At 72.3% G+C, this 57,671-nt stretch carries 42 protein-coding genes (2 of these 42 running past the window's edge); 25 read left to right on the top strand and 17 right to left on the bottom strand.

Annotated elements, in window-relative coordinates:
- The 5 genes from ACIG47_RS14895 to ACIG47_RS14875 form a co-directional block, all read left to right on the top strand.
- A protein-coding gene (locus ACIG47_RS14895; RefSeq protein ID WP_397431698.1) for a LamG domain-containing protein crosses the window boundary here: on the top strand, window positions 1–2,747 show its 3' portion. 964 nt of this gene lie to the left of the window's left edge; the window shows 2,747 of its 3,711 coding nt (coding positions 965–3,711); its start codon lies off the left edge, out of view; it ends in the stop codon at window positions 2,745–2,747.
- A 161-nt stretch (window positions 2,748–2,908) separates the two neighbouring features.
- Entirely contained in the window at window positions 2,909–9,883 is a 6,975-nt protein-coding gene (locus ACIG47_RS14890; RefSeq protein ID WP_397431697.1) for a polymorphic toxin-type HINT domain-containing protein, read from the top strand.
- Window positions 9,884–9,905: 22 nt separating this feature from the next.
- Window positions 9,906–10,319 carry a DUF4259 domain-containing protein gene (locus tag ACIG47_RS14885; protein WP_397431695.1) on the top strand — a complete coding sequence of 138 codons (414 nt, stop codon included), beginning with the start codon at window positions 9,906–9,908 and terminating at the stop codon, window positions 10,317–10,319.
- Window positions 10,319–10,777: a DUF4304 domain-containing protein gene (locus tag ACIG47_RS14880; protein ID WP_397431792.1), complete on the top strand. Its 459-nt coding sequence runs from the start codon at window positions 10,319–10,321 to the stop codon at window positions 10,775–10,777. The genes ACIG47_RS14885 and ACIG47_RS14880 overlap by 1 nt, the downstream gene beginning before the upstream one ends.
- Before the next feature lie 361 nt (window positions 10,778–11,138).
- Window positions 11,139–11,492, top strand: coding sequence for a hypothetical protein (locus ACIG47_RS14875; protein ID WP_397410417.1), 354 nt, complete (start codon window positions 11,139–11,141; stop codon window positions 11,490–11,492).
- 48 nt (window positions 11,493–11,540) lie between these two features.
- Here the strand turns inward: ACIG47_RS14875 and ACIG47_RS14870 are convergent, their stop codons facing one another.
- Window positions 11,541–12,407 (bottom strand): arylamine N-acetyltransferase, encoded by an 867-nt coding sequence (locus tag ACIG47_RS14870; protein WP_397431694.1) that lies wholly within the window; start codon window positions 12,405–12,407, stop codon window positions 11,541–11,543.
- Between the two features lie 134 nt (window positions 12,408–12,541).
- Between ACIG47_RS14870 and ACIG47_RS14865 the strand changes: the two genes are divergently transcribed.
- Complete coding sequence (locus ACIG47_RS14865) at window positions 12,542–13,024, top strand: DUF456 domain-containing protein (RefSeq protein WP_397410421.1); 483 nt, start codon at window positions 12,542–12,544, stop codon at window positions 13,022–13,024.
- A 193-nt stretch (window positions 13,025–13,217) separates the two neighbouring features.
- Here the strand turns inward: ACIG47_RS14865 and ACIG47_RS14860 are convergent, their stop codons facing one another.
- Window positions 13,218–13,838, bottom strand: coding sequence for a PaaI family thioesterase (locus ACIG47_RS14860; RefSeq protein WP_397431693.1), 621 nt, complete (start codon window positions 13,836–13,838; stop codon window positions 13,218–13,220).
- A 24-nt stretch (window positions 13,839–13,862) separates the two neighbouring features.
- Here ACIG47_RS14860 and ACIG47_RS14855 point away from each other — a divergent pair, with 24 nt between their 5' ends.
- Both ACIG47_RS14855 and ACIG47_RS14850 read left to right on the top strand, forming a co-directional pair.
- Complete coding sequence (locus ACIG47_RS14855; RefSeq protein ID WP_397431691.1) at window positions 13,863–15,923, top strand: prolyl oligopeptidase family serine peptidase; 2,061 nt, start codon at window positions 13,863–13,865, stop codon at window positions 15,921–15,923.
- A gap of 13 nt (window positions 15,924–15,936) precedes the next feature.
- Complete coding sequence (locus tag ACIG47_RS14850; protein WP_397410427.1) at window positions 15,937–16,413, top strand: GNAT family N-acetyltransferase; 477 nt, start codon at window positions 15,937–15,939, stop codon at window positions 16,411–16,413.
- Between the two features lie 140 nt (window positions 16,414–16,553).
- On the opposite strand, the gene ACIG47_RS14845 is transcribed toward ACIG47_RS14850, so the two are convergent.
- The gene (locus tag ACIG47_RS14845) at window positions 16,554–18,131 is read right to left on the bottom strand and encodes a sugar transferase (RefSeq protein ID WP_397431690.1); all 1,578 of its coding nucleotides are present in this window, start codon (window positions 18,129–18,131) and stop codon (window positions 16,554–16,556) included.
- Window positions 18,132–18,452: 321 nt separating this feature from the next.
- On the opposite strand from ACIG47_RS14845, the gene ACIG47_RS14840 reads away from it, so the two are divergent.
- From ACIG47_RS14840 to ACIG47_RS14825, 4 genes are all read left to right on the top strand, one after another.
- On the top strand, window positions 18,453–19,628 hold the full coding sequence (locus ACIG47_RS14840) for a glycosyltransferase family 4 protein (RefSeq protein ID WP_397431688.1): 1,176 nt from the start codon (window positions 18,453–18,455) through the stop codon (window positions 19,626–19,628).
- 100 nt (window positions 19,629–19,728) lie between these two features.
- Complete coding sequence (locus ACIG47_RS14835; RefSeq protein WP_397431687.1) at window positions 19,729–20,943, top strand: DUF1972 domain-containing protein; 1,215 nt, start codon at window positions 19,729–19,731, stop codon at window positions 20,941–20,943.
- Window positions 20,940–21,671 carry a CDP-alcohol phosphatidyltransferase family protein gene (locus tag ACIG47_RS14830; protein ID WP_397431685.1) on the top strand — a complete coding sequence of 244 codons (732 nt, stop codon included), beginning with the start codon at window positions 20,940–20,942 and terminating at the stop codon, window positions 21,669–21,671. Before ACIG47_RS14835 ends, ACIG47_RS14830 begins: the two co-directional genes overlap by 4 nt.
- A complete protein-coding gene (locus ACIG47_RS14825; protein ID WP_397431684.1) occupies window positions 21,668–22,552 on the top strand; it encodes a glycosyltransferase in 885 nt (294 codons plus the stop codon). The genes ACIG47_RS14830 and ACIG47_RS14825 overlap by 4 nt, the downstream gene beginning before the upstream one ends.
- Before the next feature lie 19 nt (window positions 22,553–22,571).
- On the opposite strand, the gene ACIG47_RS14820 is transcribed toward ACIG47_RS14825, so the two are convergent.
- The 3 genes from ACIG47_RS14820 to ACIG47_RS14810 are packed head-to-tail and all read right to left on the bottom strand — an operon-like array spanning window position 22,572 to window position 26,157.
- On the bottom strand, window positions 22,572–23,921 hold the full coding sequence (locus ACIG47_RS14820; RefSeq protein WP_397431682.1) for a lipopolysaccharide biosynthesis protein: 1,350 nt from the start codon (window positions 23,919–23,921) through the stop codon (window positions 22,572–22,574).
- Complete coding sequence (locus ACIG47_RS14815; RefSeq protein WP_397431681.1) at window positions 23,918–24,943, bottom strand: glycosyl transferase; 1,026 nt, start codon at window positions 24,941–24,943, stop codon at window positions 23,918–23,920. Before ACIG47_RS14815 ends, ACIG47_RS14820 begins: the two co-directional genes overlap by 4 nt.
- Entirely contained in the window at window positions 24,940–26,157 is a 1,218-nt protein-coding gene (locus ACIG47_RS14810) for a glycosyltransferase family 4 protein (RefSeq protein WP_397431679.1), read from the bottom strand. Before ACIG47_RS14810 ends, ACIG47_RS14815 begins: the two co-directional genes overlap by 4 nt.
- Window positions 26,158–26,247: 90 nt before the next feature.
- On the opposite strand from ACIG47_RS14810, the gene ACIG47_RS14805 reads away from it, so the two are divergent.
- From ACIG47_RS14805 to ACIG47_RS14785, 5 genes are all read left to right on the top strand, one after another.
- Entirely contained in the window at window positions 26,248–27,222 is a 975-nt protein-coding gene (locus ACIG47_RS14805; RefSeq protein WP_397431678.1) for a glycosyltransferase family 2 protein, read from the top strand.
- Between the two features lie 52 nt (window positions 27,223–27,274).
- Window positions 27,275–28,000 carry a hypothetical protein gene (locus ACIG47_RS14800; protein ID WP_397431677.1) on the top strand — a complete coding sequence of 242 codons (726 nt, stop codon included), beginning with the start codon at window positions 27,275–27,277 and terminating at the stop codon, window positions 27,998–28,000.
- Window positions 28,001–28,159: 159 nt separating this feature from the next.
- Window positions 28,160–31,438, top strand: a complete 3,279-nt coding sequence (locus tag ACIG47_RS14795; RefSeq protein WP_397431676.1) for a LamG-like jellyroll fold domain-containing protein — start codon at window positions 28,160–28,162, stop codon at window positions 31,436–31,438.
- On the top strand, window positions 31,435–32,691 hold the full coding sequence (locus ACIG47_RS14790) for a hypothetical protein (RefSeq protein WP_397431674.1): 1,257 nt from the start codon (window positions 31,435–31,437) through the stop codon (window positions 32,689–32,691). Before ACIG47_RS14795 ends, ACIG47_RS14790 begins: the two co-directional genes overlap by 4 nt.
- A complete protein-coding gene (locus tag ACIG47_RS14785) occupies window positions 32,688–33,749 on the top strand; it encodes an acyltransferase family protein (protein ID WP_397431672.1) in 1,062 nt (353 codons plus the stop codon). Before ACIG47_RS14790 ends, ACIG47_RS14785 begins: the two co-directional genes overlap by 4 nt.
- 49 nt (window positions 33,750–33,798) lie before the next feature.
- On the opposite strand, the gene ACIG47_RS14780 is transcribed toward ACIG47_RS14785, so the two are convergent.
- From ACIG47_RS14780 to ACIG47_RS14770, 3 genes are read right to left on the bottom strand one after another with little or no spacing between them, the layout of a single operon-like run.
- A complete protein-coding gene (locus tag ACIG47_RS14780; protein WP_397431671.1) occupies window positions 33,799–34,929 on the bottom strand; it encodes a glycosyltransferase family 4 protein in 1,131 nt (376 codons plus the stop codon).
- Window positions 34,913–36,574 (bottom strand): polysaccharide biosynthesis tyrosine autokinase, encoded by a 1,662-nt coding sequence (locus ACIG47_RS14775; RefSeq protein WP_397410455.1) that lies wholly within the window; start codon window positions 36,572–36,574, stop codon window positions 34,913–34,915. Before ACIG47_RS14775 ends, ACIG47_RS14780 begins: the two co-directional genes overlap by 17 nt.
- A gap of 43 nt (window positions 36,575–36,617) precedes the next feature.
- On the bottom strand, window positions 36,618–37,280 hold the full coding sequence (locus ACIG47_RS14770) for a low molecular weight phosphatase family protein (protein ID WP_397431669.1): 663 nt from the start codon (window positions 37,278–37,280) through the stop codon (window positions 36,618–36,620).
- A 166-nt stretch (window positions 37,281–37,446) separates the two neighbouring features.
- Here ACIG47_RS14770 and ACIG47_RS14765 point away from each other — a divergent pair, with 166 nt between their 5' ends.
- A complete protein-coding gene (locus ACIG47_RS14765) occupies window positions 37,447–37,893 on the top strand; it encodes an adenylyltransferase/cytidyltransferase family protein (protein ID WP_397410459.1) in 447 nt (148 codons plus the stop codon).
- A gap of 39 nt (window positions 37,894–37,932) precedes the next feature.
- Window positions 37,933–40,707: a UvrD-helicase domain-containing protein gene (locus ACIG47_RS14760; RefSeq protein WP_397431667.1), complete on the top strand. Its 2,775-nt coding sequence runs from the start codon at window positions 37,933–37,935 to the stop codon at window positions 40,705–40,707.
- 227 nt (window positions 40,708–40,934) lie between these two features.
- On the opposite strand, the gene ACIG47_RS14755 is transcribed toward ACIG47_RS14760, so the two are convergent.
- Window positions 40,935–41,324, bottom strand: a complete 390-nt coding sequence (locus tag ACIG47_RS14755) for a pyrophosphatase (RefSeq protein WP_397431665.1) — start codon at window positions 41,322–41,324, stop codon at window positions 40,935–40,937.
- Window positions 41,325–41,597: 273 nt separating this feature from the next.
- On the bottom strand, window positions 41,598–43,352 hold the full coding sequence (locus ACIG47_RS14750) for a DUF222 domain-containing protein (protein ID WP_397431663.1): 1,755 nt from the start codon (window positions 43,350–43,352) through the stop codon (window positions 41,598–41,600).
- A 224-nt stretch (window positions 43,353–43,576) separates the two neighbouring features.
- Here ACIG47_RS14750 and ACIG47_RS14745 point away from each other — a divergent pair, with 224 nt between their 5' ends.
- The gene (locus tag ACIG47_RS14745) at window positions 43,577–44,941 is read left to right on the top strand and encodes a hypothetical protein (protein ID WP_397431662.1); all 1,365 of its coding nucleotides are present in this window, start codon (window positions 43,577–43,579) and stop codon (window positions 44,939–44,941) included.
- On the opposite strand, the gene ACIG47_RS14740 is transcribed toward ACIG47_RS14745, so the two are convergent.
- The 6 genes from ACIG47_RS14740 to ACIG47_RS14715 all read right to left on the bottom strand — a co-directional run bounded on the left by ACIG47_RS14740 (window position 44,883) and on the right by ACIG47_RS14715 (window position 52,145).
- Window positions 44,883–45,635, bottom strand: coding sequence for a hypothetical protein (locus ACIG47_RS14740; RefSeq protein ID WP_397431661.1), 753 nt, complete (start codon window positions 45,633–45,635; stop codon window positions 44,883–44,885). The genes ACIG47_RS14745 and ACIG47_RS14740 overlap by 59 nt on opposite strands.
- Window positions 45,632–46,252: a hypothetical protein gene (locus ACIG47_RS14735; protein WP_397431660.1), complete on the bottom strand. Its 621-nt coding sequence runs from the start codon at window positions 46,250–46,252 to the stop codon at window positions 45,632–45,634. The genes ACIG47_RS14740 and ACIG47_RS14735 overlap by 4 nt, the downstream gene beginning before the upstream one ends.
- Window positions 46,249–47,193 (bottom strand): hypothetical protein, encoded by a 945-nt coding sequence (locus ACIG47_RS14730; RefSeq protein WP_397431659.1) that lies wholly within the window; start codon window positions 47,191–47,193, stop codon window positions 46,249–46,251. Before ACIG47_RS14730 ends, ACIG47_RS14735 begins: the two co-directional genes overlap by 4 nt.
- Window positions 47,194–47,427: 234 nt before the next feature.
- Window positions 47,428–51,246 carry a S8 family peptidase gene (locus ACIG47_RS14725; RefSeq protein ID WP_397431658.1) on the bottom strand — a complete coding sequence of 1,273 codons (3,819 nt, stop codon included), beginning with the start codon at window positions 51,244–51,246 and terminating at the stop codon, window positions 47,428–47,430.
- Window positions 51,247–51,393: 147 nt separating this feature from the next.
- Window positions 51,394–51,936 carry a Clp protease N-terminal domain-containing protein gene (locus tag ACIG47_RS14720; protein ID WP_397431656.1) on the bottom strand — a complete coding sequence of 181 codons (543 nt, stop codon included), beginning with the start codon at window positions 51,934–51,936 and terminating at the stop codon, window positions 51,394–51,396.
- Window positions 51,936–52,145 (bottom strand): helix-turn-helix domain-containing protein, encoded by a 210-nt coding sequence (locus ACIG47_RS14715; protein ID WP_397410479.1) that lies wholly within the window; start codon window positions 52,143–52,145, stop codon window positions 51,936–51,938. Before ACIG47_RS14715 ends, ACIG47_RS14720 begins: the two co-directional genes overlap by 1 nt.
- Window positions 52,146–52,382: 237 nt before the next feature.
- Between ACIG47_RS14715 and sucC the strand changes: the two genes are divergently transcribed.
- The 5 genes from sucC to ACIG47_RS14690 form a co-directional block, all read left to right on the top strand.
- On the top strand, window positions 52,383–53,552 hold the full coding sequence (gene sucC, locus ACIG47_RS14710) for an ADP-forming succinate--CoA ligase subunit beta (protein ID WP_397410481.1): 1,170 nt from the start codon (window positions 52,383–52,385) through the stop codon (window positions 53,550–53,552).
- Window positions 53,553–53,591: 39 nt separating this feature from the next.
- Window positions 53,592–54,488, top strand: a complete 897-nt coding sequence (gene sucD, locus ACIG47_RS14705; protein WP_119139663.1) for a succinate--CoA ligase subunit alpha — start codon at window positions 53,592–53,594, stop codon at window positions 54,486–54,488.
- 211 nt (window positions 54,489–54,699) lie between these two features.
- Window positions 54,700–56,382, top strand: coding sequence for a DUF6350 family protein (locus tag ACIG47_RS14700; protein WP_397431654.1), 1,683 nt, complete (start codon window positions 54,700–54,702; stop codon window positions 56,380–56,382).
- Window positions 56,383–56,391: 9 nt separating this feature from the next.
- Window positions 56,392–57,036 carry a phosphoribosylglycinamide formyltransferase gene (purN, locus tag ACIG47_RS14695; RefSeq protein ID WP_397431652.1) on the top strand — a complete coding sequence of 215 codons (645 nt, stop codon included), beginning with the start codon at window positions 56,392–56,394 and terminating at the stop codon, window positions 57,034–57,036.
- Window positions 57,037–57,342: 306 nt separating this feature from the next.
- Window positions 57,343–57,671, top strand: the start of a protein-coding gene (locus tag ACIG47_RS14690) for an MFS transporter (RefSeq protein ID WP_397431651.1). 922 nt of this gene lie beyond the right edge of the window; only the first 329 of its 1,251 coding nucleotides appear in the window; its start codon is at window positions 57,343–57,345; its stop codon lies off the right edge, out of view.

The following is a 57,671-nucleotide window of genomic DNA, read 5'->3' as shown; positions in this document are numbered from 1 at the left end:
GGGAGCACGCTCCTGTGCAGGTTGAGGTCTCGGCGGAGCAGGACGCCGTGACGCTCGTCCCGGACCAGGCGATGCTTGACGATCCGAACACCACATTTCCCGTGACGATCGACCCGAGGGTTCTGACGCCCAACAGATCGGCGTGGACGAGCGTGGCGCAGGACTATCCGACCAACGCTTACTGGAAGTTCTCCGACCAGCGCGGAGTCGGTACGTGTTACGGGTGGGTCGGATGTCCGCAGGACGGCGCGTACCGGCTCTTCTACCAGTTTGATGTGTCGAAGTTTAAGGGGAAGGACATCGCTTCCGCGGTGTTCAGCGTGCGTAACACTCACTCGGCGCAATGTGTGAATCACCCGGTGGCCGTTTATCACACCAAGGGGATCACGTCGTCGACCAACTGGAACACGCAGGCTGCCTCTGGCTTCTTCAAGAAGCATGTCGTGACCCGGGAGTTCAACTACGGTGGTGGACAGTCGGCGTGCGGCAACTCCGGCCTGGGTGAGTTTCCGATCGCGACGCTGGTTCAGGAGGGTGCCGACGCTGGCTGGAACCAGGTGACGCTCGGACTGCGAGCGTCGGAGAGCGACCCGTACCAGTGGAAGAAGTTCTCCAGCGAGGCCAGCCTTCGCGTGGTCTACAACGCACCGCCCCGTCAGGTCAGCCGTTCGGCCCTCTCGCTCAAGTACGGCGGGCAGTGCACGGACACGACGGGGAGCGACCCGGTTCGCATTCGCACGATCGACGGCAACATCATGCGGGTTGCTTCCGGGGCTGCCAAGGATCCTGATGCCGAGCCGGTTCGGGTCCAGTTCCGCCTGGAGCGTGCGGATGGCAGCGAGATCGAGACGCTGAACTCCAACTGGGGCAGCTCCGGAAGCTACTTCGCGATGTCGGTGCCGGCCAGCAAGATTCCCGCAAACGCTGTGATCCGCTGGATGGTCCGTGTCCAGGATCGCCAGCTGGACGGCTCCGGGTCCTACTCGTCGAGCCCATGGTCATCGCCAGGATGTTTCTTCGTGGTCGACACCACCATGCCCAGGCCACCAGTGATCACGTCAGAGAACGGGTTCTACCCCGAACCGGACCCGTCGGATCCCAATGACATGCCGCACGACGGAGTCGGTCGGTACGAGTGGTTCATCATTGACTCATCGTCGTCCGACGTTGTCCGGTACACCTTCCAATTTCGTGGTGGCCCGGTGGAGGAGCGAACGGGCGGCAGTGTCAAGACCGCCTATCTGCCGATGGACCCAGGCGATCACCGGCTGACGGCGACTGCTTACGACGCGGCTGGAAACAAGGCGACGACGGAATACGACTTCCGGGTCAACTACGGACGTAACCCGTTGGGGAACTGGACGTTCGACGAGCCGGTCAACGGAGCACAGGCGCCGAGCGGCTACGCGCTGGCCGGCGATGCCTCGGTGGCGGCGGACCTGTCCGAGCAGGAGTCGGCGGAAGGGGCGGCGCTCAGCCTCGACGGGTCCGGAGCTTGGGCGGAGGGTTCAGGCGGCGCGGTGAACACGGCGACCCACTTTGCCGTCGAGGCATGGGTACGGCCCGATTCGGTCGACGACACCATGAACTTCGTCGTGTCTCAGCCCGGCGTCTATCAGCAGGGCTTCCGGTTGTACTACGCGGGGCAGGATGGCAAATGGGCCTTCAGCCAGCATGAGGCGGACGAACCAGGAGCCGCAGGGGCACGGGCCCTGAACGATGCTCCTGTGCGGCTCGGCAAGTGGACCCACCTGCTGGGTGTCTATGACGCCTACCGGAACACACTGGTGCTCTACGTCAACGGCGTGCCCGGTCCGGTGCGGTCTTTCACCACCTCGTGGAACTCGGCGGGCCCGGTGATGATCGGAGCCTCCCGATTCGGCAGTGGCGCCGAGGGCCATTTCTTCGACGGCATGATCGATTCGGTACGTACGTACAACCGGGTCGTCACGCCTCGGGAAGCGGAAGCGCTGGCCACTCGGATCCCGAAGGTGGCAGGGCGGTGGATGTTCGAGGAGGCTGCCGTTGCTGACGGCGACACGGCAACCTCGACGCCTAACGCGCTGGTTGATAGTACTGGTCAGCCACTTGAGCCGAAGCTCTATCTGAACGACGGTGCTGCTCGGTCTGACATCGGTGAGAGCAAGGTCGACCTGTACTCCCTGAGCCTGGACGGCTCGAACGACCATGCGACCACAGACCTTGACGTGGTCCCGATCGCTGCCGACGAATCGTTCACCGTCGCCGGTTGGGTACGTGGTGTCGGTGAGCTCGGCACCAACAGGACGGTGTGGTCGCTGACGGGCTCCGTCGAGGAGGCCGTGCAACTCCGCTATCGGCCTGGCACCGGGACAGACGAAGCCACGGGTGGATCGTGGCATCTGGTAGTTCGCGAGCAGAACTCGACCAGCGGGACGGTCTACACCGCTACGGCTGACGCTCCGTTCGTGGCCGACTGGAATCACGTCGCGGTGGTGTACGACGCACCCCGGCAGGTGGCGCACCTGTACGTGAACGGTGTGCTGAGCGAGGAGGGCTCCAGCACTGAGCCGGGCACGGCGCCGTTCACCGCGGTGCGCAGATTCAGCCTCGGGCGGGGCCTCTCGAACTCGACGTGGGGCGAGTTCTGGCCGGGTGGGCTGGACGACGTGTGGATGTTCAAGGGTGCGTTGAACCAGGCCCAGATCGAGTACCTGAACAGGGGCCTGTGGGATGCACCGACTGTAGTGCCGGGCGCTGCCCCATGAGTGGGGTACGTGGTGCCGACAGCTGGGGCGGTTCAGCGCCGGGCGGTTCGGGACGTGTGGCGATGACGAGGCGGACGAGCGGGACGAGGACGACGATGCGCAGGTTGGGCGAGGCTTCACACGGCAGGCTCCTGGCGGATCCTGTACGGCGGCTGTGGCAGGTGACAGCGTTCGCCGTCACTGGTGTGCTGCTCAGCGCCGGCTTCGTCGCCGTGCCGTCCATCCCGACGGCAGCCGCGGAGGGGCCACAGGCGCCTGACCCGGGTGTGTCCGTTCCGGGCAAGGACGCCGGAGCGTGGTCGCCGTCGCCGATCAGCGACGTAGTTCCGCCGAAGCCACGAGAAGCCGAGCTTCCCGAGGGCGGGACCGCCACAGTGCAGGTGGCCGACGCGCCGTCGACGGCGGCGCAGGCTGCTCTCGACGGCATGGCCGATGCCGTGACTGTCGGCGGTCTCCCGGTCGGGCTCACCCAGGCCGGTGGAACCGATCTCGACGAGCTCTCGGTGGAGGTCAGCGCACCTGACGCCGACTCCACGGCTCCGGTCGTGGTCACACTGGCAGCACCGGACGGAACGGCATCCGTCGGCGCGAAGGTCACGGATACACCGGTCGGGGCCACCAGTACGGTCGATCTCCAGGTCGACTATTCCGCGTTCGGGGAGCGATTCGGTGGTTCGTACGCCGACCGGCTGACGCTGGTGGAGCTCCCGTCGTGCGCGGCGACGGCGCCTCAGAATGCGGCGTGTGCGATCGGAACCCCGGTGCAGACCGAGAACCGGACGGCTGAGGACACCCTGGTCGCGCGGGACATCGAGATCGCCACCGACGGGGCCCCGACGGTGCTGGCAGTGACGGCGGACGTGTCCGGCGACAAGGGAACGTACGGCGCGTCGGGCCTGTCCGCTGCGGGGACCTGGTCCACGGACCTGCGGTCCGGCTCGTTCTCGTGGAACTACCCGATCGATGCGCCGGACGTGCCCGGTAGCTTCGTCCCGGAGCTAGGTATCTCCTACTCCTCCGGCGGGATCGACGGGCGCACGGCGAGCACCAACAACCAGGGTTCGCTCGTGGGCGACGGCTTCGACCTCTGGCCCGGGTACATCGAGCGCAAGTACAAGTCGTGCGCGATGGACGACGAGAAGAACGACGCCGGGCGTCCCATCGGTGACCTGTGCTGGGACTACGACAACGCGTTTATCTCGTTCAACGGCATGGCCGGTGAGCTCGTGCCGGACGGGCAGGACACGTGGCGTCTGGCAAAGGACGACGGCACCACGATCGAGCGGCTGAAGGACACGGCTCGCAGCAACACCGACGCGGACGGCGAGTACTGGAAGGTCACGACGCCGAACGGCACACAGTACTTCTTCGGCTACAACCGGCTGCCGGGCTGGGAGACGGGCGACCCGGCGACGAGCTCGGTCTGGTCCGTACCGGTGGTGGGCAACGACACGGGCGATCCTTGCAGCACAAGCGCCGACAAGTGGTGCATGCAGGGGTGGCGGTGGAACCTCGACTACGCGGTCGACAACGCCGGTAACAAGATCACGTACCACTACAACCGCGAGTCGAACAGGTACGGGTTGCTGGGCGAGCCGGCATCTGACACGGCATATGCGCGGGGAGGCTCCCTGGCACGGATCGAGTACGGCATCCGCGGTACCGACCTGGTGGGTACGGGCGCGGCGCAGCCGCTCGGACGCGTGGTCTTCACCAACTCACAGCGCTGCCTGTCGGACGGCTCGGGTCAGTGCACCGACATCACGGCGCAGCCGTCGGGTTGGCATGACACGCCATGGGACCTGAACTGTGCGAGCGGCACCACCTGTGACGCGGGCCGGACGTCGCCGTCCTTCTGGACGCGCGTGCGCCTGACGGGGGTCAAGACCGAGCTGTACACCGGTGGTGCTTGGAAGGCGGTCGACTCATGGGCCCTGGGGCACCGTTGGGGTATGGCGGATGCCGACTATCAGCTCCTGCTCGCGTCGATCAGGAGGACCGGGCACACAGGTCCGTCCGGGGCGACGACGATCGCCATGCCGCCCGTCGAGTTCGACTACGACGAGATGCGCAACAGGATGGATCGCGACGACGATGGCCAGGCTCCGTTCTACAAGATGCGGCTGACCACCATCGCCGACGAGATGGGTGGTCAGGTGGATGTCACCTACTCCGCCGAGGCGTGTCAGGCGACCAACCTGCCGACCCCGCAGACGAACACGACCAGGTGCTTCCCGCAGAAGCGCAAGCCAGGACCTGAGCTGGCTCCCGTCACGGACTGGTTCAACAAGTACGTGGTCACCGAGGTCACGACGACCGACCGTACAGGGCAGGCACCCCCGACCGTGACCCGGTACGACTACCTGGGCGGTGCCGCATGGCACTGGGACGAGTCCACGGGGATGGTCCCGGCCGAGGAGAAGACCTGGTCGGACTGGCGCGGGTACGGCCATGTGCGTACAACCAGTGGCGACCGGATCAACATGACGACCCAGGCGGAATCGTGGTTCCTCCGGGGAATGCATGGCGATCGCGCGACGCCCGACGGGGGCAGCAAGTCGGAGGTCATCGAGCTGGGGACCGGAGAAGGCGACCCCATCACCGACGCGGAACAGCATGCCGGCTTCACCTACAAGACGGCCACGTTCTCCGGTACCGACGGTTCGGTGGTCTCGAAGACCGTCAACCGACCGTGGTGGCACCAGACGGCCATCAGCGAGCGCTCCTGGGGGGACATCAAGTCTGGTTTCTCCGGGGTCGGCACCTCCACCACATGGACCTCACTGGGTACGGGTGGCGCACCATGGCGCACGACCGAGACGCAGACGAGCTATGACACGGTCGCCGGCCGGGTGACGCAGGTCGACGACCGTGGCGACACCAGCACGAGCGCCGACAACAGGTGCTTCAAGACCGACTACGTCACGAACACGACCATGAACATCCTGGGGATGCAGGAGCGTCAGCGGACCTGGGGTGTGAGCTGCGCGGCGACGCCGGACTACGCGGGCGGGGACGTCATCTCCGACGTCCGGTACGCCTACGACGGCCAGAACTACGGCGTGGCCCCAGTCCGCGGCCGGATCACCCGTACCGCCGACCTGTCGGGATACGACGGCACGGTCGCCGAGTACGTCGAGGCCTCCGCGTCGTTCGAGACCTTCGGGCGTCCGACCTCGGTGACCGACGTGTCGGCTGACCTGCGGGTGACGGACCACGGCAACGGCACGCTCACCCGTACCGCGCGTACCGATGGCCACAAGTCCACGACGACGTACACCCCGACGACGGGCTTCGCGACCGAGATGGTCGAGACTGCACCGCCGGCGACGGCGGGTGGGACGGGCCTGGCCACGACGACACTCCTGGACCCGGTCCGCGGCGTCCCGACGAGGGTGACTGACGCCAACGGCAAGGCGACCAACATCGCCTATGACGCTCTGGGACGTACGACCAAGGTCTGGTTGGCCGACCGCGTCACGTCGCAGACGCCATCCACGGAGTTCACCTATCGCGTCCAGCCGGGGCAGGCAGCGGCCGTCGGTACGACGACGCTGAACCGTAACGGCGACCCACGTACGTCGTGGACCCTGTACGACGGTCTGCTGCGCCCGATCCAGACCCAGGATCCGGGACCTGATGGCGGCATGATCCTCGCGGACACGCACTACGACGCACGAGGGTTGGTGGCGCGCACGTACAACCCGTACTACACGACCGCGGTGACGCCCGGACGGTTGTTCGACCCCTACGAGAAGGCGCTGGTCGACGGCCAGGTCCGGACGACGTACGACGGGCTCGGCAGGCCGACGGTCTCCAGGCTGATGCGTAACGACGGTGACGACGGGGAGGTGCTGTCGACCACGCGAACCGTCTACCGCGGAGACCGGACGACGGTGATCCCACCCGTTGGCGGCACGGCGACGACGGCGATCGTCGACGCTCGCGGGCGGACCGTCGAGCTGCGGCAGCACCACGACCGCGCCTCGGCGAACCCGGACGACACGACCGGGTTCGACCGGACGCGATACACCTACACCGGGCGGGACGAGCTGGCCACGGTGGTCGATCCCGAGAGCAACCGGTGGGAGTACACCTACGACCAGCGCGGACGCCAGGTCCGCACGGTCGACCCCGACGCCGGCGTGACCACGAGCATGTACGACGACTTCGGGCGGGTGGTCTCGACCACCGATGCGGAGAACCGGACGCTGGTCAACGTGTACGACGGCTTGGGACGTCCGACCGAGCTACGCGAGGGGTCCGCCACAGGCACCTTGCGCTCGTCGTGGACGTACGACACCGTCTCCGGCGCCAAGGGCCACCCAGCCACCTCGGTCCGGCACGAGAACGGCGCCCAGTACGTCACCCGTGTCCTCGAATACGACCGCCTGTACCGGCCGGTAACCACCCTCACACAGATCCCTGAGGAGGAGGGGGCTCTGGCGGGAAACTACGTCAGCACCGTGGGCTTCGCCCCAAGCGGGGCGATGACCGGGATCGGGATGCCCGCTGCTGGTTCCTTGCCTGGTCAGGCGATCGTGTACGAGTACGACACCGACACGGGATGGCAGACCGGGTCGCTCGGTGCGAACGGCATCACGAGCTCGCTGGACTACGACAATGTCGGGCACATGACGCACTTCGAGACGTCCGCGGGCGTCTCCGGGCTGATCACCGCTACGTACTCCTACGACCGCACGACTGATCGCCTTCTGGAGTACCGGGCCGACCGGTTCTCCCAGCCCGGGATCGACCGGTCAGAGACGTACGAGTACGACCAGGCGGGCAACATCACCTCGCTCGCGGACGTCTCGCGGACGGGTACCGACACCCAGTGCTTCGACTACGACCATCTCGCCCGACTGACCGGGGCCTGGACCCAGGACACCGGTGCGTGTGCGGCCAGCGGCCAGGCCGCCGAGAACGCCGGGACGATCGGTGGACCGGCGCCGTACTGGAACGAGTACACCTACGACAAGGTCGGCTCGCGCCAGACGGAGACGAACCACGGGATCGCCGGCAGCGCCACGCCAGGTGACGTGACGCGCACGTACTCGTACGACCCGGCGCAGCCGCACACCGCAAGGGGCGTGGTCGAGCACACAGCGGCGGCTGCGGGCAACCCGGAGGTGACCGCATCGGAGTCGTACACGTACAACGCCGTCGGACAGACCATCGAGCGTGTCCTCGGTGGTGACACCCAGACCCTCAGTTGGACACCCGAGGGCCGGGTCGACGAGGTCGCGAACGCGGACGGTACGGGTTCGGAGTACCTGTACGACGCCGAGGGAACCCGCCTCATCTCGCGGAACACGACGACCGATGAGGCGACCGGTGAACCGGTGACCGAGACGACGCTCTACCTGGGACACACGGAGGTCACGGTCAGCGACGCCGAGCCGACGGTCGCGAAGGCCACGCGGTACATGGACGTCGGGGGCGGGCACATCGCCGTGATGGACGACACCGGCGCGGTGACGTTCAACCTGGCCGACCACCAGGGCACAGGTCAGCTCTCGGTTCGCACGTCGGACATGGCCCTGACCCAGCGGCGCACCGCACCGTTCGGCGAGGACCGCGGAGAGGTGGTCGCGCCCGGTGACTGGGCTGGCTCACGTGGCTTCGTCGGCGGGTACGACGATCGCGAGACGACCGGGCTCGTGAGTCTCGGCGCCCGTGAATATGACCCTGCGTTGGGCAGGTTCATCTCGCTGGACCCGGTGATGGATCTGTCTGATCCGCAGCAGATCCACGGGTACAGCTATGCCAACAACAACCCGATCACGCTGTCGGATCCAACGGGTCTCAAGCCGGACGACTGCGCGACGATCACCTGTAGGTCGACGCCGGGCGGTGGCTGGGAGGTCACTAACCCGACCAACGAGTACGTGGACAACGACTACCTCGATGGAGACCCGTCCGACGACTGCTACTACTACGGCTGCGGTGGTGGCAGCAGCAGCGGTGGCAGCGGTAGCGACAGCGGGCACTCGGGTGGTTCTGCGGCCTCGGGCGTGGGCTCGGCCGGCGGGGCCGCGAAGGGACCGACGCAGGAGGAGATCGAGCGCGCCCAGGCAGTGATGGACAAGTCCATCACCGATGTGGCGATGGAGATGGGCTGGGAGCTGCTCAAGGACTTCGTGGGGTGGAACGACCTGCAGGGGTGCTTGAACGCGGACATCATGTCGTGCGGCATGTTGGCCATGGGGATCACGCCGTGGGGCAAGGGCCTGAAGGCCATCAAGGTGCTGTACAAGGTGGTCGACGGCGCGATGGCCTTCTACAAGAAGCAGAAGATGGCGCGCCGGCTGTTGGACGAGGTGAGCGCGGCACGGAAGGCACCGAGCTGCAACAGCTTCGTGCCAGGCACGTTGGTCTTGATGGCGGACGGGACGAAGAAGCCCATCGAGGACGTGGAACTTGGCGACGAGGTACTTGCCGCTGACGAGGAGACTGGTGAGGTCACCGGAGGGCGCGAGGTCAGCGCGCTGATCACCGGTCGGGGCGACAAGACTCTCGTGACGATCACTGTCGAGGACGAGAGCGGTCGCGCGCAGCAGCTGGTCGCGACTGACGAGCACCCATTCTGGGTGCCAGACCTCCGGGAGTGGGTCGACGCGATCGACCTCACTGCTGGGGACTGGCTCCAGACTGCGAGTGGGACCTGGGTCGAAGTCACTGCGATCGACGCACGGAGCGAGCCCGCAGTTGTGCACAACTTGACGGTGGGAACGGACCACACGTACTACGTCACAGCGGACGAGACCACTGCGGCGATCCTCACCCACAATGCATCTTGTCCGCTGCCGGGGACAGGGTTCGGAGTACCGAACTCACCCGGGGTCTATACGATCCATCTGGACGACGGTACGAAATACGTGGGAAAGGCGAACACGAGCATGCGAGACCGCGCCAACGCGTCCGCAGGTTCGAGCCATGCCTTGGCGGCCGCTGGCAAGAAGCCCGGAGAGATCGTAAACATTACTTGGGTGGAACTCCCTGCTGGCAACGGGAGTACCTACTACCGGACGGCCGAGCAGACGATCATGGACGGACTGATGGACCAGGGCGTCACACTCTTGAACCGCCGAAATCCGGAAATCCACCTTAAGTACGGCGGAATTTTGGACTAGGCGAAAGAAAGGTAGGGGAGTAATGGGCACTTGGGGTGCAGGTCCGTTCGACAACGACTCGGCTGAGGAGCTTGCCGATGACTTGGCAGCCGAAACGAGAGGGCGTCGCGCGGAGTCGCTCTACAAGTTGTTTTCGGCGTCGATCGAGCAGGCTCAGGACGCGGACCCGTCTGAAGTGGTCGCGGCCGCGGTGATCGTCGCTGCGAGTCGTCCGGGAACGCCAATCTCCCATGAGTATCCAGCGGTGGCGAGTTGGTTGGAGGTGGCGGCGGCGGTCGACCTTTCCGGACTCGCTGCTCAGGCATTGCATACCTGTCTACCTGAGGGTGGCTGGTATTGGCAGTCGTGGACGCGGGAACAGGACCGATCGGATGCGCACGATCTCTTCGTAAAGCTTGTGGCGGCGCTGGACAGGTCTTCAAGCTCGTCGCAGTGATGGACGCAAAGGCACGCGCGAGGCTTGGCCAAGAAATGAAGAGCCTAGGTTACCGCAAGCGGGGTTCTTCATATTTCCGCATATCGGCGGGCGGGTTGTACGCGATTATCTCTGTGCAAAAATCTGCATGGGATTCAGTCGAGTATCTGAACTTTGGCTACGCTGAAGGTGCGAGTGCCGAGTCGGGGTGGATTCCCGAAAGTAGGTGTCAAGTCAGGTTTCGCTTGGATGCGGTACGCGGTGTGGATGCTAGATTAATGGCATTGATGTCTACAGAAGGTCTTTCCGCGAGCAATTCCGATTCCCTGGTTGAGGAGTTGTTAGATGCCATTAGCCCATTCCTGGAGGTGGACGACTGGGCTGGTCTTCGTGCTGTGATAGACGAGCGAATTTCTGATAGCCGCTTGTTCGTTCATCGTGACGTGCGTAGATTTCTCGGACTGGGGCTTCCGGAGTAGCCGCGAGACTGTTGGCGGCGATGCAAGATTTATTCGCGATTATCACCGGCATGCGGAATGAAGGCGCGATCTATTCCTTGTCCACGGACGTGCTGTTGGCGGAGGCCGCGGAGTGGGCACCTGGTCGATATCTTCTCTTGCGCTCCGCAGGGCGAAGCGGGTCTCCATCTCAGAGTAGCTAGCGCTACTTCGAGAAGTGGAAGCAGCGAGGTGGGTGCCGGTCTTCTGCCCAGGCCCTGCGCCGGTCGGCTTCGGAAGAGGGCCGGGAGGCGTCGCGAGTAGCTCGTGAAAATTGTCACTAACGAGCCGAAAGCTGGCTTTCCAGGCCTGGCGGACCCCCGCCACGGCTAGGCTCCTCACCATGGAGTTCCTCTACAACGTCTTCGTGTTCCTGCACTTCGCGAGCTGGGCCCTCGTCTTCGGCGGCTCCATCGCGTCGCTGCGGACCAAGGCCCTCTACAAGGGTGTCTCGCACGGCGCCATGGGTGCTGTCGTCGCGGGCGTCATCATGGTCGGCATCGCCGAGATGGGCGGCCTCTGGGACGACGGCGGCCCGTCCATGGCGAAGATCGGCGTCAAGCTGATCATCGCGCTCGCCGTCGCCGTGCTGGCCGTGATCGCCGTGCGCAAGGGGGAGAACGTCTCCCAGGGGCTCAAGGGCTCCGTGCTCGGGCTGACGCTGGTCAACATCCTCGTCGCGGTCTTCTGGAACTGAGGCCCCAAGCGGCCCGCCCGGAGAGCGGGCCGCACCCAGCCGCCGAGGCTAACGCGCCGTCAGCCACTCCCGGTGGGCCGTCAGGCTGCGGTCGAACAGGCCGCGCAGGGCGTCGGCGTCGACGTCCTGCATCCTGATGCCCAGGGTCACCAAGCCGTCCCGCCAGTCGTCGTAGCTGGTCAGCTCCGCTCGCGAAGCGCGTGCGCCTGTCCGCGTGAACTGGCAGCCGCGGATCGTCTCCGCGGCGTCGGGCAGCCGGCGCTGGACCACGAGCTTGCGGGCGTAGGCGCCGCTGTCCGGGGTGGTCAGGCGGCGGTGGGCGGCTTCGGCCTGCGCCTGGGTCAGCTGCGCATCGAAGATGTCCACCGCGCCGAAGCTGCCCTGGGCGTCGTGGTGGAACGTCCAGCCGTCGGCGCGCACGTCCAGGCGGTACGTGAACGGGCCCTGCTGGTACTCACCCGCCACGAGCGGGAGCGGGGCGTGCAGGCCGTCGCCGCAACCGACGTCGGGCCACCAGACACCACCCGGGTTGTCGGCGGTCGGCAGGCCGCGGACCGACAGCGCGAGGTGGCCGACATGGACGTCGCGGCGCTCGGCGTCGTCGTCCCAGTTGTGGCCCCAGGCCTCCACGACGTCGTAGCCGAGCGCGCGCAGGGCCGCGATGAGGATGCCGTTGTGGTGGAAGCAGTACCCCGCGTTGCCGCCCGACGCCACGCGGCGCAGGGTGGCGGCCGCGTCGATGTCGGGCGGGCTGCCCAGCATGGTGTGCAGGTTCTCGTACGGGATGCGCTCGGCGTGCCGGCGGTGGATCTCGGCGAGGGTCTCGACCGCGGCCTCGGGCGTGGTGGGGCGCCCGGCGGCGAGCGCGGGGTCCAGGCCCAGCCGGGCGAGGTAGCCGGCGACCGCGTGGCTCACCGTCGTGTCCCGTGCCGGAGCGGGGTCGTGGCGTCGGGGCGCCGTCGGGCACATCGCTGACCTGGCCTCATGGTGAGAAGCGTAGACGCGGGCGTTTGATCGAGCGGACGCCGCCCACCCGCTAGGGTTCGGCCGTGAGCGTTCTGGGAGAGGTACTCGTCGGCGTCGCCATCTTCGTGGGACTGATCGGCATCGTGGTCCAGATCCTGCCCGGTGCCGTGCTGGTGCTGGGCGGCATCCTCGTGTGGGCCATCTTCACCGGCGGGGTCGAGGCGTGGGTGGTGTTCGGCATCGCGGCGGCCGCGATCGCCGTCGCCGAGGTGGCGCAGTGGCTGATCGCGGGCAAGCACCTGCGCAAGGCGAACCTGCCCTGGGTGACCCTCGCCGTCGGCGGTATCGCGGGCATCGTCGGCTTCTTCGTGGTGCCCGTGATCGGGCTGTTCCTGTTCTTCGTGGGCGCGATCTTCCTGCTGGAGTGGGCGCGGCACAAGGAGGTGCCGGCGGCCTGGGCGTCCACCAAGGCGGCGGTGCAGGCCACGCTGATCACGATCGGGGTGCAGCTGGTGGGCTCGCTGGTCGCCACGGGTGCGTGGGTGGTGGGTCTGTTCCTGACGTGACGTGGGTGGCGCGGGGGTCTCTCGGCACCCGCACCACCCGCGTCGGCCGGGTCGGTGCACGAAGGTGCGCTTCCACCCAGTCATTGGGCCCGGAAAACGAGCTGGATCTGGGCCCAATGACTGGGTAGAAGCGCACTTCTGCGTTCGGAGAGCCCCGGCCCCGATTGGAGGCGTCAGCCGTCCGCGCACCCGGCTACGACGCCGGCACGTCGAACACCAGCAGCGTGCTCGACGCCGTCGCCACCACCGCGCCCGTCGCGTCGCGGACCACGCCCTCCGTGAAGCCCACGCGCGAGCCCGCCTTGACCACGGTGCCCTCCGCGGTGAGCGGGCCGCCGCCCCCGCGCACGGCCTTGATGTAGTTCACCTTGATCTCCACCGACGTGTAGCCCTTGCCGGGCGGCAGCACCGACTGGATCGCGCAGCCGCACACCGTGTCCAGGAGGGTGCACAGCACGCCGCCGTGGATGGTGCCGATCGGGTTGAAGCCCGACTCGTCCGGGGCGCACCGGAACGTCACCCGGCCCTCCTCCACCTCGTCGATGTCGAGGCCGAAGTGCGCGGCGATCGGGGGCGGCGGGATCAGGCCGTCGCGCATGCGGCGCAGGAACTCGACGCCGGGCACCAGCGGCGCCTGTGCCGCGAGCTGCATCGGGTCGTACCAGGTCAGCTCGCGGGTGCGCGGCTCGCCCCAGGAGTCCGGGGCGACGGCGGACGGGGCCTGGCCGGCGGGGATCTCGCCCGCGGCCCTCGTGGCAGGGGCACCCGCCGCCTCCGGGGTGGCCGGGGCGGAGGTCTGCTGTGTGTCGGACATGTTCGCAAGGGTAATGTCCGGCCCATGCAGGCAGCCGATCTTCCCCTCGTCCGCACCGTCTCACGCCCCGCCGTCCACCCGGACGGCACGTGGGCCGTCGTGTCCGTGACCCGGCCCGACCTCGACGCCGACGCCACCGTGGGCCAGCTCTGGCGGGTACCGCTCGCGGCCGCCACACCCTCGGGAGACCCGGCGCTCGCGGCCCCGGCCGGCCGCACCCCCGAGCCCCGCCGTCTCACCCGCGGCTTCCGCGACACCGAGCCCCGCTTCTCGCCCGACGGCGCCCTGGTCGCCTTCCTGCGGGCCGAGGCTCAGGCTGCTCCTCAGCTCTGGGTGCTGCCGGTCGGCGGCGGCGAGGCCGTGCAGGTCACGGACCGCCAGCTCGGCGTGACCGACTTCCGCTGGTCGCCCGACGGCACCCGCCTCGCCTTCCTGAGCCGGGAGCCCGAACCGGGCCGGTACGGCTCGGTCGAGGGCATCGCCCCCGCTGCCGAGGAGCCGCGCCGCATCACGAGCTGGAGCTGGACGCGCAACGGCCTCGGCTACCACCGCGACCGCCCGCAGCACGCGTACGTCGTGGACGTGCCCGACGTCGCCGCCGAGCCCGTGGTCCAGCCCGTCGCGACGCCGCAGGGGCCGGTTGAGCCGCGCCCGGCCGTCCCCGAACCGCGCCGGGTGACCACCCACGACGTCGACCACAGCGCGCTCGCCTTCACGCCAGACGGGGCCGCGCTCGGCGTCGTCGCCGCACGCGAGCAGGGCCCGGGCCAGGTCGGCACCGGGACCGTGCGCGTGCTGCCGCTGACGGGGTCGGGTGGCGGCGGGTCCGACGTCGACCTCGGCACGCTCGGCCCGCAGGCCATCGCGTTCGGGGCGGGCGGTGAGCTGTACGTCGTGGCCCAGGACCTCGGGCCCGAGGGCAAGGACTTCGTGGCCCGCAACGCCGCGCTGTACGTGCTGTCCGCCTGGGCCGACCAGCAGCCGCGCCGGCTCACCGACCCGGAGACGCAGACCGTGGGCGGTGAGCCGCTCCCGCTGGACGACGGCGGGGTGCTGCTCGCCCTGGAGACCCGCGGCACCCAGCACGTGGTCCACGTGGCCGACGACGGGGTCACAACCCAGCTGACCAGCGGAGACGTCGTCGTGTCGGGGTTCGCGGTCGGTGGCGGGACGCTGGCCGTGTCCTACGCGGACCCGGGCACGTACGGCGAGGTGGGTGTCGTCGAGGCGGGTGCCGCGGCGTCGGCGTCCGCGACCGGGGAGGGCGGTCTGCGGCGCGTCACCGACTTCTCCGCACCGCTGCGCGCCACCGGCGTCGTCACCCCGAAGGAGCTCATCGTCACCGGGCGCGACGGCTACCCCGTGCACGGCTGGGTGGCCGTGCCCGAGGGCACCGGCCAGCACCCGACGCTGCTCATGATCCACGGCGGCCCCTACGCCTCCTACACCACCGCCCTGTTCGACGAGACGCAGGTGCTGGTCGAGGCCGGGTACGCCGTCGTCTACTGCAACCCGCGCGGGTCGGCGGGCTACGGGCAGGCGCATGGCCGGGCCATCCGGCAGGCGATGGGCACCGTGGACCTGCACGACGTGCTCGACTTCCTGGACGGCGCCGTCGTCGCCGACGGGCGCCTGGACGGCTCCCGCGTCGGCGTGCTCGGCGGCTCGTACGGCGGGTACCTCACCGCCTGGACCATCGCGCACGACCACCGCTTCGCGGGCGCGGTCGTGGAGCGCGGGTTCCTCGACCCGGAGACGTTCTTCGGCACGAGCGACATCGGCTCGTTCTTCGGCCTGGAGTACGTGGGAGAGACCCCCGAGCAGGTGGCGGCGCAGTCGCCGCAGGCCGTCGTCGGCCAGGTGCGAACGCCCACGCTCGTGCTGCACTCCGAGCTCGACCTGCGCTGCCCGCTGTCCCAGGCGGAGCGCTACTACTCCGCGCTCAAGCGGAACGGCGTGGACACGGAGCTGGTGGTGTTCCCCGGCGAGAACCACGAGCTGTCCCGCTCGGGCCGGCCGCGGCACCGCAAGCAGCGTTTCGAGGTGATCCTGGACTGGTGGCAGCGGCACCTGCCGGTCGGATGAGAGCATCGACACCGTGCAGATCATCACCACCCCCCTCGCCCAGCTCGACGTCGCCATCGCCTACGGGGTCTGGAAGCTGCGCCAGGACGTGTTCGTCGTCGAGCAGGACTGCCCGTACGAGGACCTCGACGGGCGTGACCTCGAGCCCGCCACCCGCCAGGTGGTGATGCTCGGCGAGGCGGCTCCTGACTCGGTGTCCGACGGCGGCACGCGCGTGCTCGGCACCGCCCGTGTGCTCGACGACGGCGACGTGTGGCGCATCGGGCGCGTCGCGCTGGTCAAGGGGGCACGCGGCCGCGGCCTGTCCGACGAGGTGATGCGCGCGGCGCTGAAGTACGTCGAGGACTCGGGCGACCGGCGTGACGTGGTGCTGGACGCCCAGTCGCCGCTGACGGGCTGGTACGGCAAGCACGGCTTCGAGCCGGACGGTGACGAGTTCCTGGAGGACGGCATCCCGCACACCCCGATGCGTCTCCGCCGGGCGATGTGAGGCCGCAGGTCCTCGCGAGATCGGTCGGTTGCCTCGAGACCGGTCGGTTGATGGACCGATCTCGAGGCACTTGACCGATCTCGGCTGCCACGGCATCTCAGTAGGTGCCTCGGCCCGGAGCGGCGGCGCGGGGGGGAGGCTCAGTAAGCGCCGCGGCCCGAGACCACCGCGCGTGCCGTCTGCGCCAGGATCAGGAGGTCGAGGAACGGCGTCCAGTTCTCGGCGTAGTAGACGTCGAGGCGCACGGCCTCCTCCCACGAGAGGTCGGAGCGGCCGGTGACCTGCCAGAGGCCGGTCATGCCCGGCTTGACCAGGAGCCGGCGGCGCATGCGCTCCTCGTAGGCGGCGACCTCGTGCGGCAGGGGCGGCCGTGGGCCGACCAGGCTCATGTGCCCGCCGAGCACGTTGAACAGCTGGGGCAGCTCGTCGAGGGAGTAGCGGCGCAGGAACCGGCCGACCGGCGTGACGCGCGGGTCGGACCGCATCTTGAACAGCGGGCCCGCTCCCTCGTTGCTGGCGGCGAGGGCGACGACGTCGGAGTCCGCGCCCACGTGCATGGTGCGGAACTTGACCATCGGGAAGAGCTGGCCGTTCCGGCCCACGCGGTGCGCCACGTAGAACACCGGACCGCGGCTGGTCGCCGCGACGACGACGGCGATGGCGAGGAGCACGGGGGAGGCGAGGGCCGTGATGACGGCGGCCAGCGACCAGTCCATGACCTGCTTCACGGAGAACTTGGGGCCGCCGAACCGGGGCGTGTCCACGTGCAGCAGCGACATGCCGGGTGCGGGGGAGACGGTGATGCGGGGGACGGCGACGTCGGCCAGCTCGGCCGTCAGCATGAGGTCGACGCCGTAGCGCTCGAGCTCCCAGCCGAGCCGGCGCACGTCCTCCGCCGTGATCTCGTGCGAGCTGCTCACCGCGACGGCGTCGGCCCCGAGCCGGTGGGCCACGCGACCGACGTCGCTGAGGTCGCCGAGCACGGGCACGCCGCTGACGTGCTCGCCGGGGCGCACGCCGCCGGACGGCACGCACACGCCCGCCACGAGGAACTCCTGCTCGGGGGTGCCGTTGAGCAGGCGGATCAGGCGCCCGGCCTGGGGGCGGTCGCCGATCGCGAGCAGGATGGTCAGGCCGCCGTCGCCGCGGCGACGCTGGCGCAGCAGGTGCTGCCGCCACGCGTACCGGGCCGCGACGAGGCCGACCATGCCGAGGGGGAACGCGACGAGCAGGGCTCCGCGTGCGTCGGAGTACGCCGTGACCCAGGCGAGCAGGACGACGAGGCTGAACGCCTTCCACGTCGCGTCGAGCACGCGCTGGTACTCGGACATGCCGCGGCCGAAGAACCGCACGTCATAGGCCCGGTTGGTCGCCAGGGCGGCGAGCCAGGCGACGGCGAGCAGCGCGGCGGCCGCCGTGTGCACGGTGAGGTCGGCGGGCGCGCGCAGGGCCCCGCCGTCGACCACGAGCTGGAGCCCGAGGGCGGTGGCGAGCGTCGCGCACACGACGGCGACGTCGGTCAGCCGGATGCGCGCCTGGTACCCCGCCTGCCAGCCCGTGCGCGCCCGCGGCGTGGGGACGGCGTGCAGCGGCCGGCCGTTCGCGTCCGGGGCCAGGGTGCGGGGCTCGTGCAGGGCCGAGCTCGCGGCGCGTACGCCGAGTCCTGCCGACGCGGCGAAGCGGAGCGGCTGCTCGCCGCCAACCGAGTGTGTGGTCACGCTCGATCCCTCCGGGTTCCTGCTCCTGCGTTTCCGGGCACACGCGATCAGACGCTCTGGGTGGCGTCGTCGCACGGGGGGTTGGTGTCGCACTGCCCACGGGGGCGATGGACACCCGTGGCTCACCCAAAGTACGGCTTCGGTTCAGACAACGTGGGCTGAACCAGCAGAAGTCACCCGCTCGACCTCAAAATTCACCTCTCGGGCGGGCCATTTCGGCTCAATAGGGTCTATTTCACCCAGGTGAAAGCGCGGGTGAAGCCCGGTTCACCCTGTCCGGGGTCTCACTGGGTGGGCACGGTCCTGGCAGAGTCGTGCGCCATGACCACCGTCCTCCTCGTCCATGCCTCGGCCGAGCTCTACGGCTCCGACCTCCAGCTCGTCGAGACGGCGGCGGCGTGCGCCGAGGCCGGCGCGACCGTCGTCGTCGCGCTCCCGGACCACGGTCCGCTCGCGGCGCGCCTCGCCGCCGTCGGCGCGCGGGTCGAGGTTCTCGACACCCCCGTGCTGCGCAAGGCCCAGCTCTCGCCGCGCGGGCTCGTCGGGCTCGCCGGGCACACCGTGCGCGCGCTCGGGCCGATGGTGCGGCTGATCCGGCGGCTGCGGCCCGCCGCCGTGCTGGTCAACACCCTCACGATCCCCGCGTGGCTGGTCGCGGCGCGGCTCGCCGGCGTCGCCCCGGTGTGCCACGTGCACGAGGCGGAGGCCGACGTGCCCCGGGTGCTGCGCTGGGGCCTGGCAGCTCCGCTGCTGCTCGCGCGGTGCGTCGTGGTCAACTCCCAGGCGGCGCGCGGCGTGGTGGTGGGCGACCTCCCGGCTCTCGGGCGGCGCACGCGGGTGGTCTACAACGGGGTGCCCGGGCCGGACGTGCCGCCCGAGGCCCCGCGGCCGCCGCAGGGCCCTGCGCACGTGGTGCTCGTCGGGCGGCTGTCGCCGCGCAAGGGGAACGACGTCGCGCTCGAGGCGGTCGCGCGCCTGCGGCGGGCGGGGCGCGACGTGCGGCTGGCGCTGTGCGGGTCGGTGTTCAGCGGCTACGAGTGGTACGAGGAGCAGCTGCGGCAGCGGGCCGCCGAGCCCGACCTGGCCGGTGCCGTCGAGCTGCCCGGGTACGTCGAGCCGTGGGACTGGTTCGCCCGTGCCGACGTCGTCGTCGTGCCCTCGCGGGTCGAGCCGTTCGGCAACGTGGCGGTCCAGGCCCTCCTCGCGCGGCGCGCCGTGGTGGTGAGCCGCACCCAGGGCCTCGCGGAGATCGTGCGCGACGGCGAGACCGGCCTCCTCGTGCCGCCCGGCGACGCCGACGCGCTCGCCGCAGCGGTCGGGGCGCTGCTCGACGCGCCCGACCGGGCGGCAGCGCTCGCGGAGGCGGGCCGGCGGGACGCCGAGGAGCGGTTTGGCGCCGCGCGCTACCGCGCGGACCTGCGCGAGGTCCTGCTCGGGAGCGCGGGCGTGGCGGCGGGCGGACCGGGGAGCGGGCTAAAGGACTCCGCTTCGGCCTGAATTAACCCATAACCGGGTGAAAGTGGCGAGCGGGTTAAATGCCATCTTCACCCACGGATCGGGTGTCCCGTGGCCGTCGGCGCGACCTACGCTCCCTGCCATGCCTCCGGAATCCCTGCGCGTCGCCATGGTCGGAACCCGCGGCGTCCCCGCCCGGTACGGCGGGTTCGAGACCGCGGTCGAGGAGATCGGGGCTCGCCTGGCGGACCGCGGGCACGCCGTGCGCGTCTACTGCCGCGCTGCGCCCGGCGCGCAGGGCTCCGGGGCTGCTGCGACCCCTCCAGCGACTCCTCCCGTGACTCCATCCACGGCCTACCGCGGTATGGAGCTCGTGACGCTCCCGGCGATGCGCCGCCGCTCGCTGGAGACGCTCAGCCACACCGCGCTCTCGGTGGCCCACCTGGTGCGGCACCGCACCGACGTCGCGTTCGTGTTCAACGCCGCCAACGCGCCCCTGCTGCCCGCCGTCCGCGCGGCCCGGATCCCCGTGGCCACGCACGTCGACGGCCTCGAGTGGCGGCGCGCCAAGTGGGGCCCGGTCGGTCAGCGGTACTACCGCGCCGCCGAGACGGCCGCCGTCCGGCTCTCGGACGCGCTCATCGCCGACGCGCAGGGCATCGCCGACTACTACCGCGACGAGTACGCCGCCGAGAGCCGGCTCATCGCGTACGGGGCGCCGGTGCTGACCACCGCCGGGCACGACCGCCTCGCCGAGCTCGACCTCGAACCCGGCGGGTACCACCTCGTGGTCGCGCGGTTCGAGCCCGAGAACCACGTCGACATGATCGTCGAGGGATACGTCGGCAGCGACGGGGCGCTCCCGCTCGTCGTCGTCGGCTCGGCGCCGTACGCGCACGAGCACACGCGCCGCATCGAGTCGCTCGCCGCGGGCGACCCGCGCGTGCGCCTGCTCGGCGGCGTCTGGGACCAGGAGCTGCTCGACCAGCTCTACGCCGGCGCGCTCACCTACCTGCACGGCCACTCCGTGGGCGGCACCAACCCGTCGCTGCTGCGTGCCATCGGCGGCGGGACGGCCACGATCGCCTACGACGTCGGCTTCAACCGCGAGGTGCTCGGCACCCACGGGCGGTACTTCCGCACGGCCGCCGACGTCGGTGCGCGCGTGCACGAGGCCGAGCAGGACCCCGAGGGCTGCGAGCTGCGGGGCAAGGCCCTCGCCGAGCGCGCCCGGGCCTACGACTGGGACGACGTCGCCGACGGCTACGAGCGGCTCGCCCGCGACCTCGCGGCCGGGAGCACGCCGGGGCCCAAGCGGTTCGCACGCCGCCTGGGTGCGGAGCAGTGGGCCCGATGAGCACCCAGGTCCGGGAGTCCTACGGCGTCGTGCTCGCCCGCCTCGGCACGGCCCAGAAGGGTGCTGCGCGGGGCGCGCCCGCCTACTCGCGGTTCGTCAACCGGCGCATCGGCCGCTACCTCGCCGCCGCCGCGTACCGGGCGGGCCTGACACCGAACGCCGTCACCGGCGTGAGCGCGCTGTTCACGTTCAGCGGCATCGCGCTGCTCGTCGCGCTGCCGCCGTCCTGGGGCCAGGGGGCCGCCGTCGCGGCTCTGCTCGTGCTCGGCTACGCGTGGGACTCGGCCGACGGGCAGGTGGCCCGCCTCACCGGCACGGGCAGCCCCGCCGGGGAGTGGCTCGACCACGTGGTCGACGCCGTCAAGGTGGTCACCCTGCCGCTCGCGCTCGGCGTCGGGTTCGCCCTGCACGACGTCGTCCCGCCCGCCTGGCTGCTCGTGCCCGTCCTGTCCGCGGTGACCAGCAGCGTGCTGTTCTTCGCGATGATCCTCACCGAGCAGCTCCGTCGCGCCCACGGCGTGCAGTCCGTCGCACCCACCGGTGGCCGTGCCCCCTGGCTGCGGTCCGTGCTCGTGCTGCCCACCGACTACGGCGTGCTGTGCTGGACGTTCCTGCTGCTGGGCGCGCCCACGGTGTTCCTCGGCGTGTACACGGCGATCACCGCGGCCACGACCGCGTTCCTCGCGCTCGCGCTCACCAAGTGGTTCCGCGAGGTGCGCACACTGTGAGCCGGCTCGCCGGCCCGCTCGCCGATGTCGCACTGGTCATCGTCAGCTACGGGTCGTCGGGTCTGCTCGCGGCCAACCTGCCCCGGACCGTCGGCGACAGCGGCGTGCGCGTGGTCGTGGTCGACAGCTTCAGCGGCACTGCCGAGCGCGCGGCCGTCACCCGGCTCGCGGCCGAGCACGGGTGGGACCTGCTCGCCCCGGACGTCAACACGGGGTTCGGCGGCGGGTCCAACCTCGGCGCCGCCCACGCGCTCGCGAAGGGCGCCCGGGTGCTCGTCCTCCTCAATCCCGACGCGTGGACCGACCCCGACGGGCTCGCGGCGCTCGCGGACGCCACCCGCGCGCCGGGCCCCGTGCTCGTCGCGCCGCGGGTCCTGCGTCCCGACGGCGGCGTGTACTCGCGCGGGCTGACCTACCTCAGCCTGCGCGACGGCACCATGAGCGGCCGCCGCAGGAGCTCCGACGACGTGCCCTGGCTCAGCGGCGCCTGCCTGGCGCTCGGCGCGGACCTGTGGACGGCGCTCGGCGGGTTCGACGAGGACTACTTCCTGTACTGGGAGGACGTCGATCTCTCGTGGCGCGCGCAGCGGATCGGCGCGCGGCTCGACGTGGTCGAGGACGCGCACGTGGTGCACGACGAGGGCGGCACGCAGGAGTCGCGCGGACGCGCCAAGAGCGAGACGTACTACCGCTACGACATCCGCAACCGGATGCTGTTCGCACGCAAGAACCTCGGCCCGGCCGCCGTGCGGCGGTGGCGCCGGACGCTGCTGAGCGCCGCACGTGCGGTGGCGCTGCGGGGCGGGCGCAGGCAGTTCGTCGAGGGGGTCGCGCCGTGGCGCGGGGTGGCGCGCGGCGTGGTGGAGGCGCTGGGGCGCTGACGGGCGGTGCGGCGCGCGGTCACTCCGCCGGGGTCGCCCCGGCGCCGGCCTCCGGCGCGGGCCGGCGCAGCCTGCGCCGCACCCACAGCGTGTTCGGTACCACCTGGCAGACGAGCACGGAGGCCGCCGTCGCCCACACCGGCCCGGCGGCCCCGAGGTGCGGGATGAGCCACCAGGTCAGCCCCAGGTTGAGCGGCACCATGAGCACGATGGGCAGTACCTGGGCGCGCAGGCCCTCCGCGTCGGTCATGTACATGCCGACGGGGTACTTGGCAGCCTGCACCACGGTGAACACGACGAACGCCGCGACGAGCGGCAGCCCCAGACCGAACGCGTCGTCCGTGACCAGGGGGACGACCACGGGCAGCAGCGCGGTGAGCACCAGGGCCAGCGCGATCCCCGCGCCGGTGAAGACCAGCGACGCGCGGAACGGCGACGCCTTGACGGACTCGCTCCGGGCGCGCGCGAAGTGCGGCCACAGCGCCAGCCCGGCCGTGGCGACGGCGGCCAGGACGACGCCGAAGAGCTGGGCGGCGAGGTTGTACCGCGCGAGGTCGAGGCCCGTGCCCTGGTGGCTGAGCAGGATGCGCCCGGTCTGCATCGCGACCGGCAGGGAGACCATCTGCACGAGCATGGGCCATGCGAGGTGGAACACCCGCACGCCGGGCACCGCACGGACGCGAGGCACGTCGCGCAGGGCCGCGCCCACCTGGGGCCGGAGCAGCCGGGCGGCCGTGACGAGCAGGACGACGCCGACCACCGCCGAGGCCACGTAGGTGGCCAGCGCGAGGAACGAGGAGTCGCCCAGCGCCAGGACCACGAGCACGCCCGCCATGACGAGCGGGGCGGTGAGCCCGGTGAGCGCGGTCTGCAGCGGGTTGCGGCCCAGGCCGACGAGGATGCGCGCGCCGACGCCGCACGGCAGCGCGACCCCGAGCACCACCACGCACACGGTGGCGGTCAGCGCACCACCCTCGAGCAGGCCGGGGCCGAGCAGGGCGGGCCACCACCCGAGCACGCCCAGCAGCACCCCGACGGCGACGATCGTCAGGCCCGAGCCCACGAGGATCCGGAAGGCGCTGGTCAGCGTCCTGCGGACGGCGGGGTCGTCGTTCGCGTGCGCCGAGCCGGCCACCGCGTTGACCACCACGGCGGCCATGCCCAGGTCGGCGAACGGGACGAGCGACGGCAGGGTCGACAGCAGGCCGTACTGCGCGTACTGCGCCACCCCCGCCTGCTCGATGACGAGCCGGGCGGTCACCATGCCGAGCAGGCCCGACAGCCCGGTGACCACCACCTGCACCACGGCGCTGCTGCCGACCGCGCGCCAGGGGGCCCCGCGGCTCGTCGTGGTGCGGGTGTCGGTCATGCGGGGACCTCGGCCCGGCCGGCGGACCGGGGACGAGACAGCGCCGTGCGGTACACGTCGAGGTGGGCCTGGCCGGCGTCGTCCCACTCGCGTGCGCCCAGGTCCGGCGACGGCGCGCGCGGGACGCGTGCCGCGGTGAGTGCCCGTGTCAGGTCCTCGGCCGTCAGCTCGCCCGTGAACGTGTGGATCCAGCCGGGGCCGACCTCGGCCGCGAGGTCGGCGTTGACCGGGGTGTCCGGCACGAGCACGGGCCGGTCGAGCGAGAGCGTGGCGAGCACCGTCCCGGAGTTGTGCATGAACCGGTAGGGGAGCACCACGAGCTCGGCGGCGGTCACGGCGGCGACCAGCTCGTCGTCGGACAGGAAGGCGAGGCGCAGGGTGATGCGCGGGTCACCGGCCGCCAGGCCGGTGACCGTGGCGGCGAGCTCGGGGGTCGACGCGGCGCCCGCGACCTCGAGGGACACGTCCGGGGCCGTGGTGGCACGGAACGCCTCGACCAGACCCTCGACGCCCTTGTACCGGCGCACCAGGCCGACGTACTGGAACCGGCCCGGCACGGTCGCCCCCCGTGGGCCGGTGTACCAGTCGCGGTAGTGGCCGTGCGGGATGGTCGTCACCGGTCCGGGGCACTCGGTGCGGTCGTTGAGCACGATGCGGTGGGTCGTCAGCCGGTCGAACCAGCGCAGGAGGAGCCGCTGGGCCGGGCCCGCGTCGGCGGGCAGACCCACGTTGTGCACGGTGCGGACCACGGGCGTGCGCGTGACCGTCAGCCGGAGCAGCAGCAGCGCGGCGAGCAGCCAGCGCGCGACGCGGCCGGTCAGGCGGCGGCCGCCGAGGCCCGTGACGGTCTCGGGCCAGTGCAGGTGCACCACGTCGTACCGGCCGAGCAGCGCGGCCCGGCCCGTGAAGGTGACCACCTCGACGTCCGGCGTGCGGCGCAGGGCCGCCGTGAGCATCGTGATGTACGGGTTGGTCGTCGCGCGCGGCTCACGGTGCGAGGTGAGGACACGGACGGTGGTCATGCGGGTACCTCCGTCGTCGCACCGAGGGCCGTGCGGTACAGGTCCTCGACCACGCCGGGCAACCGCGCTCGGGACCAGCGGTCCGACGGCGTGCCCGGGCGCTCGGCGACCTCCTCGAGCCGGGCCGCGAGGCTGCCCACGACGTCGCCGGCGAGGTCGGCCGTGCGGGCGTTGGGCCCGGCCAGCAGGGGCACCCCGCCGAGCGGCAGGCAGACCACCGGGCGCCCGAGCGCGCTCGCCTCGGCGGCGACCCAGCCCGCCTGGTCGTGCATCGACGGGAAGAGCATCGCGTCGCTGTCCGCGATCGCCTCCAGCACCTCGGCGCGAGGCCGGTGCCCGTGGAAGACGACCCTGTCCTGCACGCCGCGCCGCCGCGCCAGGCGGCCGAGCGCTGCGCGCTCGTAGCCCGTGCCGTAGACGTGCAGCTCCCAGCCCGTCGTCCGGGCCAGGGCCTCGACGGCCAGCCGCCCGCCCTTCCAGGCCAGGAGCCGGCCGACGAACACGGCGCGCCTCGGCCCGGCGCTCGTGCCCGCGTGGCCCGTGCCGGCGGGCCGGGCGCGCGCCGGAAGGTCGTCGTCGAGCGCGGCGTTCGCCTCGACGACCACGTGGCGCGCCCGCCGGAACCGGTGCGCCACGTCAGCGTTCTGCGCCACGACGACGGCCGCCCGGCGGGCCGCTGCGTCGCCCCACAGGGCGCGCAGCGGCGCGGTGAGCAGACCGCGCAGCAGCTCCGTCGCCGTGCCGCGGACGCCGAGCCGGCGCACCAGGCGCAGCGGGACGGTGCTCGCCCCGCCGACGGGGCCCCAGACCACGGGCAGGCCGGGCACGCGGGCCAGGCCGCACGGCAGCCAGTCGTTCGCGAACGTGACGTGGTGGCCCAGGTCGAAGGGCTCGGCCGCGTGCAGGGCGGCGGCCCGCCGCGCGAGCGCGCGCTGCCACAGCACGTAGTACCAGTACACGTCCCAGCCCCGCCGCTTGAGGGCGAGGACCCGGTCCGACAGGTCCAGGTACTCGACCGTCAGGGTCCCTGCGAGCTCCGGCTCGGCCGCCAGCGCCGCGGTGACGGCGGGCTCGAACCTGCGCCGCGTGACGACGTGGACCCGGTGGCTGCGCGCGGCGGCCCGGGCGAACGCCCACCCCGCGGCGGCCTCCGGCTCGTCGCCCGGACCGCACGCGTAGGCGCTGACCAGGACGCGCGGGTGAACCTGCTGCACGGGTCTCGTCTCTCCGGGGGATCTGAGGGCTGGCCACGCTACGGTAACTGCCGGATCCGCCGTCATGGGGCGGTCGGAAGGGTGATTGTCGTGGGCACAGGCGAGCGGGAACGGCTGGTGGTCGCCGTGCTGACCTACCGGCGCCCCGACCGCATCGCGGCCCTCGTCCCCGCGCTCGTCGCGCAGGCAGCCGACCTCGAGCGGCGGGGCGGCCCCGACGTCGCGGCGAGCGTGCTCGTCGTCGACAACGACCCGGCGGGTACGGGCGCCCGTGCCGTGGACGACGTCCGGCCCGCCGGGCAGGGCTGGCCCGTCACGACCGTGGTCGAGCCGGAGCCCGGCATCGCCGCCGCCCGCAACCGCGCGCTGCGCGCCGGCGCCGACCACGACCTGCTCGTCTTCGTGGACGACGACGAGGTGCCCGGCGAGGGCTGGCTCGCCGCGCTCTGGACCACCTACCGGGAGACCGGCGCGCAGGCCGTCACGGGACCGGTCACCTCCACCTTCGAGGCCGAGCCGGACCCGTGGGTCCGCGCGGGCGGCTTCTACGACCGGGCGCACCGCGCCGGCCTCGCCACCGGCACCGTCGTGCGCACGGCCGCCACCAACAACCTGCTGCTCGACCTGCGGGCCGTCCGCCGCGCCGGCCTCGCGTTCGACCCCGCCCTCGGCCTGTCCGGCGGCGAGGACACGCACTTCACCAGCGCGCTCACCGCCGCGGGCGGCCGCATCGTCTGGTGCGCCGAGGCCGTCGTGGCCGACGTCGTGCCCGCCGACCGGCTGACCCGCGAGTACCTCCTGGCCCGGACGGCGGGGCTGGCGAACTCCTCGGCCCGCGTGGCCCTCCTGCTCGCGCCCGGCGCGCTCGCCCGCGCCCGGGTACGCGCCCGGACCCTGGCCGCCGGGCTGGCCCGCTGCGCCGTCGGGTCGGCGCAGACGCTGCTCGCGGCCGTCCGGTCCGACGTCGCGGGCGACGCCCGGGGGCGCCGCGCGCTCGCGCGGTCGCGGGGCGAGCTGCTCGCCGTCGCCGGGCGGGTGCTGCTGCCGTACGCCCGGCAGGGGTGAACTCCGGCGCCCGGCGGCGTCACCGGCCGCGGGCGGGATTACGCTCCCGGACATGCCCGCAACGTTCCCCCTCACCCGGCGTCGGCTCGTGCTCGGCCTCGCGCTGGTCCTCGTGGTGGTGGCCGCCCTCGTCGCGGTGCTCGCGCTCCGGGGCGGCGACGGTCCCGTGGCGGCGGGGACGACGGCGTCGCCGTCGGCGACCGCATCGCCCGCGGGCGGCGCGCAGGACGACGGAGCCGACGAGGGCGGGGCGGGCGACGAGGGCGGAGCAGGCGACGAGGGCACGGACGAGGGCACGGACGAGGGCGGCGCTGAGCCCGGTGGCGACGCCGAGCCCGGCAGCGACGCCGGCACGGACGACGGGAGCGGCGAGCCTGCTCCCCGCGAGACCCTCGCCCCGCGGCCGTTCGACGCCCCGGCCACGCCGCAGCCCGGCGTCACCGTCGCCGTCGCCGAGGTCGAGGAGGTCGAGGGCGAGGCGAACCTGCCGGGCGAGGTCGGCGGCCCGGCACTCCGGTTCACGATCGACGTCACGAACGACACGGGCGAGACGCTGGACCTGCGCACCATCGTGGTGAACGCCTACTACGGTCCGGACCGCACGCCCGCGAACCAGCTGCTCAAGCCCGGTGGCAAGGCGTTCGAGGCCGAGTCCGCCGACGGGAGGACGGCCCGTGGGGCGTTCGTCTTCACGGTGCCGGCCGACCAGCAGGACCGCGTCGAGCTCGAGGTCGACCCGGGCGTCGGTTCGCCGGTCATCCTCTTCACCGGCGCCTGATATCGCGAGATCACCCGCCATTCACCCCGGTTTGCGAGGGCTGACCGCCGTGTCCGCTATTAGCGTGACGCACAACGGTCTTCGCAGGTTCACACCGCCCCGGCCCCTCGGCCCGGCCGGCCACTCCTCCGCAGCAGCTCTCTTCCCAGTGAGGTCCTCGTGTCTCCTCTCCCCGTGCCCGGTCGGCGGATCTCCGCCGTCCTGGCGAGCATGACGCTCGTCGTCACGTCGCTGGTGACGGCGCCGACGGCGTCTGCCGGCGTCGAACAGGCCCCCGTGGCCACGGCCGAGGTCACCGACCCGGTCACCGTGTCCGCCGACGCCCTGCCGACCGTCCAGGTCGACGGCGTCGTCTGGAAGCAGGTCATCGTCGGCACCAAGGTCTACGTCGGCGGCGAGTTCCAGAACGCGCGCCCGGCCGGCGCGGCGCCCGGCACCAACCAGGTGCCCCGCACGCACCTCCTGGCCTACGACCTGAACACGGGCGTGCTCGACACGTCGTTCAACCACACGCTCAACGGCAACGTCACCGACCTGGCAGCCTCCCCGGACGGCACGCGGCTGTACGTCGTGGGCGGCTTCACCACGGTCGACGGCGCCACGCGGAACCGCATCGCGGCCTTCAACCTGCCCAGCGGCACCCTGAACACGTCGTTCGCACCGAGCATGAACGGCAACACGAAGGCCGTCGCCGCCACGAACACGACCGTCTACGCGGGCGGGTACTTCTCCGCGGTGAACGGCAACACGCGCTACCGCGTCGCAGCCATCAACGCCTCGAACGGCGTCGCGCTGACCGGGTTCCGGCCCGTCGTCGACGACCGCCAGGTGCAGTCCATCGTGGTGTCGCCGGACGAGCAGTCGGTGGTCATCTCGGGCACGTTCACCTCGGTGAACTCCGACACCGCGAACGGCTACGGCCTGGCCTGGCTGGACGCCGCGACCGGCGCCACCAAGCCGCTGCCGGTCAACTCCCGCATCCGTAACGCCGGCGACAACTCCAGCATCATGCGTGTCGCCAGCGACGGCGAGGCGGGCTGGTACGGCGTCGGCTGGCACTTCGGCCGGGGCGGCACCACCGAGGGCACGTTCCGGGTGAGCTGGGCCGACGGTCAGCTCGTCTGGCTCGAGGACTGCCACGGCGACACGTACGACGTCGTGCCGCTCGGCGGCGTCGTCTACACCGCCAGCCACAAGCACTACTGCGGCAACAGCGGCGGGTTCCCGCAGACCGAGCCGTGGTCGTTCTACCACTCGACCGCGTGGATCAACGAGGTGCGCGGCACCAACACGCGTGACATCTACGGCTACCCGGACCACCCGGGCACGCCGCGGCCCGAGCTGCTCACCTGGTACCCGCAGACGGACGTCGGCACGTACACGGGCAAGAACCAGGCCGTCTGGACGGTCACGGGCAACGACGACTACGTCATCTACGGCGGCGAGTTCCCCAAGGTGAACGGCGCCGTGCAGCAGGGCATCGTCCGGTACGCCAAGCGCTCGGCCGCACCGAACAAGCAGGGGCCGATCGGCTCGGGCGCCGAGCTGAACCCGGCGGTGCGCTCGGTCTCGGCGGGGACGGTCCGGATCAGCTTCACGACCACGTGGGACCGCGACGACGAGGCGCTGACGTACCGCGTCTACCGCGACTCCGAGGCGCAGGCGCCCGTCCACGAGGACACCGTCGCGACGAAGTTCTGGGCCCCTGTGACCCGCAGCGCCCAGGACACGGGTCTGCAGGCCGGCTCGGAGCACCGCTACCGGCTGACGGTCACCGACCCGTCGGGCAACGTGAAGAAGTCCGACTGGGTCTCCGTGACGGTCTCGGACGCACCGTCCAGCGCCTACGCCAGCACGGTGCTCCAGGACGGCGCGGTCAACTACTGGCGCCTCGGTGAGCCCCAGGGCTCGGCCACGTCGTTCGACTGGTCGAGCGGGGCGGACCTCGCGGTCCCGTCGGCGGTCCGCCTCGGTGCGGCCGGCGCGATCTCGGGCGACTCCAACGGGGCGGCAACGTTCCAGAACTCCTCGGGCAGCCGGCTGGTGTCCCCGCAGCAGATCCAGGGTCCCGACACGTTCTCGGTCGAGGCGTGGATCAAGGGCAGCAGCACGGGCCGCATCGTCGGGTTCGGCAACAACAACAGCTCGACCGGCACGTCGAACCAGACCGACCGGATCCTGTACGTCGACTCGGGCGGCCGGATCAGCTTCGGCGTCAACGACGGCAGCCGGCGTGCCATCCGCTCCCCGGGCCGGGTCGACGACAACGCGTGGCACCACGTGGTGGGCACGCTCGGGGCGGACGGCATGAAGCTGTACGTCGACGGCGCCCTGGCCGCCGAGCGCGCGGCCACGACCCGCGGCCAGGCCATCACCGGCTACTGGCGCATCGGTGCGGACACGCTCGCCAACTGGCCCAACCGGCCGCTGTTCGGGCTGGGTGACCGGTTCAGCGGCACGATCGACGACGTGGCGATCTACCCGAGCGTGCTCTCCGCCGCCGCGGTGCTCGACCACCGCACGGTGGGGCTCGAGGGGCGGCCGAACCGGCCGCCGGTCGCCGAGGCGACCGCGACCATCGACGACCTCGACCTGCAGGTCGACGGCCGCGGCTCGTCCGACCCGGACGGCCCCCTCGCGTCGTACGCCTGGGACTTCGGGGACGGCGAGACGGCGACCGGCGCCCAGGCGACCCACACCTACGCCGCGCCCGGCACGTACACCGTGACGCTCACCGTCACGGACAGCGAGGGTGTCACGGCGCAGGACACGGTCGAGGTCGAGGCGACGGCACCCGCCGAGTTCGCGGTCGACACCTTCGACCGCACGGTGTCCTCGGGCTGGGGCTCGGCCACGAAGGGCGGGGCCTGGACCCTGTCCGGCGCGGCGTCCGGCTACTCCGTGGCCGGCGGTGAGGGCGTCATGGACCTCTCGGCGCCCGGTGCGAACCGCAAGGCACAGCTCCAGGACGTCGCGGCGGCCGACGTCGAGGTGCGCGGGGTGCTCTCGCTCGACGAGATCTCCGACGGCAGCGGCACCTTCGTCTCGCTGGCCGGTCGCACCGGCGGGTTCTCCAGCGAGTACCGCGCCAAGGTCTGGGTCAAGGCGACGGGGGCCGTCCAGCTCCAGCTCGTCGCGCTCCAGTCCGCCGAGACGACGCTCGCCGCCGTGAACGTCGCGGACCTGAGCGTCGGGCCGGGCGAGCGGCTGGCCGTCCGGTTCCAGGTGGCCGGCACCTCGCCCACCACCGTGCGCGCCAAGGTGTGGAAGGCCGGCACGCCGGAGCCGGCGACGTGGCGGCTCACCGCCACCGACTCGACGCCCGACCTGCAGGACGCCGGCGGCGTGGGCTACGCGCTCAGCCTGTCGGGCAACGTGACGACCGGCGCGAACGTCGTCCGGCTGGACGACCTGTGGGCGGGACCGCCCGCGCCGTGACGTCGCCCCGCACCGCGGTCGCCCCAGCCCTGCCGTCCCTCGAGGGACGGCAGGGCTGGGGCGTTGCCGCGACCGGGCTCGCGGTGCTGTGCCTGGTGCTCACGGGGATCAACCGCAACGTCTTCTTCGGCCTGACCCCTGGCCTGGCCCTCGCCCTCGTCCTGCTGCCGCTGTGGGCCCCGCAGCTGCGCAGCTCCCGGTGGGTCACCTGGACGACCGTCCTCGCCGTCGTCTCGGTGGTCTGGGGTGCGTGGCTCACGATCTGGCACGCCGACTCGCGCGGCGTGTCCACCGCGGGGACGCTCGAGGCGAGCTTCGTCGTGCTGGCGCTCGCCTGCGGCATCGGGGCGGCCCTGTGGGCGCGCGGACGCACCTCGGACGCCGTGGTGGGCGTGGCGTTCGGCGTCGGGCTGGTGCTCGGCATCAACCCGGGGAGCGAGACCTTCGCCGAGAACCCCTGGCGGTTCGGGTTCTCCCTGCCGGTCACGGTCCTCGTCCTCGCGATCGTCTCGCGCTTCCGCAGGCGATGGCTCGACGTCGTGGCCGCACTCGCGCTCGCGGGCGTCTCCGCGCTCAACGGCGGGCGGTCCAGCAGCGCGATCCTGCTCATGGTCGCGCTCCTGGTGGTGTGGCAGTCGTGGGGCCGTCCGGCCTCGTCGCGCCTCGCGGCCCTGCGTACGCTCGTGCTCTTCGGGCTGCTCGCCCTCGGCACCTACTTCTCCGTCCAGGCGGCGATCCTCGAGGGGGCGCTGGGCGAGAGCGCGCAGATGCGCACGGAGCTGCAGCTCTCGACGTCGGGCACGCTCATCACCGGCGGGCGGCCGGAGATCGGCGCGACGCTCGCGCTCATGGCCGAGGCGCCGGCCGGGTTCGGCGGTGGCAGCGTGCCGTCCATGGCGGACCTGCTCGTCGCCAAGTCCGGCATGGCCGCACTGGGGTACGACCCGAACAACGGGTACGTCGAGAACTACATGTTCGGCAGCGGCTTCGAGCTGCACTCGGTGATCGGCGACCTGTGGGCCTGGTGCGGCATCCCGGGTCTGGTGCTCGCCGTCGTGCTGCTGGCGTTCCTCGTGGCGCGCACCGCCGTCCTCACCACGGGGCGGGTCGCCTCCGGACTGGTCCTGTTCCTCGGGGTCAAGTCGCTGTGGAACCTGCTCTTCGCACCGCTGGAGAGCGCCGTCACCGTGCTGATCCTCGCGGTCGCGCTGATGGCCCCCGTCCTGGGGGCGGCACGGAGAGCGGACGGATGACCGGCGTACCCGCGCGGGCCGGGACGCCCGGCCGCGAGGCGTGGATCGACGCGGGCCGGGGCCTCGCCGTCCTGCTCGTGGTGGTCTACCACGCCGCGCGCTGGTTCGACGTGGCGGCATGGGAGCAGGTCAACGACTACCTGTCGGCCGTGCGCATGCCGTTCTTCTTCATGATCTCCGGGCTGCTCGCCCACCGGGTCGGCGCGCGGGGCGAGGGCGGGATGCCCTGGCGGACCCTCTGGGACCGGCGGCTGCGGCTCTACCTCTGGGTCTTCGTGGTGTGGGAGTGCATCGGCACCGCGTGCTACCTCGCCGGCTTCGCCCTGCGCGGCACGCCGCTCGGGTTCGGCCCGATGCTGCGCGACCTGCTCCTGTCGCCGGTCCGCCCGCAGTTCGAGCTCTGGTTCATCTGGGCCCTGGCGCTGTTCTGCGTGCTCGCGCGGCTGTTGCGGTCCGTCGACCCGCGGTGGCACCTCCTGGTCGCCGCCGTCCCGTCGGTCGTCGCCCTCACCGAGGGGTTCGACCTCGGCAACGTCGGCTGGAACGGCGCGCTCAGGTACTACGTCTTCTTCGTCTGCGGCATGCAGCTGCGCTCGCTCCTGCTCCGGTTCACGCGCACGCCCTGGCCGGTGCGGGTCGCGGTGGTGGCGGGCTGGGCGGCGCTCGCGACCGTCGTCGAGGTCGCCGGACTGCGTCCCGTCGTCGGTGTGTACTTCGTCCTGTGCGTCGCGGGCGTCCTCGCGGGCGCCGCGCTCGGCACCTTCCTCGCACGCAGCGCCGCGCTGGTGCGCACGGGCACCTCGACGCTCCCGGTCTACCTGGGGCACACGCCGGTGATCATCCTGGGGTCGTCCGTGGTGTTCGCCCTGACCGGCTCGACGACGCTGCCGCCCGTGGCCGGCCTGCTCGCGGTGCCGGCCGCGACCGTGGTGGCGACGACCCTGTCGCTGCTGCTGCACCGGTGGACGGCGTCGAGCCTGCTGCGCTACCTCTACGCACCGCCGCCGTGGACGGCGTCCCGGCGTGCCGCGGAGCCCGCTGCGCGCCGTGGGCCGTGACCTCGGCTCCACGCCTCGGATCCACGCCTCGGATCCACGGGGAGCCGTCTCATCCCCCCGTCGCGACGACCTCGCGGGCGAACAGCCACGCGTCCGCCTCCAGGCGGGAGTCCTGGCTCGGCAGCGATGCACGGACGTCGTCCGGGTCGAGCGGGTGGGCGGCCGCCTGCGTCAGGACGGGGGCGAGCAGCGTGGTCACGGATGCCCCCGGGATGACGCCGTGCCCTGCGTCTCGCAGCCAGTCGGCGATGCCGGTCTCGTCCGTGGTCACCACGGTGCAGCCGTGGGCGAGGCCCTCGACCAGCGGCAGCCCGACCTGCTCGCGCCACGCCCCCTGCCGCCGCGACGGCAGCACGACGACCGACGCCCGCCGCAGCTCCGCGTGCACGACGTCGCGGGGCGGGTCGGCGATGACGCGCAGGCGGTCGTCGGCTCGGGCGGCGTCGTACGCCTGGTCGAGAAGTGCGCCGCGGCCCACCACGGTGAGCACGGAGCCGGGCAGACGGCGGCGGACGGCGCCCCAGGCGGCGAGCACCGAGTCGAACCCCTTGCGCGGCGAGAGGTCGCCGAGGAACAGGATGCGGCCGGGCGCCTTGTCCGACGTCGTCGCACCGGCGGGGGCGCAGTCGCAGGGCGCGGGCAGGGCCTCGATCGTGGTCCAGTGCGGCCGGCGGCGTCCGGCCAGGCCGAAGACGCTGCCGTAGAGCTGCCGTGACGTCTCCGTGCCGAAGGCGACCCGGTCGACGCGCCGCCAGACCCAGTGGGCGAGCAGCAGGTCGAGCGTGCGGCCCAGGCGCGGCCACCAGGCCGTCGGACGGGGGAGGGCACTCGGGTCGATGTTGCCGATCGCGTACGTGACCACCCGGGTCCGCCGGCGCCGCAGCACGTCGGCCACGAGCAGGGCGAGCAGGACGGCGGCCGCCCGGCGGACGCAGTCGATCGCCGCGGGCTCGTTGATCTCGACGGTCCGGTAGCCGCGCCGGGCGACGAGCCACGCGCAACGCAGGTCACCGACCTGCTCGGGCTGCACGCGGTCCACCAGGTCCTCGTCGAAGTCGTAGCGGCTCTCCTGGTACAGGATGTCGGCGGGCGGCATGGCCAGGGCCCGCTCGAGGTGCGCGGTGCGGAGCGTCTTGTAGACCCGCGCGTCACGCGGTCGGGCGTCACCCGGCACGTTCATCGGCGGTCCCCAGCTCGATGACGGGTGGGACGGCGGGCGGCATCGCCGCGGGCCTCAGGCGCAGGGTAGGAGCGTTCGGCCCGGTGAGGTCGGCCGCGAAGGCCTGCACCGGCGGCTTCGGCGGGCCGTCCGGACCGCCGGGCGCGGGGGCCTCGGGCGCCGGACTGCCGGGCTCCACCTCCGCCGGCGTCGGTGCGGCGGCGTCGGTGCCGGGGAGCGGCACCGCCCGGATCGCTCCGGTCGGCAGGCTGAGCTGCGCGTGCTGCCGGGACGAGCCGGGCAGCATGCGCGGCCACCGTCGTCGCCGGGTGCTGTAGCCGTAGTAGGTGCCGTCCGGGCCGGACCGCGGGGCGAACGTCAGGATGAAGCCGAGCACGCGAGCCTCGACGCCCGCGAGGGCACGCAGGGCCTGGGCGAGCTGCTGCCGGCGCACGCGCCGGGCGCCCACGACGACGACCACGCCGTCGGCCATGGTGGCCAGCAGGGCGGCGTCGGAGACGGGCAGGAGAGGCGGCGCGTCGATGACCACGACGTCGTACTGCGCGCGTGCCGACGCGATGAGCTCCTGCGTGGCCTGCGACGCGATGAGCTGGTGGGGGTTGGGCGGGATGGGGCCGACCGGGAGCACGTCGAGGCTGCCGGGGCCGTACCGCTGGACGAGGTCGGCCATCGCGGCCCGCCCGACCAGCGCAGTGGTGAGGCCCGCTGCCTCCTCCAGCCCCAAAGACGTCGCGACCGACGGGCGGCGCATGTCGCCGTCGACCAGCAGCACGCTGCTGCCGCTCTCGGCGAAGGTGGAGGCGAGGTTGATCGCCGTCGTCGACTTGCCCTCGCCCGGCACGCTGGACGTCACCACGAGCACGCGAGCAGGTGTCGTGGCGTCGACGAACGAGAGGTTGGTCTGCACGCGCCGGTACGCCTCCGCGCGGGTGCTCAGCGGGTTCTGCGTGGCCGGGACCCGCGCCACCTTGCGTGTGGCGGTCGGGACGGAACCGAGGAGGCCGGCGCCCTCCGAGACGAGCTCGAGGTCGTCGGCCGACCGGATCCGGGTGTCGAGCACGGCCCACAGCAGCACGAGCACCACGCCGAGCGCGAGGCCCGCGCCGCCCCCGGCCGCCGTGAGCAGCCGTGTGCGCGGCGCCGACGGGTACTGCGGTACCTCGGCCGACGACACGACGGTCACCGCGATGGACTGGCCGCCGCCGGGCGTCTCGGGCGACAGGTCGACGACGGTCGAGGAGAGCTGCTCGGCCACGGCGTTCGCGACGAGGGCGGAGCGCTCCGGGTCGCCGTCCTCGACCTTGATCTCGATGATCGAGGTGTTGAGCGGGGAGTCGGCGGTGACGGTCTGCGCGAGCTGGCGCCCGGTGACGTCCCCGAGCTCTGCGGCCACCGGATCCAGCACGACCGGCATGTCCGTGAGCGCGGCATAGGACTCGATGAGGTTCTTCACGTACGTCGAGCCCTGCAGCAGGTCGCTGGTGGACTCACCGGTGTTGAGCGAGACGTAGACCTTCGCCGTCGCGGTGTAGGACGGCGGCGTCGTCCAGGCCCAGCCGAAGGCGGCGAGCGCTCCGGCGAGTGCGACGCCGACGATCACCGCCCAGCGGCGGCGCAGCACGTTCGCGTACTCGACCAGTTCCACGTCCTGCCTCCCTCTGTAGTCGTACGGCGTGTCTCGTCCGGGCTCAGAGCCGGCCGAGGCTCGAGGAGTGGCGCGGCTGGGGCTGCGCGACGGGCAGCGGGCCGGACCGGGGCGGCTTGCTGCCCAGCAGCCAGGGCTGCCTGCCGGTGCCGAGCACCCCGCAGACCGTGTCGGTGGCCGACACGATCCGCTCGAAGGCTCGGCGGTAGACCTTCTCGCTGCGCCCGTAGGGGTCCTCGATGTCGAGCTCGCGCGCGAGCGCCGGGTGGTGGAGGCGCTCGAGGCTCACGAGCTCGGGGACCTGCGCCCAGCGTGCGGCGTCGTCGGTAGCCGAACGGGCGCCGGGTGACGTGCTCAGCACGTGCGCGAGCTCGAGGAGCGTGAAGGTGCGCCGCACCGCCTCGGGGACGGCGCGGACGACTGCCGCGCGCTGCGCGCGGGTCATGGTGATGACGACGGTCGCCGAGCGGAGGGCGTCGCCGGTGAGCTGGTGCGCCGTGAACTGCCCGGTGTCGAGACCGCGAGCCTGCAGGAGGCTGGCCATGCGCGGGTCGATCGGCTCTCCCCTGCGAGCGCGGACGCCGGCGCTGCTGATGCGGACGGTGCCGTCGGTCCGGGCGGTGAGCAGGCGCGCGAGAACCGGGGAACGACAGATGTTCCCCGTGCACACCGCAAGGACGGACGTAGACATGGTGAGGCCAAGCATGCCGCGACGCTATGTCCATGAGCGGCCGATCGGTGCGCTTTCACCCGAAAGTCACCCGAGCGGGGTGAAATGTGCGGCTCGGGGGGAGGGGTGAACTGCACGTTCACCCGCTCCGGAGGCCCCTTGGGCGTGTCGTCGGGGCGGGAGCGCTCCTAGCCTTCCTGTCATGACTGTGGTCGGTTACGCGCCAGGTGCCTGGGACCTGTTCCACGTGGGCCACCTCAACGTCCTCCGGCACGCCAGGAGCCGTTGCGACCACCTGGTCGCCGGGGTGGTCGACGACGCCGTGCTCGAGCTGACCAAGGGGCGCCGGCCCGTGGTGCCGGTGATCGAACGGGCTGAGATCGTGCGCCACATCCAGTTCGTCGACGAGGTCTTCGTCGAGACCCAGCCCGACAAGATCGAGACGTGGCGCACGCGGCCGTTCGACGTCTTCTTCAAGGGTGACGACTGGAAGGGCACGGCCAAGGGCCGCGACCTCGAGCGCCGGTTCGCCGAGGTGGGCGTCGAGGTCGTGTACTTCCCCTACACGGTGCACACGTCGAGCACCAAGCTGCGGCGCGCGCTCGACCTGATGGACGGCACCTCCGCCGAGACGTCCGCGCGCGGCTGAGGCACGGGATGTCGGTGACCCCGCCTAGGCTTAGGCGCGATGACTTCCCTCTTCGACAGCCTCTCCCTGCCCGGCCTCGACCCCGCGTCGCCGGGTGACGAGGCGCGCCTGCCGAGCACGGCGCCGCGCTGGGACGACGACGCGCCGGACGCCGGGGACCCGGGCGAGGCGGCGCTGCCCGCCGAGCCGGAGTGGCTGGCCGGCCTGCCCCACGAGTCCGAGGCACCGCGCGCCCGGGGCGCCTTCGCGCACCTCGACCCCGAGGAGCTGCTCGACGGGCTGAACCCGCAGCAGCGGGCCGCCGTCGTGCACGAGGGCGGTCAGCTGCTGATCGTCGCGGGCGCCGGCTCCGGCAAGACGCGCGTGCTGACGCACCGCATCGCCTACCTGCTGGCCACCGGCCGGGCACGCGCGGGGGAGATCCTCGCGATCACGTTCACCAACAAGGCCGCGGCCGAGATGCGCGAGCGGGTCGAGGGCCTGGTGGGCCCCGCCGCGAACCGCATGTGGGTGTCCACGTTCCACTCGGCGTGCGTGCGCATCCTGCGCCGCGAGGCCACGACGCTCGGGCTGCGCTCCAGCTTCAGCATCTACGACGCCGCGGACAGCCAGCGCCTCATCACCCTGGTCACGCGCGAGCTCAACCTGGACCCGAAGAAGTACCCGGCGCGCGGGCTGTCGAACAAGATCAGCGACCTGAAGAACGAGCTGGTCGACCCCGAGACCTATGCCCGGCAGGCCGGGGCGTACGCCGAGCAGGAGGCGCAGGCCGAGGCCGCCTCGGCGGCGGCCGGCGGCATCCGCCGCCCGTGGGGCGGGCAGTCGGCCGACGAGCGCAACACCGCCGTGCCCGCGTTCGACCAGGTGCTGGCCGACGTCTACACCCGCTACCAGGCGCGCCTGGCCCAGGCCAACGCCCTGGACTTCGACGACATCATCATGACCACGGTGAACCTGCTCCAGGCGTTCCCGAACGTCGCGGAGCACTACCGGCGCCGGTTCCGGCACATCATGGTCGACGAGTACCAGGACACCAACCACGCGCAGTACACGCTGGTGCGGGAGCTGGCGGGCGTGGGCTCCGACGACGATTCCGGTCTGGACCCGGCCGAGCTCACGGTGGTGGGCGACTCCGACCAGTCCATCTACGCGTTCCGTGGCGCCACGATCCGCAACATCCTGGAGTTCGAGAAGGACTACCCGGACGCCACCACGATCCTGCTGGAGCAGAACTACCGCTCCACGCAGAACATCCTGAGCGCCGCCAACGCGGTGATCTCCCGCAATGCCGGCCGCACGCCCAAGCGCCTGTGGACGGACTCGGGGGCCGGGGCCAAGATCGTGGGCTACGTGGCCGACGACGAGCACCAGGAGGCCCGGTTCGTCGCCGACGAGATCGACAAGCTGGGCGACGACGAGGGCGTGCGCCCGGGCGACGTCGCGATCTTCTACCGCACCAACGCGCAGTCCCGCGCGCTGGAGGAGGTGCTGGTCCGGGTCGGGCTGCCGTACAAGGTGGTCGGCGGCACGCGGTTCTACGAGCGCCGCGAGGTCAAGGACGCCGTCGCCTACCTGCGCGCCCTGGCCAACGAGGACGACGACGTGAACCTGCGCCGCATCCTCAACGTGCCCAAGCGCGGCCTCGGCGACCGCGCGGAGTCGCTCGTCGCGTCCTACGCGGACCGGGAGCGCATCTCGTTCGGCGCAGCCCTGGAACGGGCCGACGAGATCCCCGGCATGACCACCCGCTCGCTCAAGCCCCTGCTCGCCTTCCGCGACCTGATGCGCGAGCTGCGCGGCCTCGTGGACGACGGCGCGGCGCCGGCCGTGGTGCTCGGCGCGGTGCTCGACAAGACCGGCTACCTCGCGGAGCTGCGCGCGAGCGAGGACCCGCAGGACGAGGGCCGCGTCGAGAACCTGGCCGAGCTGCACGCTGTCGCGGTCGACTTCGGGGAGACCGACCCGGAGGGCTCGCTCGCCGACTTCCTCGAGCGGGTGTCGCTGGTCGCGGACAGCGACCAGATCCCCGACGAGGACGTCGCCGACGGCGCGGCCGAGGAGGCGCCCCGGGAGAACCAGGGGGTCGTCACCCTCATGACCCTGCACACGGCCAAGGGCCTGGAGTTCCCGGTCGTCTTCCTCACGGGCATGGAGGACGGCACGTTCCCCCACATGCGCTCGCTGCACGACGACACCGAGCTCGCCGAGGAGCGCCGCCTCGCCTACGTGGGCATCACCCGCGCCCGTGAGCGGCTGTACATCACGCGGTCGTCGACGCGGGCCGCGTTCGGGATGTCGAACGAGTTCCCCGAGAGCCGGTTCCTGCAGGAGATCCCCGAGGATCTCTGGGACTGGCGGCGGCGGGAGTCGTCGACCGCGGCGATCCGCGGCGGTCGAGGTGGCTGGGGCGGTGGGTACGGCTCTGGCGGGTACGGCTCCGGGGGCTATGGCTCGGGCGGGTACGGGTCGGGCGGCTCGAGCCGTGGTCCTGGTGGCCGGTCCGGTTCGGGCTCGGGTTCGACGTGGTCCTCGGGCCGGTCGGGTGGCGCACGCACGGGTTCGGGCTCGTCGGCGGGCGGCAGTCAGCCGAACGCGTTCTCCCCGCAGCGGAAGACGGGCGCCAAGGGCGGCTTCGGCGGGATCGACGTGCAGAAGAACGTGCCCAGCCTGGAGATCGGCGACCGCGTCACGCACGACTCCTACGGGCTCGGCACCGTCATCGACGTCGAGGCCAACGCGGTGGTCAAGATCGACTTCGGCAGCAACGGCACCAAGCGGATCGCCCTGAAGTACACGGCGATCACGAAGCTCTGAGTGGGCGGGGTTCTGAGCGGGGCGGGGCTCTGTCGGGTGCGGGGCTCCGGCTGGGGCGGGGTTCCGGCTGGGGCGGGATCCTGCGAGGGGCGGGGTCCTGACCGCGGCGGGGTTGTGGCCCGCGCGGGGTCCTGACTGTGGTGGCGTTGTGGCCCGCGCGGGGTCCCGACCGTGGCGGGGTTGTGGTCGGCGCGGAGTTCTGACCGTGGCGGGGTCTCGGCCGACGGTCAGATCCCCTCGCGATCCTGCGGCTCGACGAGGTCGCTCCAGCGGAACCACTTGCGGGCCAGCTCGGCCTCGATGTCGATGTCGAACCGTCGCGCGATCACGAGCAGCTGACCGAACACGTCGGCGAACTCGGCCCTGAGGTCGGCGTCGATGTCCTCGGCGGACCGGCCCCGGTCGCGTGACCGCCCCGTCCGGGCGAGGTAGGCCTGTACGAACTCTCCCATCTCCTCCTGGAGCTTGAGGACGAGCCAGTCGTCGGTGCGCGGTACGCCGAACTTGCGTTCGTAGACCCGCGAGATCACCTCGACCTCGTCGGCGAGCGCGGCAAGTCCGGCAGGGGGCAGTCCGGGAACGCCCCCGGGCGGAGTGTTCGCTGTCGTGGGCTCCATGGTGCGCAGCCTGCCATGACGCGGCCGGCCGGCGTGGGCATCTGGGTGTGCAGCTTGCTTTGGCGTGGCCGGCTGGCGTGGGCGTCTGGGTGTGCAGCCGGCCTTGACGTGACCGGCTGACGCGGGCGCCCGGGTGCGCAGCCTGCCATGACGCGGCCGGCTGACATGCGCGCCCGGGTGCGGAGCCTGTCGGTGCTCGCCGTGTGACCCGCCGCGGTCGGCCTGCGGTCGAGCGGGGTGCCGGCACCTCGTGCGGGCGCGTGCGGAGCACCGTCACCCGGCGCGAGCGTGGGGCAGGTCGATACGTCGTCCGAGCCGGCTGGTGAACCGCCAGTGCCCGGGCTGGTCCGGAGTGCTGCCCGGCCGCCAGTCCATCGTGATCCCGGTGGTGTCCACGAGCGTGTGGTGGTGCCAGCAGAGCAGTGCGCTGTTCGCGAGGCTGGTACTCCCGCCGTCCGCCCAGTGCGTGACGGCATGGTGCACCTCGCAGCGCGCCGCCGGCTGGTCGCATCCCGGGTAGACGCAGTGCTGGTCCCGGGCGATCACCGCTCTGCGGAGCTGCCCGCTGACCGTGCGTCGGCTGCGGCCGACGTCGACAGCAGCACTGTCCGGCCCGAAGACCACCCTCGTGACGGCGGCGTCGCAGAGGATCTTGCGCAGGAGCCCGTCGGGGACGACGTTTCCGGTGCTGCTGACTCCGGTGAAGATCGCCGGCTGTGCCGTCAGGGCGGTCAGGTCGTCTGGGCGCAGGCCTTGCGGGTCCGTTCGGGGCGCGGCGGTAGGGTCCGCGGCGCTGGCCTGTGTATCCGCCGGAGTGCCGGTCGGGGCACCCGTCGGGCTGGCCGTCGGGGTGCCGGTGCCCCGACCTGCACCGGTGTCGGCGGTCCGCGCCGGGTCCGTGCCGGCGGCGTCCGCGCCGTTCCTCGTCAACCGCATGAGCTCGGACAGCGAGACGGTGACGCTGACGTGCGGCCGCACCGCCGCGCCGGTCCCGGTCCGTCCGTGGTCCAGCACGTCGCGGGCCAGGTCGGCCAGAGCCTGAGCGCGCCGTTGCGTGGGTGTGCGGGAGTCGCCTGGGGTGGGTGCGCCCATCATGGAGCCGAGTGCGGTGCTGACCTGCTGCCCGTGCTCGTCGGTGAGGAAGCCGCTGACGTGCCAGCCGTCGAAGGTGGGACTGATCTCCAGGTGCTCTCGTTCCGTGGCCCGCTTGTAGCCGCGTTCGTCGGCGTCGGGGTCGGCCACCACGGCGAACCGCTTGAGCATGCGTCGGTACCGGCCGGGGTCGCAGGTCCCGGCGAGACCTGTCAGGTACTCCTCTCCGGTCGGCACGGCGGGTGCGCGTCCGGGCCGATCGGCATCGAGGTCGGATCCGCCATCGGGAGGTGTTCCCGCCGTCGGTTGCGCGGCCCCGGTGGGCTCCGTCTCCCCGGTGGGCTCCGTCCCCTCGGTGGGCCCCCGTTCCTCGACGGGCTGCGCGTCCCTCGACGGTCGGGGCGGCGCGCCGTCCGTGTCGGCGTCGGGGGCCTCTACCGGGGCAGCCAGTGCGTTCTTGCGGGCCTCGCTCGTCGGCGCCACGTCGACGAGGGCACGCACATGGTCGGCGCCCAGCCGTCCTGCGAGAGCCTGTTCTCGTGCGGTCGGCAGGTGGTCGCGCAGCGTGCGCGCGGTGCGGACCTCGCGCCGGGCCGTCGTGGTCGTGACGTTCTCCGTCCGGGCCAGCCAGGTCGCGAAGGTCCGCGCGCCGGTGCTCTGCCACGGGTGGTCCTGCTCGATCACCGGCAGCCACGTGAGACGCACTGTCTCGAGGCGGGTGTTCAGCGTGCGCAGCCGTGGTGCGGCGTCGGCCAGGCGAGACGCCACGATGTCGCCGCCGCCGCAGAACCTGCCCGTACCGCGCACGGCATCGGGTCCGGCGACGTCCACGAGCTCGCCTGCCAGGGCCTCAAGGTCGGTGAGCACGTCCTCCATGGCGCGGGTGCGGGCATCGACACCGGGCGCACGACGATCCGGCTCCTCGTTCGTGACCATCCGCACCACCCCCGAGATCGAAACCCATCGAAACGTCTCCAAGATATCGAACATGCGTACCCACTGCGCGGCGCTCCGCACATCTGTGGACAACCGGCCGAGGTCGGTCCGGAGTGCGCCCGCGCGAGCCGCGGTGAGCTGCCGTCAGCCCTCCGCGAGCTCCCATGAGCCCCCCATGAGCACGCTTGGCGCACTGTGCCCGCTTTAGGCCACTATGTGTCGCCATGAGGACCCTCGTCTCCGCGGCGCGCCTGTTCGCGGCGCACTGGCCCGCACTCCTGACGCTCGGCCTGCTGGGCGTCGCCGTGCGCAACGGTGCGATGTGGGGAGCGGTGGAGCTCAGCCAGTGGAACTCGTTCGTGGCGCAGCTCCTGCTGATCGTCAGCCCGCTCGGCTACCTCCTGCCCGTCGTCGGCATGCTCTGGGTCTGCCGCACGTCGCTGCCGCTGCTCCGACCGGAACCCGGGCCCGCCTACGGCGTGGCCGGCCCGGCCTACGGCGCCGCCCCGATCCCCGGCATGCTGCCGGGCACGCGCGCCCCGATGATGCCGTCCGAGAAGCGTGAGCGCCGCCTCGTCGACGTCGCCCTGTCCGTGCTGGTCCCGTTCCTGGTGGTCTACGAGGTCGAGGGCCTGATGGACGCCGACCGGGACCAGTTCCTCAACGAGGCCGCCGCCGACGAGCTGTTCAACGACGCCTGGACCACGCAGGGCGTCGACTTCATGTCCCGCCTCGGGGTCTGGTCCGGATGGACGCTCCTCACCATCGTCGCCGTCGCGTTCGTGCTGCGCTGGCTGCTCGGACGGCTGGAGGGGCGGCTGGGCTTCCTCGGCATCGCCGTGTTCGGCGCGGCCCTGGAGATCTACTGGACCAGCCAGGTCGCCGGCCAGATCGAGACCATCCAGCAGGGTCTCTGGTACGTCGCCGAGCAACGCCAGCTCGTGGCGGCGGCCGTCGGCACGGTCGGCGCCGCGCAGGAGTCCATCGGTACGGCCGGCAACGAGACGGTGTCGGTCCTCGCCGACGGCTTCGTCACCGTCCTGGAGTCGCTCGACGTCGTCCTCGTCGCGCCGCTGGCCTGGCTCGCGATCGGCGCCGTCGTGCTGGGCCACCGGCTCATGGAACCGCCGTCCACCGAGCACCGCTGGCTGGACCGCGTCACCTGGCTCCCGCGCGGGCTCCGCTCCGTGCTGGAGTCGCTCACCGAGGACCTGCGCGCCCGCTTCTCCGCCCTGTGGGACGGCCTGAAGATGATCGTGCACGGCGGCCTCGGCCCCATGCTGGTCTTCTGCCTGGGCTATCTCGTGGTCATGCGGGTGCCGTACGGCGTCGCGTGGATCGTGCGCGCCGTGACCGGGCCCGTCGACAGCAGCACCTGGCTCGCCTTCAGCCCCATGGAGAGCGCGGCGGGACTGGCGCTGGCACTGGCCCTCGCCGCCGTCCTGATCGCGGCGACCGTCGAACAGCTCGTCGAGCGCGGCCTCGTGATCCGTGACGAGGAGGCGGAGGAGGAGGCCGCGGCCCGCCGGGTCACGGCAGGTCGAACGTCACGTACTCCGGGCCACCGAACGCCAGCCGCACCTGCGTGATCGTCGCGTCCGGGTCGGCCAGCACGTACGACGTGACGTCCCACTCCGGCTGCACGGTGAGCGAGCCCTCCGCCTCGGGCGGCGCGCAGCGGTTCAGGTTGCCCAGCAGGTCCGCGTTGGACTCCCCGTACCGCGTGCCGTCCTCGGCGACGAGGATGATCTGGCACAGCGAGATGTCGGTCTGCGGCTCGGCGGCGAAGTGCATCCCCACCGCGTACGCGACGGAACCCTCCGGGATCGGCATCGGGTCGTCGTAGGCGGGCGGTGGCAGCTCCGTCACCCGCTCCACGCCGGTGACCGACGCGTCGACCTCCCGCAGCACGTACGTGTTCGCGCGCTCCGGCACGTCGAACCCGAGGTCGTAGTACTCGCCCGCCAGGTGCGCCGTCGCACCCGCCGCGGCCCGGTCCACCTCGTGGTGCAGCCCCGTGGGCCACCAGTACGCCCACACCCGGAAGGACGACGCCCCCGCGGCCACCACCACCGCGACCGGTAGCAGCACCAGCCAGACGGTGTTGCGGCGCCACCAGCCCTTGCGGGGTGCCTGCGCCGGCACGTCGGGCGGGACCATGCCCGGCAGCGTGCCCGGGGGGACGCTCGGCGCGGGGCCCGGGTACTGCCCCTCGCCCGGGTACTGCCCTGCGTTCGGGTACTGGTCCGGGCCCGGTACGGCCGGGGTCACCAGCGTGGTCATCCCTCGTCCCCTCCCGGGCTCGCCGTGGCGTAGCCCTCCATCTCGGGCGACACGGTCTCGGTCGCCTCCCAGAGCTCGTCGGCCTCGCCCCCGGTGATCCCCAGGTCGACGACGGCGACGGCGTCGCGCCGCTGGCCCGCGTGCTCCTCCGCCTGGTCGCCGCGGGCGAGCCGTACGGTCGCCCCCGCCAGCGCGTCGCGCGGCACGTCGAAGCAGTACGTGGCGCGCCAGGCGTAGCCGGGCTGTGCCTTGGGTGCCGTGGTGCAGTCGGCCAGGTTGGCGGGCCAGAACCGGCGGCCCTCGGCGTCGGTGACCTCGGCGCCGACGAAGGTCGTCAGGCCCTGCGTGGCCCGCCAGGTCGCGTCCACCACGACGAAGGTGCCTCCGGCCACGGCGGTCTCGGTGACGCCGCTCAGGGTGTCGGCGACGCGGACGTCGGTCACCGTCAGCTCGGCGTAGGTCAGGTCGAGCGTCTCGCCCACCCCGCCCTCGACGACGAACGGGTCCTCCAGCGCGGTGTCCTGGGGCAGGTAGGTCACGAGCGCGCAGCCCGCCGTCACGGCTCCGACGACCAGCGCCGAGCCCTTCCAGGTGATCCGACGACGTCCGTGCCTCATGGCTGGGCCGACCCTGACTCGGGCTGCGCGGTGGTGTCTTGTCCTGTGGTGTCTTGTCCTGCGGTGTCCTGTCCGGCCGGATCCTGTCCGGCGGCGTCCTGGCCCGCGCCCGCGGCGGGCTTGGCCGGTTCGACCGCGATGTCGCCGCGAAAGGCCACCTCGTTCGGGGTCCAGTGCCCGTCGTCGAGCCCGAACGGGTCCTCCTCGATCCACTCCAGCTCGACGAGCTCCAGCGGGATGGTGGAGCCCGACCAGTCCCCGCTCTGCTCCCAGATCAGGGCGACACGGTAGGTCACGCCGGGGTTGAGGATGCTGCGGGTTGTCCCGTCCTCGATGTTGACGATCGTCGCGGACGGCAGCTCGGGCTCCGCGGGGGAGGGGCTCGCCGAGGGGTCGGCGTCGGGCGCGGCGTCGTCGGAGGGTGCGGTGCTGTCGCCTGCCGTGGCCCCGTCGTCGGATGCAGCGCTGTCGTCGGATGCAGCGCTGTCGTCGGGCGTGGCGCCGTCGTCGGGCGTGCCGCCGTCGCCGAACCCCAGGTCGCCGAGCGGCTCCTCCGGCACGATGCCCACGCCCTCGGGCGCGAGGACGGCGTTGCTCAGGGTGACGCTGTACTCCGGCACCTCGCCGGTGTTGGTGACGTTCGCGACCACGGCGAGCATGTGGTTGCCCGGCGCCGGCACCAGGTAGCCCAGCTCGTCGGCGGTCGCGGCCTTCTCGATGGTCACCTCGAACGGGCCCACCTCTACCGGCGCACCGGTCGTCAGCGGGTCGGTCCGTGCTTCCGCGGCGCTCCAGGCCCCGAACGGGGTGACGGCGAACAGCGCGCCGACGACGCCGACCCCGATGCGCTGGACCGTCGACATGTCATCGACGACGGCCGAGACGACGCGCCGGGCGATCCGGAACGCGAGGTCGGGACCGTCGCTGCGGGCATGCTTCATGGCGCACGATCGTAGCGGTGCACAAGGGACAACCCGGGCGAAAGTCCACGGCCCTCGGTGCTGCACCGCGTTGGTGCGCTTCTACCCAGCGATTGCGCCCAGAATCCTCGTGAATTCCGGGCCTGATCGCTGGGTAGAAGCGCACATCCGCGCTGCGCCGCCGCGCCGCACGCGCTGCGCCGCACCGCGCCGGCCGCACGCCGCCGCGCCCCGCGCGTCAGCCGCCCCCGCGCGTCAGCGCAGCCCGAACGCCCGGGTCAGGGTCTGGGACACCGAGCTGCCGGCGCTGTCCTCGACCGTGGTCCGCAGGGTCGCGAACTGCGCGCCCCGCGGAGCCGCCAGGCGGGCCGACCAGGCACCACGGTCCCGCGTGAGGTCGAGCCGGCGCCAGGTGGCCCCGTCGTCGTACGACACCTCGACCGTGGGCCGGCCCACCGTGGCCTCGATCCCGGGCAGGTGCGACGGCGTCACCGACAGGCGGGCGGTGCGCGCGGCACGTCCCGCGGTGTCGGTGTCCACGTCGTAGTCGAGCTGGATCAGCGGGAGCGGCTCGGCGGCCTCCGGCCCGCTCGCCCCCGACGTGAAGGTCCACTCGGTGAGCGTGTGCGTCGAGTACGGGCCGGACCAGGCGGCACGGTCGTTGTCGACCACCACGCGGTACGGCAGCTCCTCGGCGGGCAGGCCGCCGTTCACCGGCAGGAACTCCGCGTTGCTCCACAGGAGCTCCGTGTCGCCCTGGTAGAGCGTGGCCCGGTTGCGGACGTCGAAGTTCCCGCCACCCGTGCTGCCGATGTGCCCGCCGCCCGAGTCACCCCAGCCCGGAACCGGCACGTACATCTGGTCCAGGTAGCGCACCGGCTGCGAGTCCAGCGCCCCCATGCGCGGGCGCAGGACCGGGCCGAACCAGGTCACGTCGCTGGTCGAGCGGGCCGCGTACCGCAGCACCTCGGCCGACGACTGCCCCATCTCGCCCGGCAGGTACGCGCTCTGCGTCCACGGCACGTCGGCGGTGACCCAGTCGGTCCGCTCACCCTGCGCGGGTGCGACGAGCTGGTTGCCCGCCGTCCACCCGTGCCAGACGTCGAACCGGGCCTCCAGCGCCGGACCCTGCCGGTGGTGGCGGAACGACATGTCCACCCGCGCCAGGTCACGCCGCGTCGAGGTCCATGTGGGCCGGGCCGGCACGGCGCCGGTCCAGTGGTGCACGACGTCGTACGTGTAGTCCGTCGTGGGGTGGGACGTGACCGTGACCTCGGGCCGGTGCCGGTCCAGGGACCGGAGCAGCTCGGCTCCCTGCCCGGACGTGAGCGTGGCGACCGTCAGCGGTGCCGGCTCGCCCGGGATCCACGGGGACTCGTCCCACGGGGTCAGGCGCCCGGCACCGTCGTGCACCACGAGCAGCAGCCGCGCCCCGGCGTCGGCCGCGGCCTGGGCGAGCGGTGCGATCTCGTCGGTCCCGGCGGCCCGTACGACGACGGCGGTGCCCCGGAGGCCCGGTCCGGTCCCGCCGTGCCCCGCCTGCCGGGCACGGTCCGCGAGGTCCGCGAGGCCGGCGGCCTCGACCACCCGGAACGTGCGCGTCCCCGCCGGCAGCGGTTCGGCGCCCCGCTTGACCCGCAGGTCGTCGAGGCCGGCAAACCCGGGGCGGGCGCCCCCGACCGTCAGCGCCGGCTGCTCCAGGCGGAACTGGGTCCCGAACTCGAACAGGCCCTCGGTCACCTTCTTGCCCGTCGGCAGCGCCCACAGGCTGTCGTACTCACCCGCGGGGAACATCGAGCTCGCCGTGTAGCCGCCGTTCGGGAACTGCCGCATCACGTCCAGGCGCATCGAGGCCGGGTCGGTGTCCTGCGGCACCTCGGCCCGCACCTGGACCGCCTTGCGTGCGTCCAGCACGACCGAGCGGTCCTGGCTCAGGTCCACGTCCACGAAGCTCAGCAGCGCGGTGCCGAGCGACCCCGGCCCGTTCGCGCCCTCGACGTCGACCGACAGCCAGCCGCTGTAGCTGTCCACCGGGAGCCGCAGCACGGCCGTGCCCGTCTCGTCCAGGTCGGCACCGGCGAAGATGTCGTCGGACGTCACGAGCAGCTTGCCCGCGGCGGGGCGCCCGTCGTCGCCGAGCACGGTGACGGTCAGCTCCTGGCGCTGGCCCTCGCGGCTCGCGCCCGTGAGCGTCCGCGCGCGGACCGCGCCGCTGCCATCGGTCGCGACGACCGTCGCGCTGAGGTCCGCCTCCGCGGGCAGCAGCGAGAGGTCGGCCGTGAGCGTCACCGACGCCGTGCCGCCCGCAGGCACCGTCACGGCGGCCGCCGACAGCGTCAGGAACCCCTGCGGGAGGGCGCCGTCCACCCCGCCGTCCACCGCGAGGCCGAGCTCGACGGGTGCGTCACCCAGGTTGGTGTACGTGATCGGCTTCGACACCGGCTCGTCCACGTCCGAGCCCCAGGGGTGGAAGCCGAACCCGGCGCTCGCGGTACCGAAGACCTCCGCGGCCACGGCAGCCGGCGCGTCGATCCGTCCGCTGCCGGCCTCGTAGGCGGTGTAGGCGGGGGTCGGCACGGCCGTGCTGACGATCGCCTCCTTGATCTGCTCGGCCGTCCAGTCCGGGTGCGCCGCCGCGACCAGGGCCGCGGTACCCGCCACGTGCGGGGTGGCCATGGAGGTGCCGCTCATCGTCGTGTACATCCCCGACCCGCGCACGAGCTGCGACCGGGCGGCGAGCACGTCGACGCCGGGCGCGGTGACCTCGGGCTTGATCCCGCCGTCGAGCGCCGGGCCGGTGCTGGAGAAGTCCGCCAGCGTGTCGGTCGCGTCCACGGCGCCCACGGCGAGGGCCGAGTCGGCCAGGGCCGGGGTGCTGATGGAGCGCGGACCGTCGTTGCCAGCGGCCGTCACGAACAGGGCGCCCGTCTCGGCGGTGAGCTCGTCCAGGGCTGTCGCCATCGGGTCGTCCGCGCCGGCGGGGGCGCCGCCGAGGCTCATGCTGACGATCCGGGCGTCCTGGTCCCGCGCGGCCCACTCCATGCCGGCGATGATCCAGGACTCCAGACCGCGGCCGTTGCTGTCGAGCACGCGGCCCACGTGCAGCCGCGCGCCCGGGGCGACGCCCCGCTCGAGCCCGTCGGAGGCGGCCCCGGTGCCCGCGATGGTCGACGCGACGTGCGTGCCGTGCCCCTGGTAGTCCTCGACGTAGTCCTCGCTCGTCACGAAGTTGGCGCTCGCGGCGACCTGGTCGGCCAGGTCGGGGTGGGTGGGGTCGATGCCCGTGTCGAGCACGGCCACGTCCACGCCCGCACCGGTGTTGCCCGCGGCCCACAGCTCGGGCGCGCCGATCTGCGCCGTGGACTCCGCGAGGTCGGCCGTGACCGGGCCGTCGAGCCAGATCTTCTCGATACCGCCCGCGAACGCGGGCTCACCGCCCCGGCGGGCGGAGTCCCCGTCGCCGGAGTCCCCGTCGCCAGGCACGCCGTCGCCAGACGCCCCGTCGCCGGTCAGGCCGGACCAGAACGCGGCCGCCTCGTCGCGGTCCTGCTCGACGGCGGCGCCGTCCAGGCTCGGCAGCGGCCGCACGACGTCGGCGCCGGCGGGTGGCGTCGTGCCGCGGGACCGGGCCGCGTCGTCGGTGTAGCGGACGATGAGCGGCAGGGAGTCGCTGCTCGCGTCGTCGTAGCCGTTCGCGAGCAGCTCCGTGACGTTGAACAGGCGGTCGTCGAGCACACCGGCCGTGACGTACGACAGTGCGGCGTCCGGGTAGACGTAGGTGCTGCCGTCGCGCTCGGTGCGGTGGTAGGACGACGTCGTCCCGCCGGGTCCGGCGACCGTCGTGACGGTCGTGCCGTCGGCGGTCGTGGCGACGGTGACGGTGTCGCCGGTGATGAGGGTGACGCTGCGCGATCCTGCCGCCGATGGCGGGAGCGCGGTGGCGGTCCGGTCCGGGGGGACCGGACCGCCGGGGCGCGCGGGCGTCGCGGCGGACGCCGACGCGGCCCCGACGGCCAGGGCCGCTGTGACGCCGGCGGCGACCAGGGCCCGGGCACGGGTGGAGAAGGTGAACACGGATGTCCCTTTCGACAGTGGTGTTCCTTTTCCTATCCGCCGGGTGCCGCGCGCTGGGTTTCGCGGGTGTAACGAGGACGCCGGTTCGGTGGCCGACACCGGTCATCTGACACGACCCGGCCACGACGGGCCGTGCCGCACCCCGGGTCAGGCGGCCTGCGCCCCGCCCTCGGCGCGCTGCCGGACCTGGTCGACGTCGGCGCCGGCGTCGACCAGGACGCGCCGCGCGGGGGAGTCGGCGCGGGTGAGGCCGAGCAGCAGGTGCCCGCCGTGGATCTCCTTCGAGCCCAGCCGGATCGCCTCGCGGAGCGCGAGCTCCAGCGACTTCTTCGCGTCCGGTGTGAAGGGGATGTGCTTGCGCCGCCCGCGCAGCACGCGGCCCGCCCGGGCGAGCGCACCCTCGCCGAAGGTCTCCTCCGTGCGGCGCGTCACCTCGTCCAGGTCGATGCCCACGGCGGCCAGCGCGCCGGGGTCGAGCTCGTCGCCGGCGGCGATGTCCGCGCGGGTGCGGTCGACGAGCCCGCCGACGTCCACGCCGCCGTCGGACAGCGCGGTGCGGGCCGGACCCGGGGCCGAGGCGAGGGCGACGAGCAGGTGACGGGTGTCGATCTGCTCGCTGTGCGCGTCCCGGGCCACCTGCTGGGCGTCGACGACGGCGGCGCGGGCGTCCTTGGTGAACCTCTCGAACATCAGATCCTCCTGTTGTGCTTCTTGTGGACCGCCTGCCGCGAGACGCCGAGGGCCTCGGCGATCTCCTGCCACGACCAGCCGAGCCGCCGCGCCCGCTCCACCTGGAGCGTCTCGAGGCGGTCGGCCAGCTCACGCAGGGCCCGGACGGCGCGCAGCCCCTGGGCGGGGTCGTCCCCGGCGGCGGACGCGACGAGTGCTTGCTGGTTCATGTGTCAACTATGGTTGACAGCGCTGCCCGGTGTCAACCCTGGTTGACGAATCTCCGCGATCGAGACGTGTGCCACACGTCTGTGCCGAAGAGGCCCGGAATACCGCCGCTCTCGTTCGGAAGCACAAGCAATCCAGGGCTACTCTGTACGGGGATGTCTTGACGTCGAGACATCGCTTCAGCCGGGCTCCGGGCGATACGACGTCCGAGCCGCATCCCGATGGAAGGACGCAGCAGGGTGGACCTGTTCGAATACCAGGCGCGCGACATCTTCGAGAAGCACGGCGTGCCCGTGCTGGGCGGGGTTGTCGCGACGACCCCCGAGGAGGCTCGCGAAGGCGCCGAGAAGCTGGGCGGCGGTACTGTCGTCGTGAAGGCCCAGGTCAAGACCGGTGGTCGTGGCAAGGCGGGCGGCGTCAAGCTGGCCCACTCGCCCGAGGAGGCCGCTGAGAAGGCCTCCGAGATCCTCGGCATGGACATCAAGGGCCACACGGTGCACCGCGTGATGATCGCCCAGGGCGCCAAGATCGCCGAGGAGTTCTACTTCTCGGTGCTCCTGGACCGGTCCAACCGCAACTACCTCGCCATGTGCTCCGTCGAGGGCGGCATGGAGATCGAGCAGCTCGCCGTCGAGCGTCCTGAGGCGCTGGCCCGCATCGCCGTCGACCCGGCCGTCGGCATCGACGAGGCCAAGGCCGCCGAGATCGTGGACGCCGCGGGCTTCGCCGAGGAGCTCAAGGGCAAGGTCGCCGCCGTCATCCAGCAGCTCTGGACGGTCTTCAAGGCCGAGGACGCCACGCTGGTCGAGGTGAACCCGCTGGTCCGCACCGAGGACGGCGACATCGTGGCGCTGGACGGCAAGGTCACCCTCGACGAGAACGCGGGCTTCCGGCACCCGGAGCACGCCGAGCTCGAGGACTCCGCCGCGGCCGACCCGCTGGAGGCGAAGGCCAAGGAGAACGACCTCAACTACGTCAAGCTCGACGGCGAGGTCGGCATCATCGGCAACGGCGCCGGTCTGGTCATGTCCACCCTCGACGTCGTCGCCTACGCCGGCGAGAAGCACGGCGGCGTCAAGCCCGCCAACTTCCTCGACATCGGTGGCGGCGCCAACGCCCAGGTCATGGCGAACGGTCTCGACGTGATCCTGAACGACGCGCAGGTCAAGTCGGTCTTCGTGAACGTCTTCGGCGGCATCACCGCCTGCGACGAGGTCGCCAACGGCATCGTGGGCGCGCTGGACATCCTCGGCGACGAGGCGTCCAAGCCGCTGGTCGTCCGCCTCGACGGCAACAACGTCGAGCTCGGCCGCCAGATCCTGAACGAGCGCAACCACCCGCTCGTCACCCTCGCCGACACCATGGACGGCGGCGCCGACCTTGCCGCCGCCAAGGCTGCCGCCGCCTGATCGCCCGCTGAAGACGTCGAAAGCAGAGACAAGAAGACAATGTCGATCTACCTGAACCAGGACTCGAAGATCATCGTCCAGGGCATCACGGGTGGCATGGGTGCCAAGCACACCGCCCTGATGCTGGACTCCGGCGCGCAGATCGTCGGCGGCGTGAACGCCCGCAAGGCCGGCACCACGGTGACGCACAAGGACCAGGCGGGCAACGACGTGACGCTGCCCGTGTTCGGCACCGTCAAGGAGGCCATGGCCGAGACCGGCGCGGACGTCTCCGTCGTCTTCGTGCCGCCGGCCTTCACCAAGGACGCCGCCATCGAGGCCATCGACGCGGGCATCGGCCTGCTCGTGGTCATCACCGAGGGCGTGCCGGTGCAGGACACCGCCGAGGTGTGGTCGTACCTGCAGGGCAAGGAGACCCGGATGATCGGGCCGAACTGCCCCGGCATCATCACCCCGGGCGAGTCGCTCGCCGGCATCACGCCGCACACCATCACGGGCAAGGGCCCGATCGGTCTCGTGTCGAAGTCGGGCACGCTGACCTACCAGATGATGTACGAGCTGAAGGACTTCGGCTTCTCGACCGCCATCGGCATCGGCGGCGACCCGATCGTCGGCACCACGCACATCGACGCGCTCGAGGCCTTCGAGAACGACCCGGAGACCAAGGCGATCGTGATGATCGGCGAGATCGGCGGCGACGCCGAGGAGCGTGCCGCCGCGTACATCAAGGAGCACGTCACCAAGCCGGTCGTCGGCTACGTCGCGGGCTTCACCGCCCCCGAGGGCAAGACGATGGGCCACGCGGGCGCGATCGTGTCCGGCTCGTCCGGCACTGCCGCGGCGAAGAAGGAGGCCCTCGAGGCCGTCGGCGTCAAGGTCGGCAAGACGCCGTCCGAGACCGCCGACCTCATGCGGGAGATCCTGCAGTCGCTCTGACGCCACCCGGCTGAGCACGCCACGTCGAGGCCCCTCGCTCCGGAACCGTCCGGAAGGAGGGGCCTCGGCGCGTTCGGGGCCGCGAACCGGGTCTTTTACCGCAGAACACACCGCCGGCACCATGCTCGGCAGTGATTTTTCGGCAAGTTCACCCGGGCCACGCCGAGCCAGGTCCCCGGTGTGACAGCAACCAGCGGGTGAAGATGGGGCCGTGAGCGCACCACCCCGCACGAGCACGGCATCCCGCACCCCGGGTGCCCGGACGAGCCGTCCGGCGAGCCGGCCGGCCGCCCGACGCAGCCGGCTCGTCGACGAGCCGCCGGCGGCAGCCGCGTCGTCGGGCCTGTCCGACGTCGTCGTCGGCGTCCTCGCCGCGGGGCAGGCGCTCGTCCTCTCCCTCGCCGTCGTGGTGCTCCCGGCGGTGGTCGCCTACCTCGTCGGCACGGCGGCGCAGGGGGCACCCTCCGGTGCGGCCGACGACGCCGTCCACGTGCGCTCCGCCGTCGACGTCGCGATGGGCATCTGGCTGCTCGGCCACGGCGTACCGCTCAGCACCGGTGAGTTCACCCTCTCCCTGGCGCCGCTCGGCATCACGGCGCTCGCGCTGTTCGCCGTCTACGTGTCGGCCAAGCGGTTCGCCGCGACCTCCGTCCGCGCGTGGGTCGCCGGTGCCGTGACCTACGCGCTGTGCACCCTGGCGGTCGCGGCGTTCGCCGGGAGCGCGCCCGGCTGGTCGCTCCCCGTGGCCGCGGTGGCCGGCCTGGTCGTGGGCGGGCTCGGTACGGGGCTCGGCATCCTGGCCCGCCCGGACGCTCCCGCCCCGGCCGAGATCGGCGAGCGGACCGAGGCCCTGGCGTTGCGGCTCACCGGCCTCGACCTCGTGCCCCCGACGTTCCGGCTCGGCCTGCGCGCGGGTGCGGTCGTGACCGCTGCGCTCGTAGGGGGCGCCGCGCTGCTCGTGGTGGCCTGGGCGGTGGCGGGGCGCGCGACGTCGTCGGACATCATCACCGCGCTCGAACCCGGCTGGGCCGGGGGCGTGGTGTTCGCCGTGGCGCAGCTCGCCCTGCTGCCGAACCTCGTGCTGTGGGCGGTGTCGTGGCTCGCGGGCCCGGGGTTCGCGATCGGCGCGGGGACGAGCTTCACCCCGTACGGCACGGTCTCCGGCCCGCTGCCGGCGATCCCGCTCCTCGGTGCCCTGCCGGGGGCGGACTGGGCCAACGCGGTGAGCGCCTGGTCGCCGGTGCTGGTGGTCGCGTGCGGCGTCGTGGCGGGGCTGTTCGCCTGGCGGCGGCTGGAGCCGTCCCTGGTCCGCTGGCCCGACGTCGGCTGGGTGCTGGCCGGCACGGTCCTGACCCCGGGCGTGCTCGTGCTGCTGGGGCAGTGGGTCGCGGCGGGGGCCGGCGGTCCGGGCCGGCTCGCCGTCGTCGGTGCGCAGCCCCTCGTGACGGCAGGGTTGGTGTCGGCCGAGGTGGCCGGGGGAGCGGCCGCCGTGCTGCTCGGCGCCAAGCTCGACGTGGTGTCACGGCGCGGTGAGATCGGGGAGGACCTGGTGACGTGGCTGCGCCGCCCGGCCCCCGTGCGGTCCGACGCCGGTGAGGACGGGCCGGACGCCGGCCGGGACGGGCTGGACGTGGCGGGGCTGGGCGCGGAGGAGCTGGACGCGGCTGACGCGGCCGGGCCTGGCGGCGGTGAGCGGACGCCGGGACGCCCGGTGCCGGACCTCGCGGCCGAGCTCGGTCTCGAGGCGTCGCCGGACGAGCCCGAGCCCGTCGGCGGCGAGGTCCTCGGCGACCCCGGCCGCGCGTGGGACGTCTCACGCGAGCCGGGTGCGCACGTCGACCTGGGTGCGGCCGAGGACTCCGGCGGAGCCTCCGGAGCCCACCGGGGAAAGTAGGCTGGGGGCGTGCAGACGCCCTCCGGTCACCCCGTCGAGTCCAGTTCCGCCAAGCGCCTGGTGGTGCTCGCCTCCGGCGGCGGGTCCAACCTCGGTGCACTGCTGGCCGCGCACGGCGACCCCGCCTACGGCGCGCGCGTCGTCGGCGTCGTGTCAGATCGTCCGTCCGCGGGCGCGCTGGACCTGGCCCGGGATGCCGGTGTGGCCTCGGCCGTGGTGGCCATGAAGGACTTCGAGGACCGGGCGGCATGGAACACCGGTGTGCTCGAGGCGATCTCCGTGTTCCAGCCCGACTACGTGGTCCTGGCCGGGTTCATGCGCATCCTGGCACCGGACGTCGTGCGCAAGTTCGAGGGGCGCATGCTCAACACGCACCCCGCGCTGCTCCCCAGCTTCCCCGGCGCGCACGGTGTGCGTGACGCGCTCGCCCACGGCGTCAAGGTCACCGGCAGCACGGTGCACCTGGTGGACGACGGCGTGGACACCGGTCCGATCATCGCCCAGACCGCCGTGCCCGTGCACGAGGATGACGACGAGCCCACCCTGACCGAGCGCATCAAGACCGCCGAGCGGGCCCTGCTCGTCGAGACCGTGGGCCGCGTGGCCCGCGAGGGCCTGTACGTCACGGGCCGCCGGGCGACGATCGGCCGCTGACCGCCGGGCGCTTACCTCCGCGGCGGTGGACGCAGCCGATCGAGTGAGCGCGCGTGCGTCCTGTCCGCGCTCTCGGGCCAGCATCGCGGACATTTCACCCGCTCGACACGCGTGACCGCTACGTTGTGCCGCGTGACCGTCGAGACCTCGGCCAATCGCCCACCGACCGATCCTCCGCCGCGGCGCGCGCCCTCCCCGGACGCCGTGTCTCCGGGGGCCGTGTCTGCGGGGGCCGCGCTTCCGGGGGCCGCGTCGTCGGACTCCGCGTCGCCGGCCGCCGGTTCGCCGTCCGCCGGATCCTCGGACGTGCCGCTCCGCCGGAACGCGGCCTACCTGCTGCTCACGACGGGACGGTTCGCGCAGGCGATCGGCGCCGGCGTCGGGACGTTCGCGATCCCGCTGCTCGCCTTCGAGGTCACGGGTTCGGTGGGTCAGGCCGGGCTGATCAGCGGCGTCGGGCAGGTGGGTGCCCTGCTGGCGACGCTGCCGGCCGGCGTGGTGGCCGACCGGGTCAACCGTCGGCTGCTGCTGGTGGTCGCGGCGGCGACGGGTGCCGCCCTGTGGGCAACCGTCCTCGTCGCCGGCCTGGCGGGCGCCCTGGGCGCCTGGCACCTGGCGCTGGTCCTGTTCGGCTC

Source organism: Promicromonospora sp. NPDC052451 (genome assembly GCF_044547525.1).
In the GTDB taxonomy this organism is placed as follows: domain Bacteria; phylum Actinomycetota; class Actinomycetes; order Actinomycetales; family Cellulomonadaceae; genus Promicromonospora.
The sequence above is the reverse complement of the archived record's forward strand: the minus strand, read 5'-3'. Positions and strand labels throughout refer to the sequence as shown.

Excerpts from the sequence above, each read along its gene's own strand:
- ACIG47_RS14885 (WP_397431695.1), top strand. The coding sequence starts at position 9,906 with ATGGGCACTTGGGGTGCAGGTCCGTTCGACAACGACTCGGCTGAGGAG.
- ACIG47_RS14880 (WP_397431792.1), top strand. The coding sequence starts at position 10,319 with ATGGACGCAAAGGCACGCGCGAGGCTTGGCCAAGAAATGAAGAGCCTA.
- ACIG47_RS14875 (WP_397410417.1), top strand. The coding sequence starts at position 11,139 with ATGGAGTTCCTCTACAACGTCTTCGTGTTCCTGCACTTCGCGAGCTGG.
- ACIG47_RS14860 (WP_397431693.1), bottom strand. The coding sequence starts at position 13,838 with ATGTCCGACACACAGCAGACCTCCGCCCCGGCCACCCCGGAGGCGGCG.
- ACIG47_RS14855 (WP_397431691.1), top strand. The coding sequence starts at position 13,863 with ATGCAGGCAGCCGATCTTCCCCTCGTCCGCACCGTCTCACGCCCCGCC.
- ACIG47_RS14840 (WP_397431688.1), top strand. The coding sequence starts at position 18,453 with ATGACCACCGTCCTCCTCGTCCATGCCTCGGCCGAGCTCTACGGCTCC.
- ACIG47_RS14835 (WP_397431687.1), top strand. The coding sequence starts at position 19,729 with ATGCCTCCGGAATCCCTGCGCGTCGCCATGGTCGGAACCCGCGGCGTC.
- ACIG47_RS14830 (WP_397431685.1), top strand. The coding sequence starts at position 20,940 with ATGAGCACCCAGGTCCGGGAGTCCTACGGCGTCGTGCTCGCCCGCCTC.
- ACIG47_RS14820 (WP_397431682.1), bottom strand. The coding sequence starts at position 23,921 with ATGACCGACACCCGCACCACGACGAGCCGCGGGGCCCCCTGGCGCGCG.
- ACIG47_RS14815 (WP_397431681.1), bottom strand. The coding sequence starts at position 24,943 with ATGACCACCGTCCGTGTCCTCACCTCGCACCGTGAGCCGCGCGCGACG.
- ACIG47_RS14800 (WP_397431677.1), top strand. The coding sequence starts at position 27,275 with ATGCCCGCAACGTTCCCCCTCACCCGGCGTCGGCTCGTGCTCGGCCTC.
- ACIG47_RS14785 (WP_397431672.1), top strand. The coding sequence starts at position 32,688 with ATGACCGGCGTACCCGCGCGGGCCGGGACGCCCGGCCGCGAGGCGTGG.
- ACIG47_RS14780 (WP_397431671.1), bottom strand. The coding sequence starts at position 34,929 with ATGAACGTGCCGGGTGACGCCCGACCGCGTGACGCGCGGGTCTACAAG.
- ACIG47_RS14770 (WP_397431669.1), bottom strand. The coding sequence starts at position 37,280 with ATGCTTGGCCTCACCATGTCTACGTCCGTCCTTGCGGTGTGCACGGGG.
- ACIG47_RS14765 (WP_397410459.1), top strand. The coding sequence starts at position 37,447 with ATGACTGTGGTCGGTTACGCGCCAGGTGCCTGGGACCTGTTCCACGTG.
- ACIG47_RS14760 (WP_397431667.1), top strand. The coding sequence starts at position 37,933 with ATGACTTCCCTCTTCGACAGCCTCTCCCTGCCCGGCCTCGACCCCGCG.
- ACIG47_RS14755 (WP_397431665.1), bottom strand. The coding sequence starts at position 41,324 with ATGGAGCCCACGACAGCGAACACTCCGCCCGGGGGCGTTCCCGGACTG.
- ACIG47_RS14750 (WP_397431663.1), bottom strand. The coding sequence starts at position 43,352 with ATGGTCACGAACGAGGAGCCGGATCGTCGTGCGCCCGGTGTCGATGCC.
- ACIG47_RS14745 (WP_397431662.1), top strand. The coding sequence starts at position 43,577 with ATGAGGACCCTCGTCTCCGCGGCGCGCCTGTTCGCGGCGCACTGGCCC.
- ACIG47_RS14740 (WP_397431661.1), bottom strand. The coding sequence starts at position 45,635 with ATGACCACGCTGGTGACCCCGGCCGTACCGGGCCCGGACCAGTACCCG.
- ACIG47_RS14735 (WP_397431660.1), bottom strand. The coding sequence starts at position 46,252 with ATGAGGCACGGACGTCGTCGGATCACCTGGAAGGGCTCGGCGCTGGTC.
- ACIG47_RS14730 (WP_397431659.1), bottom strand. The coding sequence starts at position 47,193 with ATGAAGCATGCCCGCAGCGACGGTCCCGACCTCGCGTTCCGGATCGCC.
- ACIG47_RS14720 (WP_397431656.1), bottom strand. The coding sequence starts at position 51,936 with ATGTTCGAGAGGTTCACCAAGGACGCCCGCGCCGCCGTCGTCGACGCC.
- ACIG47_RS14715 (WP_397410479.1), bottom strand. The coding sequence starts at position 52,145 with ATGAACCAGCAAGCACTCGTCGCGTCCGCCGCCGGGGACGACCCCGCC.
- sucD (WP_119139663.1), top strand. The coding sequence starts at position 53,592 with ATGTCGATCTACCTGAACCAGGACTCGAAGATCATCGTCCAGGGCATC.